General features: G+C 53.7%; 39 protein-coding genes, 1 tRNA gene and 1 riboswitch (1 of these 41 only partly in view). Of the genes, 27 read left to right on the top strand and 13 right to left on the bottom strand.

Annotation, left to right across the window (positions count from 1 at the left end; genetic code table 11):
* Positions 1–272 precede the first annotated feature (272 nt).
* From H6G53_RS10410 to H6G53_RS10370, 9 genes are all read left to right on the top strand, one after another.
* Positions 273–1,079, top strand: coding sequence for an ABC transporter permease (locus tag H6G53_RS10410; protein ID WP_190532655.1), 807 nt, complete (start codon positions 273–275; stop codon positions 1,077–1,079).
* A 152-nt stretch (positions 1,080–1,231) separates the two neighbouring features.
* Entirely contained in the window at positions 1,232–2,668 is a 1,437-nt protein-coding gene (locus H6G53_RS10405) for an ABC transporter ATP-binding protein (protein WP_190532653.1), read from the top strand.
* Between the two features lie 99 nt (positions 2,669–2,767).
* Positions 2,768–3,877, top strand: coding sequence for a sulfotransferase family protein (locus H6G53_RS10400; protein ID WP_190532650.1), 1,110 nt, complete (start codon positions 2,768–2,770; stop codon positions 3,875–3,877).
* Positions 3,878–3,889: 12 nt separating this feature from the next.
* Entirely contained in the window at positions 3,890–5,008 is a 1,119-nt protein-coding gene (locus H6G53_RS10395; protein WP_190532647.1) for a glycosyltransferase, read from the top strand.
* 149 nt (positions 5,009–5,157) lie between these two features.
* Positions 5,158–5,946: a sulfotransferase domain-containing protein gene (locus H6G53_RS10390; protein WP_190353985.1), complete on the top strand. Its 789-nt coding sequence runs from the start codon at positions 5,158–5,160 to the stop codon at positions 5,944–5,946.
* Positions 5,947–6,076: 130 nt separating this feature from the next.
* Positions 6,077–7,435, top strand: a complete 1,359-nt coding sequence (locus H6G53_RS10385) for a four-carbon acid sugar kinase family protein (RefSeq protein WP_190532645.1) — start codon at positions 6,077–6,079, stop codon at positions 7,433–7,435.
* A 292-nt stretch (positions 7,436–7,727) separates the two neighbouring features.
* Positions 7,728–8,954 (top strand): pentapeptide repeat-containing protein, encoded by a 1,227-nt coding sequence (locus H6G53_RS10380; protein WP_099535202.1) that lies wholly within the window; start codon positions 7,728–7,730, stop codon positions 8,952–8,954.
* A 338-nt stretch (positions 8,955–9,292) separates the two neighbouring features.
* Positions 9,293–10,756, top strand: a complete 1,464-nt coding sequence (gene gatA, locus H6G53_RS10375) for an Asp-tRNA(Asn)/Glu-tRNA(Gln) amidotransferase subunit GatA (RefSeq protein WP_190532642.1) — start codon at positions 9,293–9,295, stop codon at positions 10,754–10,756.
* Positions 10,757–10,789: 33 nt separating this feature from the next.
* Positions 10,790–11,578, top strand: a complete 789-nt coding sequence (locus tag H6G53_RS10370) for a sirohydrochlorin chelatase (RefSeq protein WP_190529002.1) — start codon at positions 10,790–10,792, stop codon at positions 11,576–11,578.
* 214 nt (positions 11,579–11,792) lie between these two features.
* Here the strand turns inward: H6G53_RS10370 and tkt are convergent, their stop codons facing one another.
* Complete coding sequence (gene tkt, locus H6G53_RS10365) at positions 11,793–13,802, bottom strand: transketolase (protein ID WP_190532639.1); 2,010 nt, start codon at positions 13,800–13,802, stop codon at positions 11,793–11,795.
* 711 nt (positions 13,803–14,513) lie between these two features.
* Positions 14,514–14,698, top strand: a riboswitch (guanidine-I (ykkC/yxkD leader).
* Between the two features lie 149 nt (positions 14,699–14,847).
* On the opposite strand from tkt, the gene H6G53_RS10360 reads away from it, so the two are divergent.
* From H6G53_RS10360 to H6G53_RS10335, 6 genes are all read left to right on the top strand, one after another.
* On the top strand, positions 14,848–16,026 hold the full coding sequence (locus tag H6G53_RS10360) for an agmatinase family protein (protein WP_099535192.1): 1,179 nt from the start codon (positions 14,848–14,850) through the stop codon (positions 16,024–16,026).
* Positions 16,027–16,146: 120 nt separating this feature from the next.
* Positions 16,147–16,536, top strand: coding sequence for a hydrogenase maturation nickel metallochaperone HypA (gene hypA, locus H6G53_RS10355; RefSeq protein WP_099535190.1), 390 nt, complete (start codon positions 16,147–16,149; stop codon positions 16,534–16,536).
* A 296-nt stretch (positions 16,537–16,832) separates the two neighbouring features.
* Positions 16,833–17,561 carry a hydrogenase nickel incorporation protein HypB gene (hypB, locus tag H6G53_RS10350; protein WP_190532636.1) on the top strand — a complete coding sequence of 243 codons (729 nt, stop codon included), beginning with the start codon at positions 16,833–16,835 and terminating at the stop codon, positions 17,559–17,561.
* Between the two features lie 211 nt (positions 17,562–17,772).
* Positions 17,773–18,819: an ABC transporter substrate-binding protein gene (locus H6G53_RS10345; protein ID WP_190532695.1), complete on the top strand. Its 1,047-nt coding sequence runs from the start codon at positions 17,773–17,775 to the stop codon at positions 18,817–18,819.
* 70 nt (positions 18,820–18,889) lie between these two features.
* Positions 18,890–19,747 carry an ABC transporter permease gene (locus H6G53_RS10340; protein ID WP_099535184.1) on the top strand — a complete coding sequence of 286 codons (858 nt, stop codon included), beginning with the start codon at positions 18,890–18,892 and terminating at the stop codon, positions 19,745–19,747.
* 149 nt (positions 19,748–19,896) lie between these two features.
* Positions 19,897–20,691 (top strand): ABC transporter ATP-binding protein, encoded by a 795-nt coding sequence (locus tag H6G53_RS10335; protein ID WP_190353991.1) that lies wholly within the window; start codon positions 19,897–19,899, stop codon positions 20,689–20,691.
* Between the two features lie 93 nt (positions 20,692–20,784).
* On the opposite strand, the gene H6G53_RS10330 is transcribed toward H6G53_RS10335, so the two are convergent.
* The 3 genes from H6G53_RS10330 to H6G53_RS10320 form a co-directional block, all read right to left on the bottom strand.
* Positions 20,785–20,958 (bottom strand): hypothetical protein, encoded by a 174-nt coding sequence (locus H6G53_RS10330; protein ID WP_158234544.1) that lies wholly within the window; start codon positions 20,956–20,958, stop codon positions 20,785–20,787.
* Between the two features lie 245 nt (positions 20,959–21,203).
* Positions 21,204–22,247 carry a tRNA (5-methylaminomethyl-2-thiouridine)(34)-methyltransferase MnmD gene (locus H6G53_RS10325; RefSeq protein ID WP_190532633.1) on the bottom strand — a complete coding sequence of 348 codons (1,044 nt, stop codon included), beginning with the start codon at positions 22,245–22,247 and terminating at the stop codon, positions 21,204–21,206.
* Positions 22,248–22,285: 38 nt separating this feature from the next.
* Positions 22,286–22,648 (bottom strand): response regulator transcription factor, encoded by a 363-nt coding sequence (locus tag H6G53_RS10320; RefSeq protein WP_099535178.1) that lies wholly within the window; start codon positions 22,646–22,648, stop codon positions 22,286–22,288.
* Between the two features lie 329 nt (positions 22,649–22,977).
* On the opposite strand from H6G53_RS10320, the gene H6G53_RS10315 reads away from it, so the two are divergent.
* Positions 22,978–23,268, top strand: a complete 291-nt coding sequence (locus tag H6G53_RS10315; protein WP_143473179.1) for a hypothetical protein — start codon at positions 22,978–22,980, stop codon at positions 23,266–23,268.
* Between the two features lie 7 nt (positions 23,269–23,275).
* On the opposite strand, the gene H6G53_RS10310 is transcribed toward H6G53_RS10315, so the two are convergent.
* The 6 genes from H6G53_RS10310 to H6G53_RS10285 form a co-directional block, all read right to left on the bottom strand.
* Positions 23,276–24,550 carry a response regulator gene (locus H6G53_RS10310; RefSeq protein WP_190532630.1) on the bottom strand — a complete coding sequence of 425 codons (1,275 nt, stop codon included), beginning with the start codon at positions 24,548–24,550 and terminating at the stop codon, positions 23,276–23,278.
* Between the two features lie 224 nt (positions 24,551–24,774).
* Positions 24,775–25,317 carry a chemotaxis protein CheW gene (locus H6G53_RS10305; protein WP_099535171.1) on the bottom strand — a complete coding sequence of 181 codons (543 nt, stop codon included), beginning with the start codon at positions 25,315–25,317 and terminating at the stop codon, positions 24,775–24,777.
* A gap of 1,199 nt (positions 25,318–26,516) precedes the next feature.
* Complete coding sequence (gene argF / locus H6G53_RS10300) at positions 26,517–27,452, bottom strand: ornithine carbamoyltransferase (RefSeq protein ID WP_190532692.1); 936 nt, start codon at positions 27,450–27,452, stop codon at positions 26,517–26,519.
* A 288-nt stretch (positions 27,453–27,740) separates the two neighbouring features.
* Entirely contained in the window at positions 27,741–28,232 is a 492-nt protein-coding gene (locus H6G53_RS10295) for a Crp/Fnr family transcriptional regulator (protein ID WP_099535169.1), read from the bottom strand.
* A gap of 275 nt (positions 28,233–28,507) precedes the next feature.
* Positions 28,508–29,173, bottom strand: a complete 666-nt coding sequence (locus tag H6G53_RS10290) for a HEAT repeat domain-containing protein (RefSeq protein ID WP_190353995.1) — start codon at positions 29,171–29,173, stop codon at positions 28,508–28,510.
* Between the two features lie 180 nt (positions 29,174–29,353).
* Positions 29,354–29,941 carry a DUF3611 family protein gene (locus tag H6G53_RS10285; protein ID WP_158234543.1) on the bottom strand — a complete coding sequence of 196 codons (588 nt, stop codon included), beginning with the start codon at positions 29,939–29,941 and terminating at the stop codon, positions 29,354–29,356.
* Positions 29,942–30,113: 172 nt separating this feature from the next.
* On the opposite strand from H6G53_RS10285, the gene H6G53_RS10280 reads away from it, so the two are divergent.
* Positions 30,114–30,656, top strand: a complete 543-nt coding sequence (locus H6G53_RS10280; RefSeq protein ID WP_099535163.1) for a cofactor assembly of complex C subunit B — start codon at positions 30,114–30,116, stop codon at positions 30,654–30,656.
* Between the two features lie 105 nt (positions 30,657–30,761).
* On the opposite strand, the gene H6G53_RS10275 is transcribed toward H6G53_RS10280, so the two are convergent.
* Together H6G53_RS10275 and leuS are read right to left on the bottom strand one after the other, a co-directional pair.
* Positions 30,762–32,459 (bottom strand): AIPR family protein, encoded by a 1,698-nt coding sequence (locus H6G53_RS10275; RefSeq protein WP_190532627.1) that lies wholly within the window; start codon positions 32,457–32,459, stop codon positions 30,762–30,764.
* A 106-nt stretch (positions 32,460–32,565) separates the two neighbouring features.
* The gene (gene leuS, locus H6G53_RS10270) at positions 32,566–35,154 is read right to left on the bottom strand and encodes a leucine--tRNA ligase (protein ID WP_190532622.1); all 2,589 of its coding nucleotides are present in this window, start codon (positions 35,152–35,154) and stop codon (positions 32,566–32,568) included.
* Positions 35,155–35,306: 152 nt separating this feature from the next.
* Between leuS and H6G53_RS10265 the strand changes: the two genes are divergently transcribed.
* The 4 genes from H6G53_RS10265 to H6G53_RS10250 are packed head-to-tail and all read left to right on the top strand — an operon-like array spanning position 35,307 to position 38,271.
* Positions 35,307–36,512, top strand: a complete 1,206-nt coding sequence (locus H6G53_RS10265; protein ID WP_190532619.1) for a DUF262 domain-containing protein — start codon at positions 35,307–35,309, stop codon at positions 36,510–36,512.
* Between the two features lie 5 nt (positions 36,513–36,517).
* Positions 36,518–36,994, top strand: coding sequence for a HEPN domain-containing protein (locus tag H6G53_RS10260; RefSeq protein WP_190532616.1), 477 nt, complete (start codon positions 36,518–36,520; stop codon positions 36,992–36,994).
* 48 nt (positions 36,995–37,042) lie between these two features.
* Complete coding sequence (locus tag H6G53_RS10255; protein WP_190532614.1) at positions 37,043–37,636, top strand: Uma2 family endonuclease; 594 nt, start codon at positions 37,043–37,045, stop codon at positions 37,634–37,636.
* A 5-nt stretch (positions 37,637–37,641) separates the two neighbouring features.
* Positions 37,642–38,271, top strand: coding sequence for a Uma2 family endonuclease (locus H6G53_RS10250; protein WP_190532611.1), 630 nt, complete (start codon positions 37,642–37,644; stop codon positions 38,269–38,271).
* Between the two features lie 27 nt (positions 38,272–38,298).
* Here the strand turns inward: H6G53_RS10250 and crtH are convergent, their stop codons facing one another.
* Entirely contained in the window at positions 38,299–39,855 is a 1,557-nt protein-coding gene (crtH, locus tag H6G53_RS10245) for a carotenoid isomerase (RefSeq protein ID WP_190532608.1), read from the bottom strand.
* 826 nt (positions 39,856–40,681) lie between these two features.
* Between crtH and upp the strand changes: the two genes are divergently transcribed.
* From upp to H6G53_RS19260, 6 genes are all read left to right on the top strand, one after another.
* Positions 40,682–41,335 (top strand): uracil phosphoribosyltransferase, encoded by a 654-nt coding sequence (upp, locus tag H6G53_RS10240; protein WP_099535149.1) that lies wholly within the window; start codon positions 40,682–40,684, stop codon positions 41,333–41,335.
* A 227-nt stretch (positions 41,336–41,562) separates the two neighbouring features.
* Positions 41,563–41,919 (top strand): hypothetical protein, encoded by a 357-nt coding sequence (locus H6G53_RS10235; RefSeq protein ID WP_190354001.1) that lies wholly within the window; start codon positions 41,563–41,565, stop codon positions 41,917–41,919.
* Between the two features lie 228 nt (positions 41,920–42,147).
* A tRNA-Pro gene (locus H6G53_RS10230) sits at positions 42,148–42,221 on the top strand.
* A 246-nt stretch (positions 42,222–42,467) separates the two neighbouring features.
* Entirely contained in the window at positions 42,468–43,421 is a 954-nt protein-coding gene (gene folP, locus H6G53_RS10225; RefSeq protein ID WP_190532605.1) for a dihydropteroate synthase, read from the top strand.
* A gap of 56 nt (positions 43,422–43,477) precedes the next feature.
* On the top strand, positions 43,478–45,592 hold the full coding sequence (locus H6G53_RS10220; RefSeq protein WP_190532602.1) for a pentapeptide repeat-containing protein: 2,115 nt from the start codon (positions 43,478–43,480) through the stop codon (positions 45,590–45,592).
* A 240-nt stretch (positions 45,593–45,832) separates the two neighbouring features.
* A protein-coding gene (locus H6G53_RS19260; protein ID WP_190532599.1) for a Piwi domain-containing protein crosses the window boundary here: on the top strand, positions 45,833–45,919 show its start. It continues 2,193 nt past the right edge of the window; only the first 87 of its 2,280 coding nucleotides appear in the window; it begins with the start codon at positions 45,833–45,835; its stop codon lies off the right edge, out of view.

The raw sequence follows: 45,919 nt of genomic DNA, 5'->3' as shown, positions 1-45,919 counted from the left end.
GAACTCGGTTGTGAAACGCTGTTACGGCGACGATAGTTGGGGGGTAGCCCCCTGCGAAAATAGCTCGATGCCAGGTTAATAATTGAAGAGAGGGGAGGGGGTTTCTAGGTTATTACCTAGAACCCCTTCCCTTTTTTAGCGATGTTTAATGAATGATGAGATTTGACCAATTTTGAGACTTTCTTGGTTCTCTTTAATAAGAAAATAAACTGAGCTAGTCTGTACCGTAGGCTGTAGCAGTCCCGGTCTGTGTTGTTCAGAGATGATTGATAATGTTATTACTCAGCGATCAGCAAGTTAAGCAATTAGGGTTGTTGCGTGCTCTAGTTGTTCGAGACTTGGAGGCTAAATATAAAGGATCAAGTTTGGGAAATTTGTGGACGATCGCCCATCAAATTTCCCAAATTTTTATTTATACCTATGTTTTTTCAATTGTTCTCAAAGTTAAGCTCAATCTCGTTGGAGTTGATTCAAATAGCTTTACGTTTGGTCTATGGCTCTACGCGGGACTATTGCCCTGGACTGCGATTACGAATGCGCTTGTTCAAGCGTCTACGGTTGTTTTAACCCAACCGAATCTAGTTAAGAAGGTTGTTTTTCCTTTGGGGTTATTACCCCTTGTTCCTGTACTGTCTGCATTTATGGAGAGCTTTGCAGGGTTTCTGCTTTTGGTGGCGATGTTAGCAGTAAGTCACCAGGAACTACAGTTAACTTTAATTTTGATGCCGTTGATTTGGATTCCACAACTGTTGCTGACGATCGGGCTGAGTTATCTGGTTGCTGGCTTAACGGTTTTTATTCGAGATTTAGCACAGTCTTTACTGGTTGTGCTGAGTATGCTGTTTTATTTGACCCCAATTGTTTATCCACTCTCGGCTGTGCCGGCTGAGTGGCGTGATTGGTTGTTGTGGCTGAATCCGGCTGCGGTAGTCGTTGAAATTTACCGAGAGCTGGCTATTACAGGGCAAATCACGCATTGGGGAGAATGGCTGGCAACGGTTGGTTATTCGCTCGTGGCTTATGTTGTGGGGCGTTGGGTTTATCGCCGGTTGCGGCCAGGGTTTGCGGATGTGCTTTAGGAGATGCTGGATCCGACCGGGTGAATGCATCAATGCTGAGTAGTTTCTGCTAAGGTGTTTGGAACCTGCAAATTCGCGGTTTACCGGATCTGTGTCGCGGTGCGAAGATCTGGTAACTATCCTTGGTTGGAGTCTGACTGTCCTTAGCCCTAATGAACGATATTGTTATTTCGCTTCAGAGTGTTTCTAAGTCGTTTCAGCGGTATGCGAAGCCGGTCGATCGCCTAAAGGAGTTGCTGTTACCAAATCGTCAGCAAGCGAATGCGTTTTGGGCGGTTAAAGATCTCAACCTTGAGGTTCCCCGAGGACAAACCTTAGGCATTGTGGGCCGAAACGGTTCTGGGAAAAGTACAACCTTACAGATGGTTGTGGGAACGTTGCAGCCCTCCAGTGGTTCTGTGCAAGTGCAGGGGCGAATTTCCGCACTTTTGGAGTTAGGAAGCGGCTTTAACCCAGAATTTACGGGTCGGCAAAATGTATTTTTCAATGCCCAAATGTTGGGTCTGTCACGCCGAGAAGTGGAGGCAAAGTTTGACCAAATCGCTGCATTTGCAGATATTGGCGAATTTTTAGATGAGCCAGTCAAAACTTACTCGAGTGGCATGTTTGTACGGCTAGCATTTGCCGTTGCCATTCATTCGGATCCTGATATTTTGGTGGTTGATGAAGCTCTCTCTGTAGGAGATGAGGCTTTTCAGCGAAAGTGTTTTGCGAAGATTCATTCAGTGCGAGATGCAGGGGGAACGATTCTCTTTGTTTCTCATGGAGCATCGACAATTATTGAGTTGTGCGATCGCGCTATCTTGCTAGATCGTGGTGAATTGCTATTAGATGGTAATCCGAAATTAGTTGTTGATAAGTATCAAAAACTTAGCTACGCTCCACCCAATAAAGCTCAGGAGCTACGAGAAGAAATTCGGCGCTTAAACGGCTCAGAAGCTAATGTTTTTAGCCACAAAGAACTGACTATTATTGAAAGCATGGCAGCTTCAACGGATCTACTGCAACCGGTTGCGCCCCGGACTCCGCAGAAGCACCTGGGAACAACTCGGCTTAAGGCCTACTTTGATGCTCAGATGCAGCCGCCACAGACAATCGCCTATATTTCTCGGGGCGCGAAGATTCAGGATCCAAAAATTACAACTTTAAATGGCGAGGTGGTGAACTATCTTGTTGGTCGGGATGAGTATCTGTACACTTACACCGTGAAATTTGAGCAAGATGTGACGCAAGTGCGCTTCGGAATGCTCATTAAAACTGTGAGCGGCTTGGAGTTAGGTGGCGCATCGTTGGTGGGGCGTAACTTTGCGATCGAGCAGGTGAAAGCTGGCTCGGTTGCCAAGGTCAAATTTCGATTTAAGTGCCTGTTAAATGCAGGTGCTTACTTTATGAATGCTGGAGTTTCTGGAACAATTGATGGGCATTTTGGTTATTTAGATCGCTGGATTGATGCGGCCATGTTTAAGGTGCAAGTGGAAGATTTTTCCCATGCCAGTGGCATTATTGATTGGGTAGTGGATCCTGATGTGACGGTTTATGCGGGGCCTGCATCTGCCGTGACATTGCCGCTCAAGGCTTCAGAACCGTGAGGGTTTTGAAGGTTTAATTGGTTTAAGGATTGACATTTTTCTGAATCATTTAACCCATGGGGCAATTTGCATCCTACTGGAAGCATTGCCATAGTTTTTTTGATTCATCTGTTGATTTATTTGTTAATGGTTATGGCTCATTCGGGATCTGAAAATTTACTGCCCAATAACATGCCGCTGATTGTGGCAGGAATGCATCGATCGGGCACTTCTCTGATGACGGCGGTAGTGGGAGCGCTCGGTGTAGATTTGGGCGATCGCCTGTTAGATGGCGATATTCATAATGCCAAGGGCTATTTTGAGGATATTGATTTTCTAGAATTTCAACGCCGAATTTTGCAGGAGCGATCGCCTGCGAATGATCTGGGTTGGCCAGATTGGGGCTGGACGGAAAGCGAGCAGCTCAATTTACAAAATCTGGATGCTTATCTGCCGGATGCTAAAGCTTTAATTGCTAGTCGATCGAGTCAAGGATTGTGGGGATGGAAAGACCCGAGAACAACGCTGCTCTTAGATTTTTGGGCTGATTTATTGCCCAATGCTCGCTATCTGCTGGTGTATCGATTCCCTTGGGATGTGGCAGATTCAGTGTTGCGAGTCAATCATCCAACATTCGTGGCAAACCCCGATTATGCGCTACGAAGTTGGTATATTTACAATCGATCGCTCCTGCGTTTTTATGAAAAACATCAAGACCAAAGTTTACTGATTAATGTCAACGCTTTTTTAGAAAACCCAAAAACTGGGCTAAAGCTACTACAAACTAAGCTGAACTTAGCTATTCAAGCAGATCAAGCTGAACCCGAAGTTCTTTCTCAAATTTTTGACCCTAAACTGTTTGCAAGCTTGGGTTGGGATTACCCGCTGGCGCGATCGCTCTATACAATTGCGCCGCGATACTTTTCACTCTTAAAAGCCTTAGATCAAGCAGCAGATCTATCCAGTTCTATGCCGGATTGGGTCACTGTTGCGCCCAGTATTGATGACAATCCACCAATTTATGACGGTGTACCGCCAGAACGTGCTGTGTTGGCCCTGCATGGTTGCTTGATTCAGAATAATTTTCGCCATCAACAGGAAATGCATCAACTATCTCAGCAGTTTGCGGAAAAACTAGATCAGATGCGAGCGCAGCTCAAAACGGTTGAGCAATCTAAAGGTTGGCGGATACAGCAAGCTTTGAAACGTCTGAAAGCCAAGTTTGTGTAGGGCGATTAGATCATGAACTCAGGTATGCCTCAACAGGAATTTGTGATTCCTACGGTTGTTGAAAAGCCAGTGCTGTTATCTGTGGTGATTCCCTGCTACAACCATGGCGAATTTCTGAATGAGGCGATCGCCAGTGTGGAAAGCTGTGGTGGGAGTCATTGGGAAATTATTGTTGTGAATGATGGCTCAACGGATCCACTGACTCTTGAGCAACTCTCAGTTCTGAAAGCTCAGGGCTATCAAGTTATTGACCAGGAAAACCAGGGTTTATCGGCGGCCAGAAACTGTGGAATTCGAGCAGCAAAAGGTTGTCATATTTTGCCCTTGGATGCGGACAATTGTGTCAAGCTTCCATACCTGACTCGGGCGATCGAACTGTTAGAACAACATCCGGAAGTGGGTGTCGTTTATGGCAACCTAGAGCGATTTGGAGCCGAATCTGGGTTGGTGCAAGTGCCTCGATTTTCAGTGGATTTGCTGCTGCGCGGTAATGCGATCGATGCCTGTGCGGTGTTTCGTCGCTCAATCTGGTCAGACATTGGCGGTTATGACTCCAAAATTCCCGATCAATTGGGCTATGAAGACTGGGATTTTTGGCTTAGTATTGCTGAACGGGGCTGGCAGTTTTTGCACTTGGAAGCGGTGGGGTTTGCCTATCGTTGTCGCCCGGCTTCGATGGTCAGCGGTTGCAATATTCCCGAGCAACGATCGCGCCTGTTTGAATATATTTGTGCCAAACATGCCAAGCTTTACGCAACACATTTTCCAGCGGTATTTGCGGGCAAGGAGGCGGAAAGACTAGCGGCGGTGATTGAGTGTGAGCGGCTGCAAAATGATTTGTTGGATGCTCAAGAGGCGTTAACCTTAGAGCGCGATCGACTGCAACAGTTGCGCGATCGCCAAGTCAGTCACCTGGCTGAGTTAGCTGAGTTGCGACAATCGCAATCGTTTCTGAAAGCAGAACTCGATCGCCTGCTTGTACATTGTGCGGCTCAGTCAGAGCAAATTCAAGCGCAACAAATGCAACTTCAGCAAATGTCTACCACCCTCGAATCAACCCGAATAACGGCACAAATGTCCTGGTGGCAACGGCTTAAAAGACGGCTTAAACGTGGTCTAATGCTTAACTAGTTTTGGGTTGATTTTTGATCAATTTTTGACCAATCAATTCTTTGAAGAGTCTATTCATTAACTCAAAGCTGATTGCCAGGTTGAAATCAGAAAAATTCCTAACTCATCAACCATTTTAGTCACAAGTAGTTTCAAGAAACTAGTTTAGTATGAAGCCTAGCTTTTTAATTATTGGTGTGCAAAAGGGAGGAACCACTTCTCTGTATCAATATTTGCTGCAACATCCTCAAATTCAATCGGCAGCAACTAAAGAAGTCCATTTCTTCGATTTGCAGTGGAACCAGGGAATTGATTGGTATCTGCAACAGTTCCCTGCCAATTCAGAACCTCATGAAATGACTGGTGAAGCCAGTCCCTACTATATTTTTCATCCTTTGGTGGCTCAACGGGCTTGGGAATTTGATCCAAGCTTAAAAATTATTGTTCTATTACGAAATCCAGCCGATCGCGCCCTATCCCACTACTACCATGAGGTGCGGTGGCAGTTTGAATCTTTGGACTTGGAAGCGGCTTTGAATGCGGAATCGGAGCGCTTGGCTGGCGAAGCCGATCGTTTTCTATCTGATCCAGCCTATCAAAGCTATGCCTATCAGCATTACAGCTATGTGGCTCGGGGACGCTACGCCGAGCAGCTCGAACCTTGGCGATCGCGCTTCGGATCTGATCAACTGCTGATTCTGAACAGTGAAAAATTCTACCAGCATCCCCAAGGAACCCTGGCGCGAGTTGTGCAATTCCTAGGATTACCAGCCCATGAGTTTTCAGGATTTACTAAATATAATGCTGGTGACTATCCCACTCCGGATCTCGTGATTTATGAGCGCCTTAAATCACGATTTCTTGAAGCCAATCAAGATCTCAAGCATTACCTAAAGCAGCATTTCCCAGAAACTTGGCAAGCTGAGTTTGCTAATCAATCAGATTGGTTAATTGAATAAGACCCATTAAAAGCTAATCACCAGCTCAGAAATTTAAGCTCTAGCATCATCTTGCTGCAAAGCGTGATTTTCAGGACTATTGCAGGCAAAATAGAAAGGTTGTCTTGCGATTTTCCCTGAGCGAACCGCAATGTCTAGCGCCTCTCCCTCTGACCAGACCAAAGCGCCCAAAATTATTGTTTTGGACGATGACCCAACGGGATCCCAGACGGTTCATAGTTGCTTGCTGTTAATGCGTTGGGATGTGGAAACCCTTTGTTTGGGGTTGGAGGATGCGTCGCCAATTGTATTTGTGCTGACTAATACGCGGGCTTTGACGGCGGAGGCGGCCGACGCGGTGACGCGGGAGGTTTGTCGTAATTTGAAGCAGGCGATCGCCCAAGTGGCGCTGACGGATTGGCTGGTGGTGAGCCGATCGGACTCAACCCTGCGTGGCCACTACCCCGTGGAGACTGACGCGATCGCGGAGGAGTTGGGGCCCTTTGATGCTCATTTCCTGGTTCCGGCCTTTTTTGAAGGGGGGCGCGTCACCCGCGACAGTGTGCATTATCTGAAGGTGAACGGTGTGGATACCCCTGTCCACGAGACGGAATTTGCCCGCGATTCGGTGTTTGGTTATCGCCACAGCTACTTGCCGGATTACGTGGCGGAAAAGACGGCGGGGCGCATTCCCGCAGACCAGGTGGAGCGGTTTCAATTGGCCGATTTGCGCGGCGATCGGCTGACCCTGGAGCAACGACTGCAAGCCTTGACCGGGAATCGATGCTGCGTGGTGGATGGGGAAATGCAGGCCGATTTAAATCAATTTGCGGCGGCCCTGTTGTCTCAGGCAAGCCAGGGGAAGCGATTCCTGTTTCGATCGGCCGCTAGCATCCTGACGGCTTTGGCGGCCCTGCCACCCCAGCCGGTGGCCGCTGAAGCCATGGCCCAGTATGTCCGAGACGGGCGATCGGGAGTGGCGATTGTGGGTTCCCATGTGCGCAAAACCACCGAACAGCTTCAGCAATTGCTGGCGGAGCCGGGGGTGGTGGGCATTGAAGTGCCCGTGGCAGAACTGCAAGGGCCCGATCGCGCTGCCATTGCCGCTAGCCTGTGCGATCGCGCGTTGACAGAGGTGCAGCGGGTGCGTGCTGATGGTAAAACACCTGTGATCTACACCAGCCGCCAGGAGCTGACCTTTGAGACGGTGGACATTCGCTTGGAATTCGGGCAAGCAGTCTCAGCCCTGCTGATGGCGATCGAGCGGGGGCTGCCGGAGGATATTGGTTACCTCATTAGCAAAGGGGGCATTACCTCCAACGACACCCTCAGCGACGGTTTAGCCTTGCGATCGGCTCGACTGCTAGGCCAGATCTTGCCCGGTGTTTCCGTCGTCAAAACCGCCGACCATCATCCCCAGTTTCCGAACTTGCCCGTGGTCTTATTCCCGGGCAATGTGGGCGATGCCAATGCGCTGGCATTGGTCTATCGCCGCCTCAGCCAAATTTAGTGCAATTTCTCGGTCTGAGCGATTGCTGTTCAATCACAGTTCAGTAGCTGCTCAGTGACTGCTTAGGTGCTGTTCGGCTTTTGCGCGATCAGTCGCGCTAGCCCAGATTTCCTCGCCCATGACTGGCGATTGAAGGGGCCCGACCCACCAACAACGCCTCGGAGCACTGAAGTACAACAGAAAAAGAATCAGGAGGTTTAAATTTGCCTCAAAACCCTGAAATCTCTTTGAAATCCCCCGATCCCATCCTTTTGCAATTGCCATCGACGATGATCCGACTGAGGAGGACACCTTGACTGACAATCCACGGCTTGCCCTGATTGAACGGATCGCCACCGCGAGACGTGAGTGGCGCTGGGCTAATTCTGAGCTGGTGCATTTGGAAAAAGGGGTGAACGCTTGGAACCACTGGCGCTCTCGTCAGTCGGAGGCGAAACCCGACCTCAGTGGCATTGATCTGCGCGGTGTGGATCTCAAGGGGGTGAACCTGAGCCATGCCAAGCTAATTCGGGCAGATCTCTCGGGGGCAGACTTAACCGGGGCCAACCTGACCGGGGCGGATTTGGGCCAAGCAAACTTGACCCGGGCCAATTTGCAGGGAGCGATCTTGGTCGATACGGATTTGATTTGGGCCAAGTTGGTGGAAACCAATTTGCGCAAGGCTGATTTGCGGCGATCGAAGCCGATCGAAGCGGAATTTATCGGGGCTGACCTCAGCGAAGCGAGCTTGGCCGATGCCAAACTCAGCCGCGCCAGTTTTATGGATGCGGTGCTTTGTCGGACGGATTTCAGTCGATCAAAGTTGCTGGAAGCCAACTTTAGCGATGCCATCTTGGCCCAGTGCAGTTTTGCCGATGCCATTTTGATTGGGGCGGATCTGTGGCGTGCCCAGTTAACCGGCGCGAATCTGACCAGTGCGACCTTGACGGGAGCCAAGCTGAATAAGGCTGATTTCACCCGAGCGAATCTGTCTTCGGCGGATTTGACGGAGGTGGAAGCAAGGGGCGCAAGGTTCATGGGAACGGTGCTGACGGGGGCTTGCATCCAAGGCTGGGAAATTGATTCTGAAACGTCCCTCAGTGACGCGGTTTGCGATTATCTGTACCTGACGAGGGGCGATCGCCTGCCGGAAGGAACCCGATCGTTCATGCCCGGCGAATTTGAGCAAACGGTTCGCAACGAGCTGATGGCGATCGAGTGGACTTTCCCCCAGGGAATTGACTGGTCTGCTTTTGTGAGTGCCTGTCAATCCGTGAGTGCGGTGAATCCCGACTTACAGTTGGGCTTACAGTCTTTTGAGCAGCGGGCCAGCGGAGAGCTGGTTGTGCGGCTGGATGCCACGGGGGCGCGCGATCGGGCGGCGGTGTTCCAGCAACTGCGCACGGCCTATCAAGCGGCCCTGCCTTCTCCCAAGCCTTCCGCCAAGGGAGCACCCCCGGAACAGGAACCCAGTTGCCATAGCCTTTGGGCGATCGCTCAAACCCTGTCGCGGGTGCAGCATCTGCCCATGGTTCCCTAGGGGCGAGGTTCCCTAGGGGCGAGATCGGGGCGATCGATCCCTGGTTGCCCACTTCCCCGGGGCCGAAATGGAGAAACCACCCGCAGAACCCCCTTTGGGGCCAGGGGGTTCAACAATGGTTTGGTATCCTAGAGACGGCCATCTGTGCAGTCGTCCTATTTTTTCCATCGATTATTGTCAGAATGTTGCCCAGCGGATCTTGTTAACCTCCTAGTCAGATCTGGTTGATGGCGCAATTGATGACCCGAATTGATGCAATTGGGCGCTGTGCCGCTTGCCTAATCCATCCGAAAGCCTGAGAATTTTGCAGCCTTTCTACGCATCCTGAAGCATTCCCAATGGCATCCATCCGCGAGCTACACCAACAACTCGTTCGCAAAGAGCGCTCGGCCGTCGAGATCGCCCGCGAAGCGCTTGACCACATTGCCCAGACCGAGCCACGGGTGAAGAGTTTCTTGACCCTCACGGCTGATTTGGCCCTGGAGCAAGCCCAGCGTGTGGATGCCAAAATTGCAGCGGGCGAGTCGATCGGCCCCCTAGCTGGCATCCCGATCGCCATCAAAGACAACATGTGTACGCGCGGCATTCGCACCACCTGCGCGTCCAAAATGTTGGATAACTTTGTGCCGCCCTACGAATCCACCGTGACCCAAAAGCTCTTCGATGCGGGAGCGGTGATGGTCGGCAAGACCAATCTGGACGAGTTTGCCATGGGCAGCTCCACGGAAAACTCCGCTTTTCAAGTGACGGCGAACCCCTGGGACTTGGAGCGCGTGCCCGGTGGTTCCTCCGGTGGGTCGGCGGCGGCCGTCGCAGCAGGTCAATGCCTGGCCTCGATCGGTTCTGATACCGGTGGCTCCATCCGTCAGCCCGCTGCCTTCTGTGGCGTGGTTGGCCTGAAACCCACCTATGGTCTGGTGTCCCGCTATGGGCTGGTGGCCTTTGCTTCTTCGCTGGATCAAGTCGGGCCCTTTGGGCGATCGGTGGAAGATACGGCCCTGCTCCTGGGGACGATCGCGGGTTATGACCCCAAAGATTCCACCAGTTTGAATGTGCCGATTCCCAACTATGCCAAAAGCCTGCTTCCGGATTTCCGCCCCAAGAGCAAGCTAAAGGTAGGGGTGATTCAAGAAACCTTCGGTGCTGGCCTGGACGCGGAAGTGGAAAAGGCCGTTGAAGATGCCCTGAAGGTGCTTCAGGAGCTGGGTGCTGAAATTGAGGTGGTCTCCTGCCCCCGATTCCGCTACGGGCTGCCAACCTACTACATCATTGCGCCGTCGGAAGCTTCAGCGAACCTGGCGCGTTATGACGGGGTGAAGTATGGTTTCCGGGCCCCCGGCGAGAACCTGCTCGAGATGTATGAAAAGACCCGCGCCGCCGGATTTGGCTCCGAGGTCAAACGACGGATTGCGATCGGGACCTATGCCCTGTCAGCGGGTTACTACGATGCCTATTACCTGCGGGCCCAAAAGGTGCGCACCCTGATTAAGCAAGACTTTGAGCGAGCTTTTGCAAGGGTGGATGTGCTGATTTCGCCCACGGCCCCAACCACGGCCTTCAAGGCGGGTGAAAAGACTGATGATCCGGTGTCCATGTACCTGTCGGATTTGATGACAATTCCGGTGAACTTGGCCGGCTTGCCTGCCCTGAGCTTGCCCTGTGGCTTTGATCGCAACGGGATGCCGATCGGGATGCAAATCATTGGCGATGTGCTGCGGGAAGATTTGGTGCTGGAAGTGGCCCATGCTTATGAACAGGCAACTCACTGGCATGTGAAACGACCGGAGATCGCCCCCGACTAATGACGCTTCGTTTAGCGGTTTTCGACAGACTCCATGGGCTATCCCCGATCGATTAACGATCCTTCGCGACCGGTTTTGCGTGCTGTGGTGTTAGTAGCCCATGGCAGTCGCGATCATCGTCCCCGTCAAGCGGTGGAGTTGTTGGCGAGTCGGCTTTCGGCAACGCTGGCGGCGGCCAACGTGCGATCGATTGTGGCTGTGGCCCAGTTGGAGGGGGCTAGCACGCCGCTGCATCAACAGTTAGTGGGGTTCGCCCAACGCGCGCGATCGGCCGGGGCGGTGCGGGTGGAAATCATTCCCCTCTTTTTGTCGATGGGAGTCCATGCCACGGTGGATGTCCCCGAGGAAGTGGCCTTAGCAACCCAGAGTATGGGGCCCCAATGGGGCGATCGATGGCAGCTCTATCCCCCCCTGGGCGTATGGCCCGGCTTAGATCGGGTCATGACGGAGGAGTGGCGCAAGGTGGCGGTGGAGTTGCCGCGCCGGGCTTGGGTGCTGGTGGCCCATGGCAGCCGGAACCCGCTGGGCAATCAATTGGTGGAACAGTTGGCGGAGCAACTGGGCATCACGCTGGCTTACTGGGCGATCGCCCCAACGCTGCTCGATCGGCTCACGGAGTTTGCCGCTGCCGGCCACCGGGCGATCGGCATCTTTCCCTATTTCCTGTTTGCCGGTAGTCTCACTGATGCCTTATTTGAGCAGGTATATAGCTGGCAGCGCGATCACACCGATGTGGATGTGCAATGGCTGGAGCCGATCGGCCCGGCGGCCTCCTTGGTTCGGCTCATGGCCAGTCAGTTGCTCGACGACCTCAACGACTGAACGCTTTTCTTGGGAAAGCAATTCCTTGAGGAACAAAGTCCAAGCAACCAAAAACAAGACCAAAACGCGAAAAACAAAATCGGGCTAGCCACAAGGACTAACCCGATTGTTTGTTCAAAAAATAAATTGTCGAACGAGATTCAGTGGTCTGCCGGGTCACAAGGGGCCGTGACCCCTTGCAACCGAACATCCAAGCTGAGCGTTGGTGCGGGGATTAGCCGAGCAGGGCCTTAGCCTTGTCCAACACGTTCTCGACGGTGAAGCCGAACTTCTCCATCAACACGCCACCGGGAGCCGAAGCGCCAAAGGTGTCCGTCCCGATCGAAGCGCCGGCCGAACCCACGTAGCGGGCCCAACCGAAGGTCGTGCCAGCTTCCACCGACAACCGCTTGGTGACGGCAGCGGGCAGCACCGATTCCTTGTATTCGGCGCTTTGCTCTTCAAACAGCTCCATGCAGGGCATCGACACCACGCGCACCTTGCGGCCGGCAGCGGTCAGTTGCTCGGCGGCGGCAACACAGAGGCTGACTTCCGAACCGGTACCGATCAGGATCAGTTCGGGAGTGCCTTCGCAATCGGCAATCACGTAAGCACCTTGGGCCACCTTGTCAGCGCTGGAACCGGCCAGGTTGGGCAGGTTTTGGCGAGTCAGGGCCAGGGCACTGGGGCGCTTGCGGTTAGCCACGGCCACCCTGTAAGCACCGGAGGTTTCCGTGCCGTCGGCGGGGCGCAGGGTCAGCATGTTGGGGATGATCCGCAACGAGGCGATCGTTTCCACGGGTTGGTGGGTCGGGCCATCTTCACCCAGGGCGATCGAGTCGTGGGTCAACACGTAGATCACACCGGCTTCCGCCAGGGCCGACAGACGCATCGCGCCGCGCATGTAGTCGGCGAACACCAGGAAGGTGGCGCAGTAGGGAATCAAGCCCGAGTTGTGCAGGGCGATGCCGTTGCAGATGGCGGCCATGCCATGCTCGCGCACCCCAAACCGGACGTTACGGTTTTCGTAAGCGCCTTTTTGGAAGTCGCCGGAGCACTTCAGCTCGGTCAGGTTGGAGTGGGTCAAGTCCGCCGAACCGCCAATCAGTTCGGGCAGCTTGGGGGCGATCGCATTCAGGCAGATTTCCGAATGCTTCCGGGTTGCCACCGCCTTGTCAGCGGGGGTGTAGGTGGGCAGATCCGCATCCCAACCTTGGGGCAGTTCACCGCGCAGCAACCGCTCAAATTCAGCGGCATCGGCGGCGTACTGGGTCTTGTATTGGGCGAAGATGCTGTTCCACTCGGCTTCCAGGCTGGCACCGGTTTCGATCGCCTTCTTCGTCCAACCCTCGGCCACTTCGGCGGGCACTTCAAACTCGCCGTAGCTCCAACCCAAGCTTTCGCGGGTCAGCTTCACTTCGTCGGGGCCCAGCGCCGCACCGTGTACGCCAGCGGTGTTGGCCTTGTTGGGTGAACCATAGCCGATCGTGGTGGTGACCTTGATCAGGGTCGGCTTGTCGGTGACGGCCTTGGCTTCTTCGATCGCCTTCGCGATCGCCGCCAAATCCGTGTTGCCGTTGGTCACGTGGATCGTGTGCCAGCCATAGGCTTCAAAGCGCTTGCTGACATCTTCGGTAAAGGAAATATCCGTGTTACCGTCGATCGAAATGTGGTTGTCGTCGTACAGCGCGATCAGCTTGCCCAAGCCCCAGTGGCCAGCCAAGGAGCAAGCTTCACCGGACACGCCTTCCATGTTGCAGCCATCGCCCAGGATCACGTAGGTGTAGTGATCGACGATCTTGGCATCGGGCTTGTTGAATTTGGCAGCCAAGTGGGCTTCCGCAGCGGCCAAGCCCACAGCGTTACAAATCCCTTGACCCAGGGGGCCGGTGGTAACTTCCACGCCGGGGGTTTCGAAGTTCTCGGGGTGGCCGGGCGTGCGCGATCCCCACTGACGGAAATTTTTGATGTCTTCAATGGTCACGCTGTCATAGCCCGTCAGATGTAGCAGCGCATACTGCAACATACAGCCGTGGCCAGCCGACAATACGAAGCGATCACGGTTAAACCAGTTCGGATTCTTGGGATTGAAACGGAGGAACTGATTCCACAGCACATAGGCCATGGGAGCCGCGCCCATCGGCAGACCGGGGTGACCCGAGTTCGCCTTCTGAACGGCATCGATCGCCAAAAAGCGAATGGCATTAATAGACAGTTCGTCGAGGGATTGGGTAGCGACAGCCATACTTGCTCGAACTCGTTCGACTGGAGAAGGTGAGTGGGGGACAGCGATCGGCGCGCGCCGCGATCTCAAGAAACAGCTAAATCCCGGGGTGTAGAGCGCGCGTCGCAGTAGGCAGATGGACTACGACCGCCCGAGTTAGCCCCTACACTATCTCACCAGAGGGGAATGGGAGCAAGCAGACCGTGGAATTGCTACATGGAGAAGTCTTTGGGAGCCTGAGTGGGGCCCCGGAGTGATTAAAAAAGGTGTGATGACGGGGCGATCGGGACGGAAATTGACCCAGGCAGTGGGCGATCGACCAATTGATTAACCCGCTCAATTAACCCGCGAATTTTCTAACCCGCGAATTTTCATTAATTTGCATCGGTTAACCGGCGCTGATGACCGGTGCTTAAGCTGCGCCGTGCCTAAGCCGCCTTGGGGAAGCACTCAAGAACGTCTTCATGGCCGATCACTTCAGTGGGTGAGGCGGTGGGTGGATGGATTGGGATGGGAGCTGATGGATTTGACGATGGATTTAGCGTTGAGGAGGAGGGTGGTGGGCCATGATTTTTCATGCATCGAGATGATTCTTAATTGACTGGTAACCTTTGTTGTCATTTTGAGTTGTTATTTTGAGTTGCGATCGGGCTAGTTAATTTGCATCCCGTAGTGGGGGATACAACTTTTGGGTTGGCTTTTGCCTAGGGTATGTTTGAGGGTAAGCTAAACATACATGGCTTCTAGGGTTCCGGCAGCTTCCAGGTAATTCCAAAAGAATTTCAGATCGCTGTGACTGGTCCGAGAGAAGCAAGCTGATGGCTCAGTGGCGTGACCAGTGGATTTATCCCCAATTCTCTGGCCTTGAAAACCAGCTTTGAGCATCAGCTACACGGCGGGATAAAAGCCCGGGAGGTCAAAGGCACATCGCGTGGATTGCCTGGAACCACCGGGCTTTGTAGTTCGGATTTTCGGGAAGTTCGCGCAGGTGACCTCAGCCGAATGGAGCGATCGATTCGGCCCCATTTCCGTAGTCATTTGCAAACCCAAACCCCCATCGCGATCGATGAGTATTTTTGAACGTCCCAACTATCAGGGTGGCGAATCCGAAGCAAAACGTGCCTTGGATTTAGAAGCTCGGCTGCCCATGACCGGCTGGCAGCAGGAAGTAGATCAGGCCCTGCGGTTTGGTTTGGAAGCCGCCGACAGCATCAAAGACCGGACAATTTCGACCTTTTCTCGGGGAGAATTGCCGCACTATGCTGGAATTAATACCTTCATGAAAGCGCCCTACCTGGAAGATGTGAACCAGGTGGGAAATTATGACGTGGCCATTGTGGGTGTGCCCCATGATTCCGGCACAACCTATCGCCCCGGAACGCGGTTTGGCCCCCAAGGAATTCGGCGTATTTCGGCTCTTTACACGCCCTATAACTTTGAGCTGGGCATTGATTTGCGGGAACAAATTACCCTCTGTGACGTGGGGGATATTTTCACAATTCCCGCCAACAATGAGAAGTCTTTTGATCAGATTTCTAAGGGAATTGCCCACATTTTTGCATCGGGTGCGTTCCCGATTATTTTGGGCGGTGACCACTCGATCGGCTATCCCACAGTGCGGGGCGTTTGTCGCCATTTGGGGGACAAAAAAGTGGGCATTATCCACTTCGATCGCCATGTGGATACCCAAGAAACCGACCTCGATGAGCGGATGCACACCTGTCCTTGGTTCCACGCCACCAACATTCAGAATGCGCCGGCCAAGAACCTGGTGCAGTTGGGCATTGGCGGTTGGCAAGTGCCGCGCCAAGGCGTGAAGGTTTGTCGAGAACGGGCCACCAACATTCTGACCGTGACGGATATCACGGAAATTGGGCTAGACGCGGCGGTGGATTTTGCCTTGGAACGCGCCTTGGACGGCACCGATTGCGTTTATATCAGCTTCGATATTGATTGCATTGATGCGGGGTTTGTGCCGGGAACGGGCTGGCCGGAGCCGGGCGGTTTGCTGCCTCGGGAGGCGTTGTATCTGCTGTCGCGGATTATTCGCCAAGCGCCAATCTGTGGCTTGGAGGTGGTGGAGGTGTCGCCGCCCTACGACATCAGCGACATGACTTCCCTGATGGCAACGCGGGTGATTTGCGATGCGATGGCGAATTTGGTGCTGTCGGGACAGTTGCCGCGCCGGGAAAAGCCGTCCTATATCCATGAGGAAGCGCAGATTTTTGAGGATGGCTGGTCTTAGTGGCCCTTTAGTGGCCCTGACGTTTTTGGGGACTGGTCATGAACTTCAGATATCTCGCTCAGTACCTGATATCTCAACCCAGTGCCAGACCTCTAACCCAGTTAAGGAATAGGTGCGCCCATGCATGAAGTCGATATGACCCGATCGCTCGTGTTGACGTTGCGGGATTGGTGGGAGTCCCAGCCCGATCGCCCGCAAATTTCGCGGGTACATCTGCGGGTGGGAGATTTCACCTGCGTGGAACCGGCGGGGCTGGTGTTTGCCTTCGATGCCTATCGAGAAGGGACATTTCTGGCGGCGGCGGAGTTGGTGGTTGAGTCGGTGCCGCTGGTGGCCTTTTGCCACGCTTGCCAAGCGGAATATCGGCCAGAGGTGGGTTTGCACTACGCCTGTCCCACCTGTGACGCACCGATGGAGGACATTCGATCGGGTCGGGAGCTGAAAATTTCCCACATTGAATATCAGAACGCCCATCAGGAAACCCAAACCGATCGCTGGGCTGCGGCCTAGTGACGCTTCCGAGGGGAGCGCTGCGGTGGCGGTGGCGGATCCCCTCCGGAGGGACGGCATTGAAACGGCTGATCCCAATGTGGTTTAACGCCAATCCACCCTGAGCGGCCGTTTCTGGCGATCTCGAATGCTGGTGTTGCTAGGTCTGGCTATTTTTGGGCGATCGGGCTTTTGATCCTGATTATTGGTTTTCCTTTCCATTGCCTGATTTCTTGTCATTTTCTTGCCTGATTTCTTGCCATTTTTTTGTTGTTTTGCTGTCGTTTTGCTGTTGCTTGCCCTAGGAGTTGATCGCCATGCACCAAACCTTTGACGCGGCCTTGGAAATGAACCTGCTGCACGCAAATCAGGCAGGGGCAGACCACAACCGCGAGCATTTTGACGAGTGGGGAATCACTTGCCTGAACGTGATGAGCAGCCCCGGAGCAGGGAAAACCTCCCTGTTGGAGGCGACCCTGAGCGCGTTGCAATCGGAGTTGGCGATCGCAGTCATTGAAGGGGACATGACCACGGAACTGGATGCCGATCGACTGCGGCGGTGTGGCGTGCCGGTGGTGGCGATCAATACGGGGCGATCGTGCCATCTGGATGCGCGGATGGTCTCTGGGGGCATCCATCAGCTCAAGACGTTGGTGGATCCCCAAACGATCGATTTGGTCGTGGTGGAAAACGTTGGGAACTTGGTTTGCCCCGCTGAATTTGAGGTGGGTGAACATGCCAAGGTGGCGCTCCTGAGCGTCACGGAGGGGGAAGATAAGCCCCTGAAATATCCGGTGATGTTTCGGGAGGCCGATTGCTTGCTGATCACCAAAACGGATTTGGCCCCCTATTTGGAGGTGGATCTCGATCGAATCATGGCCAACGTGCGGCAAATCAACCCAGGGGTGGCGATTTTCCCGGTTAGCGCCAAAACCGGCGAAGGGTTAGCCGATTGGTTGAACTGGGTGCGCCAGGCCACGGGGCGATCGATCCAGCCGGCCACGACTCAACCGGGCGATCGGGTCGCCACCCTGGCCACCGCCTAAAACCTTGCAGGGCAGTTCTTCGGAATTGCCCTGTGTTTTTTGGAGGGTAAGGATTGAGGCAATCTTGTTTGCTCAACTTCTGGCTCTGGAGCCGATGGTTTTGAGTTCCCTTGTTTTGAGTCCCTTGGTTTTGAATTTCTCATCTTTCTGTCCATTCACGAAAACCTCTGAAAGCCCCTGAAAGCCTATGAATGCCCTCAAGCTGAATGCCCTGAAACGTCGTCGATTACTCAGTTGGTTGGGCTGTTTTTTGGCCGCCCTGTTTCTGTCCATTAGCTGTGCGCCCGCGCCTGACTCCGGTGGCAGTCCCAACGGCACTCCCGGCAGCACCACCGCCCCGATCGTCCGAATGGGTTTTAGCGTTTGGCCCGGTTGGGTTCCTTGGCAGGTGACCCAAGAAGCCAAAATCTTCGATCAAAACCAAGTCAATGTGGATTTGAAATGGTTTGACGGCTATTTAGATTCAATTAACGCCCTGAATGCGGGGCAGTTGGATGGCAATGCCCAAACCCTGAACGACACGATTAGTTCTTTGGCCGCTGGGGCCGATCAGGTGATTGTTTTAACCAATGACAACTCCACGGGCAATGACAAAATTATTGTCAGTGCTGAGATTAAAACAATTGCTGATTTGAAAGGAAAACGGGTTGCCGTTGAAGAAGGAACCGTTGACCATTTCCTATTGCTCTTGGGCTTGAAAAAAGCTGGCTTGGCTCCGGAAGATATTCAAATTCAGCCGTTGGAAACTGGCGCGGCAGCGGCGGCTTTTGTGGCCGGTCAGGTGGATGCGGTGGGCGTTTTTGCACCCTTCACCACGAAGGCCTTGGAGCGACCCGGCAGCCGTGAACTCTTCAGTTCTCGAGACTTCCCGGGAGCCATTTCCGATCACCTGGCAGTTAGCCGCAAGCTAGTGGATGAGCAACCGGCGGCCGTGCAAGCTTTGGTGGATAGTTGGTTTGCCACGCTGGATTACATTAAGCAAAATCCCGAGAAATCCTACAGCATCATGGCCCAACGGGCGGGAGTTTCCGTTGAGGAATATCGGGAATATGAAGCAGGAACCAAGATCTTTACCCTGGAGGACAATTTGAAGGCCTTTCAGCCAGGAAATGATCGCTCTTCGTTGGTGTTTGCTGCCCAAGAAATTTCGGACTTTTTAACCAGTTCTGGATTGGCAAAATCGAAGCCAAATCTGAACAAACTCTTTGACGATCGCTTCGTGAAGGCCTACGCCGCCAAACGCCAACCGGCAACCTAGGGCGAGCCTGTCATCTGCTGCCCGATCGCCCCTTTCATGGCCCTGCAAACTCACCCTCTTTCCTCAGACCATGACTTCCCATGTGCCCATTCCCCACAATCCGCCCCTAGTGCGCGATCCGGGGCCCGCTCGGATGCTGCGCCCCAGCACCTTTTGGACGATCGCCGATCCGATTCCGTCCCGGCTCAGTTGGTCGTTGATGGGGTTGTCGATCGGGGTGCCCTTGGTGCTGTGGTGGCTGCTGGCCAGCACGGGCTGGGTGCGGCCCCTGTTTTTGCCCTCTCCGGCCCAAGTGGTGGGGGCGATCGGGCAGCTTTGGAACAGCGGTGCATTGCCCAAGGATATTCAATTTAGTTTGATGCGGATTTTGGGTGGGTTTGCCCTGGCCACGGTGATTGCAATCCCCCTGGGCACGTTGATGGGCACATTCGCCAGCATTCGATCGCTCCTGGAGCCGATCGTGGGCATTGTTCGCTACATGCCTGCCACCGCCTTCATTCCGTTGTTGATTTTGTATTTCGGACTCGGAGAAGTGCCCAAAATTCTCTTGGTTTTTATTGGCACACTCTTTTTCAATACCTTGATGGTGATGGACTCAGTGAAGTTTGTCCCCAAGGAAATGATTGAAGCTACCTATACCTTGGGCGGCAACCGGTTACAGGTACTTTTTCAAGTCATTTTTCCTTACATCACCCCCGGAATCATCGACACCTGCCGGGTGAATATGGCGGCGGCTTGGAACTTGGTGATTGTGTCGGAATTGGTGGCGGCTACGGAGGGCTTGGGGCGGCGAATTAGCGTGGCTCAACGCTTTCTGAAAACCGACGAGATTTTTGCGGGCTTGATTGTGATTGGTTTAATTGGCTTGGCGATCGATATTTTGTTTCGGATGTTTTTGCGCTTTTCCTGTCGATGGGCGGTGAAATAATCCCACAGATGAAAAAACAGTCATCCCTCGATCAAGCTAATTTGAACTGAGCGCAGAATCAATGGGCACAGTAATCGCTCGATCGAATTGATTGGAATTGAACGCGAAATTCATGAGCACGGGATCAATGAGTACGGAATCAATGAGCAATGCATCTAGAAGTCAAGCATTTGTATAAGCAATTTGCCACCCGTCGCGGCCCGGTGGTCGCTCTCAAAGATATTAATTTGCATGTGGAAACGGGTGAATTTGTCTGTGCGGTGGGTGCGTCCGGATCGGGAAAATCCACCATGCTGCGAATTGTGGCGGGGCTGGAGCAACCCACTGCGGGGGATGTGTTGGTGGATGGGCAACCGGTGACGGGGCCGGGAGCCGATCGGGGCATGGTGTTCCAAAGCTACACGCTCTACCCCTGGATGACCGTTGAGGAAAATATTGGTTTTGGGTTGAAGTTGCAGGGGGCCCCGATCGCCGATCGCTACGAACAGTCCCGGTACTATATGGATGTGGTGGGATTGTTGCCCTTTGCCAAGGCCCTGCCCAAGGAGTTGTCCGGTGGGATGAAACAGCGGGTGGCGATCGCCCGGGCCCTGGCTTCCCAGCCAAAGATTCTGCTGATGGATGAACCCTTTGGGGCGCTGGATGTGCAAACCCGCGAGTCGATGCAGGGTTTTCTGCTGGAGCTGTGGCGCAATACGGGCACTACTATCTTGACCATCACCCACGACGTGGAAGAGGCGGTGTTTCTGTCGCAGCGGGTCTATGTGATGAGTGCGCGGCCGGGCACGATTCGCCGAGAGTTATCGATCGAGCTACCAGCGGAACGGGATGAGGCCCTGCGGCGATCGAGCGCTTTTCAGGACTATCGCTACCAAATTTTGGATCTGTTGCGACAGACGGAATCCACCGCTCCAGAACTGACGGCCCCACCTCAGTCGGCCTAGGTTTTAGGCAACGGGGTGCGCTCAGGGCTAATTAATCCCCAAATTTGGGTAGATTTGGGCAGGTTTGGGCAGATTTTGGCCGCCACACCATGTTCAAGACTCATCCACAATCCGAAAGCCCAGGATGCCCATGCCTAAAACCCCGACAAAGTAAACCATGACCGCCAGCACCGGACTCAGCTCCCACAGGAAATGCGTCAAGGCATAAAGCAGCGGAGTGAGCAGCAGCAGCGCCAAGAAAATTTCAGGAAGCTTCAAATAATCCATAGACCAGATCGTTACCTATCGTCGCAACGTCGTTCAACCAGACTAATGCAACTCTGTGGCGGATCAGGATTTCCGCACGGGTGTTGTTCGATTGTGCCAGTGGCTCTCTGGGGCTTGAGCGGGCTGGCGGTGAACTGATGGGTTAAATAACTGATGGGTTAGATGATTTTGGATATTTGGTGCAATGCCTGGTGCGATGAATGCTTGGTGTGATTAGTACTTGGCGTAATGAATGCCTGGCGTGATTAATGCTTGGCGCGACAATCGCCAAACCAGCGACGCTTCCAGCGGGATGTGGGTTCAAGGGGCGATCGCGCCTGTTCTTGGTTTTTGCGATCGAGGATCGTTGCCGCATCGTCGGTCAAGTGGGGATCGCGGTAGGGAACGGCGGCCTTGGTTTGCAAATGTTCTTGTTCTTGGGCTGAAAGGGGCGGTAAATCTAAGGGCACAAAGGCCGCCACAGTTCCCGGCCAGCGCCGGCCAAAGGGAACCGTAGCCCCCAATTGCAACCCCGCCGCCAACAGGGCCGATCGCACCGCCGCCGCGCATGAATAGGTGGCCAAGCGGCCGTCGGGAGCCAAGCAGCGGCTCACCATTCCCAAAAATTCCACCGTCCACAGTTGCGGACAGCGGGGTGGTGAGAAGGGATCCAAAAACACCGCATCTGCCCGAAAACCCCGATCGAGGACGGGCCGTAAGGTTTGCCGCGCATCCCCCCACAGCAGTTGCCCGCGAAATTGGGGGGTTGATGATGGGCTGGTGATTAATTCCGGGGTGATTAATTCCGGGGTGCTGAATTTTGGAGTGACAGAGGCCGGAGCCGACCAAGCCGCTTGCCCCTGTTCTGCCAGATCGGTTAGCAATTGGGCGATCGCCCCGAGGATGGGTTCCGCCAACCCCAACGCTGCCCCAGCCGATCGCGCCGTGGCCAACAGGTAAGGCAAAGCTGCCCTTGTGGCCACTGGATCCAGTTCCAAGCCCACCCACTCCACCGCACAGGCCGGATTGAGGGCCCAGAGGGCGGTGAGGGCGGCCGCCGTGTTGTAGCCCAAGCCATAGCAGACATCCAGAATCCGAATCACCGGTTGACTGGTTGCCCGTTGGGGTAAATGGGTGGGCTCCACAAACTTACTCAGCGCCTCTTGCCAGGCCCCTTGGCGGCTGTGGAAGGTTTCGCCAAACCGCTCTGAGCGAAAGGTCACAGACCCGTCCGCTGTGGGTTCGATCGACAAATTGCCATTTTCAGCCGAAACCCAATCGATCGCCCCTTCAACCACCCTGGAATTCATCCTGCTCGATTACCGATTTCGCAAGTCAACGCAATCCGCTAGGGCACAAAGCGCCGCACCGTTTGCATCAGCTCATCTGGATCGACTGGCTTTCGTAAATAGGCATTGGCCCCCAACATCGTGCCCCAGGTTTTGTCTACGTCCGTTCCCTTCGTGGAACAAATCACAACGGGAATGCTTTTGGTGGCTTCGCTTTGCTTCAGTTGCCGACAAATTTCAAAGCCACTTTGACCGGGCAAAATCACATCGAGAACAATCAAGGCGGGCTTTTGGGTGTCCAAAACCTTCTGGGCTTCTTCCCCGCTGCCCACGGCCACCACCGTCAAACCAGCATCTTGCAGATATCGAATCATCACGCCGCGATCGGTCGGGCTATCTTCAACAACCAAAATCGTTTGCATAGGGAGAAGGCTGAGAGGAGGAGTTTGAAAGGATGATGCTTCGTTAACTTGGAGCCAACCCTGAGTGTCAACTCCGAGTCAATTCGTCGTCAACTTGGGGCTAACTTGGGGCTGACTTTGGGCTAACGCTGGACTAATTCTGAGTCAATTTTCGGTCAATGATGAGTCGAAAAACAGAACCAATCCAACAGAGTAAACAGCGGTGAACAGAATAGATAGACTAAGCAGAAAAGCATCAGTCAAGCAGCAAATTTGAATTGCTAACGCTTGAATGGCGATCGACCCAATGATGATCGACCCTCATCCCAATTGGAGAGCAAATCTCCATCGTGCATTCTAAGCGTTTACTGCGAGGGGTCAAGGGATTGATTCACGATGGAAACCTGAGTCATTTCATGGCCCAGAATGGGGCGGGAATCGCGAACCTTCTGCCTTTTCAGGCATCGAAAATTGCTTGGCGGTGGAGTCAGCATGGGACATGGGGGGCGAAACAACAGCAAAAATCGAGAGGGGATGGGGGCGAGACCGTGCCAAATTGGTTCAAAAAATTTCAAAAAACAGAGATTTCAGGCATTGATCAGCCGAAAGTGCTGAAAAGCGAGCTTTTTAGCTCCAAATGAGCAATTTTTAGCCCGTTTTGGGGTTCAAGCTGGCAGCCGTTGCCCCAGCGGGACTATTCACCGGAGCGGTGGCGGCGCTCAGATATTTTTGAATTAGGGTCAAAATTTTTTCGGTTTCAACGGGTTTGCTGACAAAATCCGTGGCTCCCACCACTTTGGCCCTGACGCGATCGATGATGCCGTCACTGCCGGTCAAGATGGCGATCGGGATATCCCGAAACAGGGCCACCCGCCGAATTTGGGCACAAATTTCGTAGCCATTGGCCACGGGCATAATCAAATCCAGAAAGATCAGTTTGGGCTTGCGCTCCAGCAGCACCGTGAGCGCCTGGGTGGAATCCTGGATGCAAAGGGGAACATAGCCTGCCTGTTCAATGATTTGGCTCATGGCTGCGCAAACCTGGGGGCTGTCGTCAATGCAGGCGATGGTGGCGGCGGTGGCGGTGGTGGCAGCGGCAGCGGCGGGGGTGGGGACTGTTTGGCGGCGATCGCTCGATCGACCGTTGCCCTCTGCTCCCGGCGTGGGAAGCACCACCAAGGATGGCAAATCCTCGATCGGGTGCAGATCAATAATGTTGCGGCGAATGTAGGGAACCAGCGATCGGGTAATGGTGGGCACGTCCTTCCGCATCAGCACCGCCAGATCGCGGACGGTGCGTTGGCCATCGATCGCCAAGGCCAGTTTTTGATAAACCTCCGGGGCCAACCGTTCCCGCAACTGATCCGTGCTGCGAATGGCCAAGGCCCAGTCGGGATGGAAATCGCCCAGTTGGGCTTCTTGCCAAGCAGTCCAGGCCTGGGCCGCCTCCGTAATTGCCGCATGGCTTTTCACCGTCACCGAAGCCATCTTCAGTACGTCCAGAGGGTCGTAGGGCACTTCAGTTCCCACTTGCACCGCGCCGCCGGTTTGCCAAAGCAGATCAAACACCGCCTCGGCAATCACCCCATTCACCACCTGGCAAAACAGTTCCTGGGACAGAACACGGCGGTGCAACAACACCATCAACAGACTGTAGTTTTGGGCCGCAAAAGCATCCCCTTCCCGCAGTGCAAAGCGCTTTTGTTTGATGCTGGGACAGACGGCCTGCAACAGGCGCAGGGTGCGGCGGTTATCGCTTTTGCCGTCATCGACCCAAAACAAACGACCGAGACAGAAAAAGAATGACCAACGCTGTTGATTGCCTTTGGTGGGAACTAGGGTGATTTGACCGGTGAACTGTTGCTGTCGGTATCGATCGAGCGATTCATTCAGGGTGTTGGGGGTCGCATCGTCTGGAGTCATGGTCAAAGTTGGGGTTGGCGGGCCAAGCGCACAGGGGCGATGTTATGGAAGAGTCATGCGGTTATGGTTGGTCTCATGCACCCGATCGAAATTGACGATCAGAATCGAAATTATAAAAATTATCGAAAATTAACGATTCCGATGGTCAAAATTGACGATCACGATTGATTCCACGATCGAGCAATGAATTGAGCTGGCGTTTGCCGGTCTGGTTTGCTGATTTCTCAACTGGCTGAGCCTGGGGAGCCGGAAGCTGTTGTGCCCATGACGCTGTTGGCTTGGTCGAGGGCCTGGGGCAGGCTGAGCAAGAAGAGGGTGCGTGGGGTGGTGTCTGGAGACAGCACGACGGCACATTGGGCCAAGTGAGCCAGGGGCGATCGCTCAAAGCGGGCCGGCAACGGCAGCACCTGATCGCGCGGCAGGTCGATCGAGTCCGGTGGCGAATCCGTGGGCAGTCCACAGAGCGTGTTTCCCGATCGAGCAATCACGAGAAATTGGCCCATGCCCTTGGGCGATCGTTCCGGACAATCCAGCAGCAGAGCCAAGTCCAGCACCTGAATGAGCTGACTGTCGATGTAGACCAAGCCCGATCGACTCCAATCACCATTGTCCAGCGGCGGACAGTGCGTCACCTTCAGCACCACCGCCATTGGCAGCGCGAACTCATACCCACCGGAGCGAAAGCAAATGGCCCGAATGGTGGGTAACTCTCGGGCACGGGAGCGGCCGGAAGCCGCCGTGGGCCCCGTCAAATTAGTTGACAGCATCGTTCCGTTCTTCTCCGTTGCGCCATCGCCTTGGGGTCTAAAGACTCGATCGCCCAGTGGTCAACCCCCATCACCCGTCGCCCGATCGAGATTCCAAAGGAATCATGATCGATTGCGGCTTGGGCGATTGGTTGGATTGATCACGATCTTGACCAACGATTAGGAAATCCACCGCTAGCCCTCTCAAGTCAGGCAATCTTGAGTTAACCAATCCGGTTAACGTTGCTTAACTATTCACCCTACTTTTACCCTACCCAAAACAGCAATCAATTGAATCGCCTTTTGAGATAGAAATTTGCCAGTCCCTAGCCCTTCCTGGGCAGCTTGGGTTAAACCAGGAATCGCTCGCATTTGACCAGAATCTTGGCGTGAATGGGTTGACTGGTGAGCGCTTGGGATGGATCAGACTCCTACCGCGAACCGTTGAGAAAAGTCTGCGTAGTTTGATGTATGCAATGATGCCAACTTGACCATAATTCACCGAAAAACCAAGAAAGGCACATGCAAAACCAGACCTAAATGCTCAAAGGTAAAGTTTTGAAAATTGCAATGCACCCCAAAGCAAAATCGGCTGTGATGAATTATTGTGGCTGATTTTTGGGGCTGATCTCCTTGGAATTTTCCGCAACCATTTCTCCTCACTTTCGTAGTTGATTTGAATCGGTCAGCATCAACCAGCATCAACTGGGAGTAGCTTGGAGCGGTTTGGATTGATTTTTGCCTGATTCGGGCGAGTTTGTCAGAGCAAGCGATGAGCCTTTAAGTCCATTCTAGGCAGATTCTTGATCGAGATACAAGCACCGAGAACTGCGACAGAATCATGGCAAAATTTCAAAAAACCGTTGAAGATTGCACAAAATCAGCCAATAGCAACCGTATGGCTCCCTGAACCTCCGGGGAGAGGCCAGGGCAGCGCAGGACGAGGCTGGCGGTGCGGCCTCGCGATCGGCTCCAGCGCGATCGAGTGGGGCTGGGCTGGTCATCTCCGGGATTATTTCTGAATTTTAAGTATTAAAAATAACGTTAACTTTCTCCGGGCTGAGTCCTGTGAGGAAGGCGATCGACCCAGGAAGTTAACCGAGGCGATTGGTTGAGGCGATCGACCCAGGCGATCGGTTGAGGCGTTTAGTCCGCCATGAGTCCACGGGGCTGCACCCCAACCGATCGGCCTCAGGATGTCATTCTCAGGATGTTATTTCCTAGGCATCGGGGCCCAAAATGCTGACCAACAGGGCTTTTTGCACATGCAGCCGATTTTCAGCCTGATCCCAAACCCGTGATTGAGATCCCTCGATCGCCCCATCGGTGATTTCCTCGCCCCGGTGTGCGGGCAAGCAATGGAGCACGATCGCCTCCGGATCCGCCTTGGCCAGCAGCTCTTCATTGAGCTGATAGGGAGCAAATAGGCTCTTGCGGGCTTCCGCCTCGTCTTCTTGGCCCATGCTGGCCCACACATCGGTGTAGAGCATTTGGGCCCCGGCCGCCGCCGCGATCGGATCCGTGGTGACCACAACACTGGCGCGATCGCCCGCCAACTCGATCGCCCGCTGCACCATTTGTCCATTGGGTTCATAGCCCGGCGGCGTGGCAATCCGCACATTCACCCCCGCCATGGCACAGGCCATCATTAAGGAATGGGCCACATTGTTGCCATCACCCACATAGGTCACCGTCAGGCCCGCCAAAGTGCCAAAGGCCTCCTGCACCGTCAGCAAATCTGCCAAGGCCTGACAAGGGTGGGCCAAATCGCTGAGGGCATTAATGACCGGCACGCCGGAATAATCCCGGAAGGTTTCCAAGTCCCCTTGGTCAAAGGTGCGAATGGCCATCACATCCAAGTAGCGCCCCAGCACCCGCGCCGTATCCTCCAGGGGTTCCCCTCGGCTCACTTGGGTCACCATCGGGTTCAGGTCAATCACTTGGCCGCCCAGTTGATACATCGCCACCGTGAAGCTAACGCGGGTGCGGGTTGACGCTTTGGAAAACAACAGACCAAGCACTTTGTTACAAGTGGGCGTGATCGTCCCAGCTTTGAGCTGCGCTGCCAGAGACAGCAACGCTTGTAGTTCATCGCGATCGATATCCGCCAGACTCAGGAAACTGCGCCCTTTAAGTTGTGCTGGGATGGCATCCATAAAACGATATTCCCAAGAAATTTGGAGTTGGGTGATGGGGCTTGGTACGGGGCTGTTGTGATGGGGCGATCGGGCCAGGGCAAGCAGCCAACAGCCCAGGAGCCACGGCCAACCCAAGGGGCTGGCTCCCGCTGTGCCGTCACCAAAGGCCAGTCTCCCGATCGAGCCGCGTCCCGGAAAGCTCCAATCCTACTACTAGGCGTTGGTGGAAACAGCGTCGAAATGCACTGCTTTTCGGGGCTGTCATCTGAAATATGGACTGCGATCGCCTGTTTTGCGATTGCCGGTTTAAAGAAAACTCCATTCGCCAAAGAGATTGTGGGTTGTGCTTTGGATCTCCGCTTGGTGACCATAAAAGTCCACAACCTTTTGGGTCATGTGGGCGGCCCGCTCAGCAATGGTGGAAGCCAAATGGAGGGTGACGATGGCACAGGCCGCATCGCCGCCATAGAGCCGGGCCCGCAATGTGTTGAACCCAATGGCGATCGCGGAAACGTCCGTGGCCGTGGTCACATTGGCGGAACTCAGCTCGCCACTGAAAAAACTAATTTCGCCCAAAATCGTGGGAGCCGACAGCACATTCAGTTCCCGTTCACCCAAGTCAGTGTTTAAGGTGATGCGAACCTGACCGCTGGATAGGAAGAAGATGTGGCTGCCGGGTTTCCCCTGGTGAATGATGGTGCGATCGGCTGGGATGGTTCCCGACTGGCAGGAGGAGAGAAATCGCTGAAACTGTTCAGCGGTCAGGTCTCGGAATGCAGGAAAATCGCGAAAATTCATCTTCGCTCACTCGGCGGCCCCTGAAGATTTCCCATAGTCTATCCCGGGGGCCAAAGGGGCAAGGCTACGGTTGCGACCGTTCAATTGAGTGGTTTTTGACCCGCAGCCTGTGGATGGGCCAATGGGCCTGTGGGTTGCGGGTCGTTAACTCGCTAGTTAATTTGCTAGTTAACTCATCGATGGTTAACGGTTGGTTGTTAACTCATGGATGGTTAACGAGTGGTGATTAACGGTTGGTGGTTAACGGGTTGCTAACGAAACGATCGCATGATGGGTCAGCCCTTGGCCGCCAACTGCTCGATCGCCCATTGGGCCCGCAGCCGCACCACGAGATCCGTATCAGCAGTCGCCCGATCGCGTAACAAACCTAACACGCGATCGCCCAGCGTCGGTTGCGATTGCGCCAGCCCCTCCAGCCCCGCGATCGCCGCATAGCGCACCACCCATTCCAAATCTGTCGCATTTACCGTCAAGACCGCCAACACCCGATCGCGTGCCATCGGCACTTGCTCCGCCGCCATTCGTGCCCAACGCAACGCCCCCAACCCTTGGGCCGCCGCCCGCCGCACACTGGGGGCAAAATCCGTTTCAGCCGCCGCCAACAACAGTTCCAAAGCCCGAGGGTCGGCAATTTGGGCCAGCGCTCGCAAGGCCCAAGCCCTCGCCGTGTAGTTATAGCCATCCACCTGGGCCAAAATTGGCTCCACCGCCGTTTCCCCCAGGGCCACCAGCCCTTCCACCGCTGCCACCGCCGCTCCGGGGTTGTTGTATCCCAGCACGGCCATCAGGGTAGGAATCGCCGCCGGATCCTGGGCCGCCGCGAGCGATCGCACCGCGCCAACCATCTTGGCCACCGAGTCCGCCTCATCCACCGCCCGGATGAGTTGCGACAGATCAGGAGACAAATCCGAAGACAGCTCAGGGGAAGGGGCGATCGACATGGGTATAGCTCCGTTGGAATTGAGTAACTGTTGTTTTGAGTAACTGTTTTTTAAAAATTGGGATTTTTTGAAATTGGGATTTTTGAAAATTGGCTTTGAAATCAACAATCTGAAATCAACAACTTGAAATCAACAAAGAGCCAATGGGGACGTTTTCAAGACCCTTTCAAGGCGATCGCCTCAATCGCCGCTTGACCCAGCCTTGCTGATGCGATCGATCAACCAAAGATTGGCCGTCAAATTGCAAAAATGAGCAAACATCCCGTGCGTGTTTCCCAACACCACAAACACATCCAACGCTTGAATGAAGCGACTCGGATCCACAAAACCCAAATTAAACGGACTGCTTTGCATCAATAGCTTATTCGTGAGCTGGCCCGTCACAGCCTCCGCCCCCACCAGGGCCAACCCCAAACCAAACAGATTAATCAAAACCCCCAGCCGGAGCCGCTTGAGGGTATCGGCTTTGGATGGTCGGGCGTTTTTCGGGGCCTGGAGCCGCCGCGCATGTTGCGTGTTGGTGAAGGTGTAATAGATGCTGGCCAGCAAAGTCAGCATCGCCACCACGGCCACCGCCAACCCCCCGATCGAACCCGGACCCGGCCCCACCGGAACTGCACCGGGCGTTGGGCTGGTGCGCGCAAACAGCATGGGCGTGGTCAGCAACAGCAGAATACTGCCGATCACCCCAAGAAAAATTTGGATCCAAAAGCTGATGGTGCTGGTGCGACCCATCAAGCGGGCAATGCGTTCAACTTGGCTAACCACGGTGGGCTGGGAGCGGACACGACTGATCACCTTAACATGCTCGATCGCGCGGCCCCGAGTCCGATATGCTGATGGGAGCTGAGTTTGTAACTAATTGTTGCAGTTGTTGCCAGAAACGCCACCAGCCCAGCACCTTCCTCATCCCCCATCGCCCCACATCCCGTCACTCGCCATGTCCAACGATGTCGTTGTCTCGTCCACGCTGTTCTTGACGGTGTTGATGTTAATCGGCCTGGTCTTCTTCATCCGCGCTTCCGCCAAAGACCGCACGGAACTGGCTTGCTACATCCCCGAGACCATTCCGGAAACCGAACTGCGCGATCGGCTCCGAGGCTACTTCTCAGGGCGATCGTATCGCTTGGTGAATCGGGATGCAGACAACGATCGCGTCACCTTTGAAGGCCTGGTGGCCGCCAGCCCTACCCTTGCCATTTTCCTTAGCATCCTTGCGGCCGGCGGGTTGCTGTGTCTGGGACTCGTTTTGTCCATGACCATTCCCCAAATCCAGAATGCCGGATTAGCCCTAGTCCTCCTGGCCCCGGCTGCCGGTTGGTTCTATCAACGCAAAGCCCAGCGCACCGAACAAGTGCAATTGCAGCTCGAAACCAATGATCAAGGGGCGATCGCCCGGCTCTGGGTCAAAGCCCACCGCGACGAACTCATCGCCCTCGAAGCATCCCTCGGCCTCGAACCCACCCGACCCGCCAGCCACTAACCCAATCATGCAAAGCTGGGCTGGTTGCTGGGCAGAGCCAAAGAAACGTTTGGGCAACACTCAGCAATCGTTAAGGATGCAATTAACAATCGATTGAAACCCAGTCTAAAAGTCGGCTAACTGACTAATCAGATCACCCCTCCGAAAGGTTGCAGACAATTGCTGCAAAGAGAGGGCGGAAGCTGAATAAAGACGGTGAATTGCATCCTCAATATTTTTGACACTGCGATCAAAATATTCGGATCCCTGATTTTGAATTAGCTCCTGTACTTTAAAAAAGTGCTGATGATTTAAATCATCCACTCGCTGTAATTTCAAATCTTGTAAAAGATACTTCCCCATTTGCATGGCAATAAAACAAGAAGCATAACGCACAAAATCCGGGTCACTATTTGCCGGTTGGCGACGACGATGATCTGCAATCCTATACAGCAAAGTAGCACTTATAATCTGTGTGCCATTTAAGCTGCCAGTAAAAATTCGATTATAAAGTTTTCCAAAATGCTCACGAGTAGAAGATTTTGCCTGATGAGGGGCTTTTCTCCAAACAGCTAAAACGGCTGCGGCTGCTTCCGATGAAGTAATATCCTGCTGAGTTGGGCGCTCTGAGCTGCGTTTTCTTAAATAACGATAACCCAGTTGCGCAATATCCAGCTCTAATTGCGCTTGACGCTCATCATTTGCCTTCAGGTCTCTCAAATCAACCGGATTTTGGTTATTGGTAGCGAAGGTGATTTTCTGAACTAAATCAGTGTTGAAACTGGATAATTGATAAAGGCGAATCAAAATATAGGCATTCGCTGAGCGAGCCTGGTCGAGTGGTAGCTGCTGTTGTGCATTGACCCATGTTTTATAAATGGTCATGCAAGTTTGACCACCATTGATGATTTGTAGATTTTGAATCCGTACCTGATGATCGCTGCCTTGTAGAGTGTTGTATTCAAATTTATCGCAAATTAGCGTTAAACCATTGTTATAGAAATAGAGATAGCTGGCGTTAGTTTCAATGGTTTGGCGAATGCCATCATTAACTCGATTATTCTGAAGCCCCAAATATCGGCGAATATTACGCTCAAATAACCGCTCTCCATGGCGATCAACCAAAGTGGCAATCTCGCTAATGGCAACTCGCCCCACTAAGATTCGGTTGAATTCAATATCCTCAACCAGAATTTTTCCCGAAAGCTGGAGCGTATCATTAACGGGCTTCTTGGATTGCTGTAATTTAATTAGGCGATCGGGGTTGAGGTGCTCCCACTCCACTTGATCGCCAAATCCCGCAATTTGAATCAGGCGATCGGTCTGTTCATTCCATCGCAACCCGTTATTACAGGCGATCGCCCGTACTTGGGGAATATAGCCATCGCGAATCAGGCTTCTAATTTCTTCGACTTTGGCTTGGAGTCGGCGATTCAAGCTCTGATTTAAATTAATACTCGGATCAAATAAATACCGAATCGCATTAATTAAGCCCTTGATCCCTTCTTCGGAAAAATGGCTGGTTCCATCCAGTTTCTGTTTATATTTACCCTGGAACAGAGAAACCGTGAATTCACCATCTTGCTCTTCAGAGGCATAGATCGCATCCACTCCAAAATCTTGCCCTCCATCCACAATGCAATCAAGCGTGGCTAGGTCATCAAGATCTAGGATTGACCGAACACATAGATGGATGAAGGCTAAGGATTTCAGTCGTCCTCGATCGCCCTGCAAATTGAGATCGAGCTGTGCCTGCAACTCGGGTTTTAAGCGTTCTGCTAGGCTCTCGACCTGCTGATCAATAATCGAAGCCTTAATATCCATTGATCTTGATAAGATTGTGGATCAAACATTGTGGATCAAACAAAGATTGGATCGATCTATAGAGTCCGATCCAATCTCTATTCAAACTCAAGCGACTAGGCGATCGCTACACCACAAAATTCACCAGCTTGCCAGGAACGACGATCGCCTTTTTTACCTCCTGACCGGCAATGTGCTTTTGGGCCACATCGCTGTTGAGGGCGATCTGTTCTAGGGTGTCCTTGTCGGTGCCTGCCGGAACTTGAATCGTGCCGCGCGTTTTGCCCTTGATTTGAATCACGATCGTCACCTCATCGGCCACCAACGCGGATTCATCCAAAGCGGGCCAAGTCGCTGCATGAACCGAGCCGGACTGCCCGATCGCCCCCCACAATTCTTCGGTTAAATGGGGCGCAAAGGGAGCCAACAACAACACCAGGGTTTGAATCCCTTCCGCGAAAACCGGTGTGGTTTTGTTGGCGTAATCGTTCAGGGCATTACTGAGTTTCATCAACTCGGAAATCGCCGTGTTTAATTGATAGTCTTCGGCCAAATCTTCCGACACTTCCTTGATGGCGGTGTGGATGGCGCGGCGCAGGTCTTTTTCGGCTTTTGGATCGGGGGCGATCGCCTCGCCGGCCTGGGCTTCTAGGGAGTTGCTAACCAACCGCCACACGCGATTCAGGAAGCGGAATTGCCCTTCCACATCCGCATCATCCCACTCCAAATCCTTCTCCGGCGGCGCTTTGAACAGCACAAACATCCGCGAAGTATCTGCGCCATATTTCGCGAGTACGCCCTCGGGATCAACGCCGTTGTATTTGGACTTGGACATTTTTTCGTAGACCGACACCAGCGGATCGCCCGTGGCCGGGTCTTTCGGCTGGCTGGGATCGCTGAAGTCCACATCGGCCGGGGCGATGTATTTGCCCGTGGTTGGGTTTTTGTAGGCCATGGCTTGCACCATGCCTTGGGTCAGCAGGCGGCTGAAGGGTTCATCAAAGTTCAGCAAGCCGCGATCGCGCAGCACTTTCGTGAAAAAGCGCGAGTAGAGCAGGTGCAAAATCGCGTGCTCAATGCCGCCCACGTATTGATCGACCGGGGCCCAAGCGTTGGTCTTGGCCGGGTCGAAGGCGGCGGACTCGTTGCGCGCGTCGGGATAGCGCAGGAAATACCAGGAGGAATCGATGAAGGTGTCCATGGTGTCCGTTTCCCGCTTGGCTGGTGTGCCACAGGTGGGACAAGGCACGTTCACCCAGTCGTCCAGCTTGGCCAGGGGCGAGGGGCCGCGCCCGGAGAACTGCACGTTGCTGGGCAATGCCACCGGCAATTGGTCATCGGGTACGGGCACTGCGCCGCAGTTGGGGCAATGGACGATCGGGATCGGCACGCCCCAGTAGCGCTGGCGGGAAATCAGCCAATCCCGCAGCCGGTATTGGACTTTGGCTTTGCCCCAGCCTTGGGTCTCAGCAAATTCGGTGATTTTGGCCTTGGCTTCGGGGGAAGGCGTGCCGTCAAATTGCCCCGAATTCACCAACAGGCCCGTTTCCGTGTAAGCCGCCGTCAGGTCTGCGGCCTCGGCTGACGCGCCCGCTTCCGGCACGATCACTACCTTCAGGGGCAAGCCGTTGTTTTTGGCGAATTGGAAGTCCCGCTGATCGTGGGTGGGCACGCCCATCACCGCGCCCGTGCCGTATTCGTAGAGCACGTAATCGGCAATCCAAATCGGAATTTCTTCGCCGGTAAAGGGATTCAGCGCCATGCCACCCGTGGGGATGCCGCGCTTCGGCTTGTCGTCGGCGGTGCGATCGATCTCGCTTTGGGCGGAAATTTCCTGCACGAAGGCTTCCACAGCTGACCGGCGATCGGCCGTCGTCACCTGGGCCACGAGGGGATGCTCGGGAGCCAACACCACGTAGGTCACGCCATAGACCGTATCGGGGCGGGTGGTGAAGACGGTGATTTTGGTGTCGGCCAGGTCAGCATTCCCGACGATCGGGAAGTCCAGCAAGGCTCCGGTAGATTTGCCGATCCAGTTGGCCTGCATGGTTTTCACCCGTTCGGGCCAGCCGGTCAGCTTGTCCAAATCCGTCAGCAATTGCTCGGCGTAGTCGGTGATTTTGAAGAACCACTGACGCAGCAGCCGTTTTTCGACCAATGCGCCCGATCGCCAGGATTTGCCCTCGCTATCCACCTGTTCGTTGGCCAACACGGTTTGGTCGATCGGATCCCAGTTCACCGTGGCTTCTTTTTGGTAAGCCAACCCGGCGGCAAAAAACTGCAGGAAAATCCACTGCGTCCAACGGTAATAGTCCGGGCGGCAGGTGGCCACTTCCCGCTCCCAGTCGTAGGAGAGGCCCAAGCGCTGGAGCTGGCCCTTCATTTGGGCGATGTTTTGCTCCGTCCAAATGGCGGGATGCACGCCCCGATCGATCGCCGCGTTCTCAGCGGGCAACCCAAAGGCATCCCAGCCCATCGGGTGTAGCACTTGGTAGCCCTGCATCCGTCGCACCCGGGCGATCGCATCGGTGATCGAATAGTTGCGGACATGGCCCATGTGCAAATTCCCTGAAGGGTAGGGGAACATGGACAGGGCGTAAAACGTTTTGTGCTCCTGGGAGTGATCGGCTAGGTCAGGCGTGCGATCGGCGTTTTGCTCGGCCCAAACGGCTTGCCACTTTGCTTCGATTTCGTTGGGGTTATAGCGAGCGTCCACGGCGATCGATCCTCCTGGGGGCAACGGTTTGCGATTCTATACTGTATCGCAACTCACTGGCCTCACTGGTTTCAACCCGCTGTCTCTGGGGGGCGGTGCTATGATCACTAATAATTCACGATGCATAGATTGGTTTCAAACCATTAAAAACTATGGAAGCTAATCTTGTTCCCTCAGAAACAGCATCAGATGATCAAGTTCTAGAAGAAACTTCCGAAGCTAAATCTGCCAGCTCAAATGGAAACTCAGAAGCTGACATAGAAGGTGATGTTGATGATGGAGTTCCTCCTACCTACTATCCAATAACTAGCTATGGCGCAGATTACCCTATTGATGGATTAGTCAAGAGGCTAAATCGAGGCGACATTATTATTCCAAAATTTCAGCGATCATATATTTGGAAAATCGATCAAGCTTCTCGATTGATCGAATCCTTTTTACTTGGACTTCCTGTTCCTGGAGTGTTTCTGGCTCAAGAGAACGGAACTAATAAGTTAATTGTTATTGATGGTCAGCAAAGACTAAAGAGCTTGCAATACTTTTACAATGGTCAGTTTCCTGAAAATCCTGGCTCTGACCGTCATATTCCTTTTATGCTATCGGGTAAAATTTCTCCTCACTTCTTGAGTAAGACTTACGAAACACTCAGTGCAGTTGATCGACGAAAGCTCGATGATTCAATTATTTCTGCCACCATTGTTCGACAAGAAGGAAGCATGTATGAAAGCAATGAACAGGCTAGTATCTACCAAATCTTTGAGCGACTAAATGCAGGGGGGAGTCAGCTATCTTCTCAAGAGGTTCGAGCTGCTGCCTATCAAGGAAAGCTTAATGAACTCCTATCCGATTTAAATGGATATGAGCAGTGGCAGAAAATTTTCCAAGGCAAAAAGTCAGCAGCTATCCCAGACTTAAGTAAAAGAATGAAAGATCAAGAATTGATTCTCCGATTCTTGGCACTATATTTTGATTTACAAAATTATAAAGAATCCATGAAAGACTTTCTAAACTCTTTTATGGAAACACATCGTTCTCTCGATAAAGGTTACACTGACTTTCAAATGAAGGTAATCTTTACAAGAACAGTAAGTTTGGTGTATTCCAGCATTGGAGAAAAAGCCTTTCGCCCTCGACATGCTCTTCATGCCGCTGTATTTGATGCAGTTATGGTTGCACTAGCAAAGCAACTCGATAAACATCCTATTCAGAATTTAGCGGCTTTGAGAGAGGCTTACGAGAATTTGTTGTCTAGTGAAGAGTTTCAGCGAGTCAGTATCGATTCCAAACAAACGACGAGTTCTGAAAATGTTCGTAAGCGAATTGAACTGGCAAATCTGGCTTTTGAGAATATTCCCTAGTCACCATGCCATCATCATCCTATCGAAACTTTCATCAAGGAAAAGATCGAATTGATTCGTTAATTCAACGAGCAAAGTCAGTTGAAAACTTACAAATTCAAAGCGATTTAGCCTGTTATATTTGTGTTCGCATATCAGGACTGATCGAGACAACTGTGCAGGAATTTTATATTGATTATGCAGAGTCAAAGGCAGCCCCTACCGTAGCGAAATATGTCAGCCATAAATTGAGGCGCTTCCAAAATCCTGACATGAATAGCTTAAAAGAATTAGCCAAGGAATTTAGTGAAGAGTGGAGTACAGAATTAGGAAGCATAGATCAAGAAGTTCAAGATGCAGTTACTAGCATTGTTAAAACTAGACATAGTATTGCTCATGGTGCTGATCAAAGAATCACCTTGGGAAAAGTTGAAGCATACTATCGGCAAGTAATAAAAGTTCTGCTAGTCATTCAACAACAATGCGATATTACTGAGGGCTGAATTAACGCTTTTGGTTAGTGGTTTTGAAACTAATTTAGGATTTTCATCATGATTCCTGCTACTCAATTCATTCACGATCGCCCTCTTGAACATCCCGCTTGCACTGATGCAGAATTTATGGCGTTGGGACGTGATGGCCATCGTCATGAATGGGTTAACGGACAGCTAATTGATATGGGTAATTCTGGTGCCAAGCATGGGTATTTAGCGATTATTTTGAGTGCGGCTTTGTTTACAGTAGTGGCGGCTCAAAAGTTGGGTGCGTTGTTTGATTCCAGCACTGCCTTCAAGATGAAAAATGGCAACAAGCGATCGCCCGATATTTCTTTCTTTGCCAAGGAGCGGCTTCAGGGATTGGATGACTTACCGATCGGGTTCTTGGAGGGTGCGCCGGATCTGGTGGTTGAAATTCTCTCGCCGACCAATACGATCGAGGAAATTGACGAAAAACTCATTGAATATTTTGAGAATGGTGCTCGGCTGATCTGGGTGATTAATCCGCGTCAAAATCATGTGTTGGTGTATCGATCGGCAACAGAACCCGATCGCCTTTTGAAATTGACTGATCAATTAGACGGCGAAGAAATCATCCCTGGGTTTTCGTTATCTGTTTCTCAGCTTTTTCAGTCCCGTTCTTTTTAGAGCCGATGACTATTTCGGTGGCCGGTAATTTACCTACTCTGCCCCAGGCTGGACGATCGGATCAGCGGTTGCTGATGCCGGGAATGAGCTGGCAGCGCTATAGCCATTGGCTCGATCATCTGGGGGATGAATCGGGCTTGCGGCTGTTGTATTTGGATGGGATTCTAGAAGTTTTTATGCCGTCGCCAGAGCATGAATTAATCAAAAAGGCGATCGCCCGATTGCTGGAACGCTATGCCGAAGAAGTGGAAATTGACCTTCATGCCTATGGTTCCACAACGTTTCGGCAATCATCGAAGGCGGCGGGCTTAGAACCCGATGAATGCTATTGCGTTGGGATCCTGAAAACCCAGCCGGATTTTGCGGTGGAGGTCAACTTAACCAGTGGTGGGCTAGACAAATTAGCGATCTATCGGGCGATCGGGGTGCCAGAGGTCTTGATTTGGCAAGATCAGCAACTCACGCTCTATAACCTGCGGGGGGATGAGATCCAAATTGCTGATCGCAGCGCATTTTTTCCCGCTTTGGAAATTGCGCAGTTGGCACAATTTGTTCAGCCCCAAAATCAACCGGCGGCGATTAAGGCCTTTGTGAATTGGGTGCGATCGGGAACTGAGAATCCAAGGGCAAATTAGCGCCAGGGAATGGATTGGGTTTGGACTTTAAACCAAGCCCAGGTCGGCCGCCACTCGGTGAGCACAGGCGAACCCGGAGAAAGCCACCGCGTTGAGGCCTTGGCCAGGAAAAGTGCTGTCGCCCACGCAATAGAGATTTTTAACGGCGGTGCGGTTAAAGGGCATGGTGAGCAAGCCGGGAAGCTTGCGCCGGGGGATCGGCCCATAGGAACCATCCACTCGGCCCAGGAAGCGGCGGTGGGTGCGCGGAGTGCCAATTTCGATGTAGTCGATCGCCGCGTCTAACTGGGGCACGATCGGGGCGAGGCGATCGCACAGTTCTTGTGCTCTTTGTTCCTTTTGAGCTTGGTAGTCTTCGGGGCTGAGATTGAGCCAATCGCTGATCCAGCAAGGGGTAAACACATGCAGGATGTGGTGATTGGGCGGGGCCAAGTCTGGATCAAGCAGGGTGGGAATTGATACAAACACCGTGCCGTAGGCGGCTTCCATCTGTTCCCAATCCTTGACTAGGATGTGGTGGCAGTCTGTGCCAGCGGGCAGGGCATCGGCGCGCACACCCATGTGGACGCTGAGGAAGCTGGGGGATTTTTGATAGCGCTCTTGCCAACGATCTTCGTCCAGGGGTTGATCCCGATCGAGCAGTTGGCCGAAGGTATCCCAGCGGGTGGCATTGGAAATCACCCGTTTGGCCCGCAACAGTTCGCCCGAAGCGAGCTTCACACCCACGGCGCGGCCTCCTTCCGTCACGATTTGGGTCACCCGTGCTTTGTATTGAATTCGGCCGCCGTGGGTCTCCAGCCCATCCACCAGCTTTTGGGCAATTTGACCCACGCCGCCTTTGGGATAGTTAATGCCGCCGTAGTGGCGATCGCTGAAAACCATGCCTGCGTTGATGGCTGGGGTGAGATCCGCCGGAACCACTGACCAGCAGTAGCATTCGATATCAATGAATTTCAGTAGTTCCGGATCGCTGATGTAGCGTCGGGCGATCGCCCCGACATTTTGGGGTAAATATTTCACCAAGCCCAAACAGGCCAACGGATTTTGGAAAAAGACCCGCATGAGGTAGCGCAGTTCTTCGAGCGACAGCAGCTCCATCGCATTCAGACAGTTAAAGATCGTCCAGCACTCGTCATAAAACTGGCGAATGCCTTGGCGCTCGTGGGGGAATCGATCGCCCAATTCCTGCAAAAACTGTTCGTAGTCCCGATGCACTTTCACTTCCAACTGGTTGGGAAGGTGATAGTGAATTTGCACGGGGTCAGGAATGGTTTCGATCGTTTGGCCCACCGCTGCCAGAGCGCGGGTTAGCAAGTTGGTTGTGCCCTGTTGCCCAAAGCCAAAAATCATCGATGCGCCCACGTCGAAGCGGTAGCCCTCGCGCTCAAAATAGCCAGCACTGCCGCCAGGGATGAGGTAGCGCTCTAACACCAGCACCTTGGCTCCCTTAGCAGCCAATTGGGTGGCCGTGACCAATCCGCCAATACCGGAACCAATGACGATCGCATCCCAATCACGGGGCAATGGGTCGGTTTGCAGGGCGGTGGTGGTCGGGGCGATCGAGGGCTTATCCACGGCGGTCATGGCGACGGAAAGGGCGAAACAGCAACGGCAAGGCCCAGGGGCGCGGCCATGTTTGAGTGTAGCGTTCTCGTTGCGCGGCTCCAACCCGATCGCCCAGAGATGTTGCTGCTGCTGGTTTTCTCGGGTCGATCGGGCAATAGGTTCAAAGCAATCACCCAAAGCGATCCATTACCCAAAGTGATTAATCACCCAATCCATTACCCAAAGCGAAGGCTCTGCTGAATTGCTGGGCGTTCAAGGATTGTGGTCATTCAACACCGGAGGCCGATCGGGGTGTTGCCTCTGGGGCATTGTGGAGCCGATCGTGGTTGGGGTGTGCCAACGGTTTTTCAGGATTTATTGCAAGAGTTTGTCGATCAAGGTGGAACCTGAATCGCCGGGCTGGGCTGAAGTGGCGGGGGCGATCGGGTCTCGGTCTTAACCGGAAAATAACCAAAAAAAAGGACTAATCCGCAATTGCAGACTAGCCCCACCCGCCGTTTACTAGAGAGAAGAACACGCTCAATACAATAGCGGCTACTAGGAATCTTTGTCAACTCTCTTGCAATAGATTCTCATTAGAATTCTTTTCTGACCCCATGCATCCCCCGATCGCCCCGCAATCGCCCCACCACCGATCCTTAGCTGGGTGTTGCTTGTATCGATCTCGTATCGATCTCGCGCAATCCAACCAGTACCCGGCAAGCCCGTCCCAACAACCGGGTAAAATCAACCTGAATCTGCCCGTCATCCTAAAATTTCCAGTCGCCGAATTGCGGCCCTTGGCCGTTGTCGGCAGCTTCAGGCCAGGTTGATGGCTCCTTAAACCTTTCCCTTCGCTCTTCCCATGCCGTTGCAACTTCGCGTTTACGTGCCACCCCATGCCCTCATTCAGCATTGGCTGGGTGTGGTGCGCGATGCCCAAACGCCGCCGACTTTGTTTCGCAGTGCGCTGACGGAGTTGGGGCGTTGGCTGGCCTATGAAGCGGTGCGCGAATGGTTGCCCACGGAAACGGCAGAGGTGGAAACGCCTTTGGGAACTTGTCCGGCAACGTTTATTTCGCCCGCCACTCCGATGGCTGTGGTGCCAATTTTGCGAGCAGGGTTGGCGTTGATGGAAGGAATTTTGCCCGTAGTGCCCTTGGCCAGTGTTTATCACTTGGGTTTGGTGCGCAATGAAGAAACCCTGGAGCCATCCTGCTATCTCAATCGGTTACCGGCCCAGTTTCCGGCGGAGGCGCGGGTGCTGATCTCAGAGCCGATGTTGGCAACGGGTGGGTCGATCGAGGCGGCCATGAAGGAATTGACCCAACGGGGCCTCACGCCGGAGCAAATTCGGATTATTTCGATCGTGGCGGCTCCTCCGGCCTTGCAACGTCTGAATCAGCAATTCCCAGGCTTGGTGATTTACACGGCGGCGATCGATGAGTCCGTGAATGATCACGGCTGGATTGTGCCTGGGTTGGGCGATGCGGGCGATCGCGCCTTTGGAACCTTCTAGAGCGGTTTTCTTAGGGGGTTTTTCAGGGGTTTTTCAGGGGTTTTCGTCGCTTCAGCATCGGTCTCTGCCTTGTCTCATCGATCGCCTTGATTAGTTTGATAGGTCTGATCAACTTGCCGATCGCGATGAAGGCCATTCCCCGGATCATCATTCCCAGCATTACTTTCTGAGCATCATTTTCTAAGCACATTCTAAGCACAAGCAACATTCTCAACGTAGGACGAGTTATGGCAAATCGAGAGGGTTTTGGTAGTGGATTTTTTTGGGGGGCCCTGTTGGGGGGGGCTGTGGGGGGCCTGGTGGGGGCTGCCCTGGCCTCGCGCAACTCCGATGAGGGACTGGAAGAGCTGACGGAAAAGGGCGATCGGGAAGGGGCCGAGCTGCCGCCGCGTCCCCGCCGTCGCCCCCGGCTGGCCGCCAGCGAAAGCAGTGAAGCCCGCATGGAAACGGCGCGCCAAGGACTGGAGGACAAAATTGCCCAGTTGAATGACGCGATCGACGATGTGCGCCGTCAATTGGGTAGCCGAAATGGTCGTCCGGGCCCGGATGCAAGGGACAAGCCCCTCAAGCCCGAAGAGTCCTAGGGCCTGTCGCCCAATTGCCTGAAACCCTGATTCCGCCGTTGGCAGATCGGGGGGGACAAGATGGTCAAGCCCCTTGTGACGACGATTGAGTCCTGGGCAATCCATCATTTCTGAGAACGAGCTGGCCCGGGCTGAGCAGCTCGATCGACCGCCTTGGCCACTTTGGGCACAGAAATTTAACCAGGGCCCTTGGCAAATCAAATAAACATGCTATAGTAACTGGGCTATCGGGGCGTAGCGCAGCTTGGTAGCGCACCACTTTGGGGTAGTGGGGGTCGTGGGTTCGAATCCCGCCGCTCCGATTTGCAAACAGTTTCCATGAAAACTCTTCAGCATGAACTGTTTTGCGAAAGTCCGAAAACCCCGATCTGAGAGCCATTCCACTCCCAGATGACTAACAGTCCACAAGGTAAAAGGTAGCGATCTTCGCTGCCTTTTTTGTTGGGCAGTTGGTGTTGGGTTGCGGTCAAGGTTGAGCATGTTTTGACCGAGTGGATATGGGCCGGGCGGATTCCGGCTTGATGATTTTTTGACCCATTCGGTTGGTTATGGATGTGCCCTTGTCTTCCTGTGCTTTGACCCCTTGGATTTTGCGCGATCGCCCTTGGACTTGGGGCGATCGCACCTATTTGATGGGGGTGCTGAATGTCACGCCCGACAGTTTTAGCGATGGGGGGCAATTTGACCAACTGGAAACGGCGATCGCCCAGGCCCACCAACTGGCGGCTGACGGGGCCGATTGGTTAGACATTGGCGGAGAATCGACGCGCCCCGATGCCCAGCCGGTTTCTGCCCAGGAAGAGATCGATCGGGTTGTGCCGGTAATTGCGGCCCTGCGGCGGGGGTGGCGGGACTTTGCGCCGTTGGATTTGCCCATTTCGATCGACACAACCAAAGCGATCGTGGCCCGCGCGGCGATCGTGGCGGGAGCCGATGTGGTGAATGATGTGTCTGGGGGCTTGTATGACCCGGAACTGCTGCCCACGGTGGCAACCTTGGGTGTGCCGGTGATTTTGATGCATTTGCGCGGCACACCTCAAACCATGCAGCAGCTTACGGATTACAGTGATTTTGCGGGCCAGGGTGGGTCGGGTGAGTTGCCTGGTCAACACTTGCCCGATGTGGTGATTGCCGTGCGATCGAGCTTGGCGGAACGGGTGGCGGCGGCGATCGAGGCGGGGATTCCGGCGGCCCAAATTGCGATCGATCCGGGCATTGGCTTTGCCAAAACCGCTGAACAAAACCTTGCCCTCCTGCGGCATTTACCCAGCTTGCGATCGCTCGGTCACCCCCTTTTGGTGGGCCCCTCCCGCAAGAGCTTCATTGGCAAAATTCTGGAGCAACCGGATCCGAAACAGCGGGTTTGGGGAACCGGGGCGGCCTGTGCGGCCTGTGTGGCTGGCGGGGCCGACTGGGTGCGGGTGCATGATATTCAGCAAATGCGCGACGTGGTGCGAGTGGCAGACGCGATATGGCGTGGGTGGCAATTGGGCGAGGGATAGGATTTCAGCAATGGTTTAACCGCTGGCGGATCTGGGGGGTTGGGATCTGCTGGGTTTTGGCGATCGGGTGTGGGTGGCTGTGGGCAGCCAGTCCTGCGCAGGCGGCTTCGGTCGATCGCCCGGCCCTGACCCTGGAGGTTTTGCGCGATCGCCTGGAACATCCCCAACTGTTGGATGGCAAGCCTGCGATCGACCTCAGCCAGAGTGCGATCGACCTGCGCAGCGACAATGGCAACTTTCGGGAAGCCTTTTATCAACAGGTCGCCAGCAAGTTGCAACAGGAACGCCTGGGCCTCGACTTGCGCGGATCCAGCATCCAGGGCGATTTGGATTTGGCCCGGTTGGGCCTGCGTGCGCCGCTCTATGGCAAGGCCCTTTCGCCCTTGCTGACCCCCACGGAACAGGAACAACTGGGGCGCGATCGACTGCGACTCTTGCACCTCAGCCGATTGTCCCGATCGCTGTTGCTCGATGAAGGTAGCCCCCTGGATTGGCAAATTTCCGTCTTTCGCGGCCCGATCGTCCTTGAAGGTCTGCAAATTAGCGGTTCCCTGCGCCTAGCCAACACCTATTTTTTGGAACCGGTGGAAGCCAGGGGCCTGAGCCTGGGCGGAGCCTTGGTGGGTTCCCTCAGCCGCTTCAGCCAAGGGGCCCGCTTTTCCGGCTTAGTGGCCCAAAGTGCCCAGTTTCGGAACAGCCTATTCACGGGCGAAGCGCGGTTCGATGGGGCTAAATTTGCCGGAAATGCTAGCTTTCAGTCCAGCACCTTTGAGCGGGGAGCCAATTTTTATCGATCGCAATTTCAGGCGATCGCCAACTTCAGCAAAAGCCATTGGAATGGCAGCGCCGACCTCACCCAAGCCGACTGGCAAGGCGAAGTGCGGTTTGATGGGGCCAGTTTTGCCAGTTCCTTCTATGCGATCGACAGCCTATTCCACGGCGAAAGCTCCTTTCGGAATGCGCGGTTTGCCAAACCCCTGAACCTGCGCGGGGCCACCATTCTGGACGAAGCCGACTTCACCAGCGCCAGCTTTGCCCCCGGAGCCTATATCAACGTGTCCGGGCTGGACTTTGACAGCGACCAAGCAAAACTAATTGGCTCCCCCGGGGAAATTGGGCGCATTTTGTCAGTACCGGTTTTGCAGGGCAATGAAACGGTTTTACGAACCCTGGTGCGGAACTTTCGGCGGGTGGAACAGATTGCTGATGCCAATCAAGTGGATTACACCCTGTTTAAATTGCGGCTCAAGACCCTGCAACAGCGGCTCACGGGGGTGAACCTGAACGCGGCCAAGCCAGCGGTGTTGGTGTCGATCGGGTTTTCGCCCACCCAAGCCCAGGCGATCGCCCAAGCCCGCGATCGGCAACCCCTGCGCACCGTGGCGGAAATGCTGTCGATCGAGGGCGTTGACCTGGCAACCTATGTGAAAGTGCGCGATCGGGTCACGGCCGATCGCACCAGCACCCCCCTCTCCTGGAGCACGATCGCCCTGCAATGGCTGGGAACCAACCTGTTGATTTTGCTGAGTCGAGCTGGCACTAGCGCCGGCCTCGTGTTGGGGGTGGGGTTGGTGGCCATGACCTTTTTTGCCCTTTGGTTTTGGCTGGTCGATCGGCTTCGCAAGTTGCGCCCCCAACCGATCGTGCCCACCTGGCCCGAAACCCTCTGGATGGGCGGCAGCGCCGGACTGTTGTTCAGCCTGGGTTTAGCAACCATTTTCCAAACCAGCGATCGACCTTGGTGGACGCTGGCCAGCATTGCCATCTCGATCGGCCCCGTCCCGCTCGCCCTGCTGATCAAGCTCTATTGGCGCGGCCGGTTCCATGACCTGATGGATGTGAGCTACTTTGTGGAAAACGGTGAAATTCGGCAAGTGCAACTCCCGATCGCCCGTTTACCCCTCATGCCGCGCTATCACTTCTTTCGGGAACGATTCATGCCTCTCCTTTGGAATCGGCGTTGGGCCTGGCTGAATTATTACGACCTCAGCGCCATCAATCTTTTTCGGATTGGGTTTAGCGATGTGCGGATGCGAGATGAGCATTTACCCGCCGAAATTTCACTGGTGGTTTGGTATCAATGGACTTTGGGCTTAATGTATATTGGCCTGCTTTTGTGGACGCTTTCTCGAACTATTCCGGGGCTGAATTTACTCATTTATTTTGGTTAGTTTATATCGATTGACCTTGACTGACTTTGGCTGATTTTTGTTGATTAGATTAGATAAATATTTAGGCTGATTGAATTGGATTAATTGAATTTTATTGATGATGACTTAATGGCGACTTGATGGCGATCGGGTTCGTGGGGTTGCATTGTTTCATAATAACCTTTGAATGAATTTCAAGGTGCTTTAAAATAAAATGCTTTAAGTGATATAATTCATGCGTTAATTATAGCCGCTTCAATTGTGGATATTCGAGAACTCAGCTTTCAATCGCGTAAGCCCCTTGGCGCTGTACCTGCCCGGCGCGATCGACTGCGAATCGTCGGCAGT

This window comes from Limnothrix sp. FACHB-406 (assembly GCF_014698235.1).
In the GTDB taxonomy this organism is placed as follows: Bacteria; Cyanobacteriota; Cyanobacteriia; order CACIAM-69d; family CACIAM-69d; genus CACIAM-69d.
The sequence above is the reverse complement of the archived record's forward strand: the minus strand, read 5'-3'. Positions and strand labels throughout refer to the sequence as shown.

What these genes read in the sequence shown, in the direction of transcription:
- H6G53_RS10410 (WP_190532655.1), top strand. Translation starts at nt 273, where the DNA reads ATGTTATTACTCAGCGATCAGCAAGTTAAGCAATTAGGGTTGTTGCGT.
- H6G53_RS10405 (WP_190532653.1), top strand. Translation starts at nt 1,232, where the DNA reads ATGAACGATATTGTTATTTCGCTTCAGAGTGTTTCTAAGTCGTTTCAG.
- H6G53_RS10395 (WP_190532647.1), top strand. Translation starts at nt 3,890, where the DNA reads ATGAACTCAGGTATGCCTCAACAGGAATTTGTGATTCCTACGGTTGTT.
- H6G53_RS10390 (WP_190353985.1), top strand. Translation starts at nt 5,158, where the DNA reads ATGAAGCCTAGCTTTTTAATTATTGGTGTGCAAAAGGGAGGAACCACT.
- H6G53_RS10385 (WP_190532645.1), top strand. Translation starts at nt 6,077, where the DNA reads ATGTCTAGCGCCTCTCCCTCTGACCAGACCAAAGCGCCCAAAATTATT.
- gatA (WP_190532642.1), top strand. Translation starts at nt 9,293, where the DNA reads ATGGCATCCATCCGCGAGCTACACCAACAACTCGTTCGCAAAGAGCGC.
- H6G53_RS10370 (WP_190529002.1), top strand. Translation starts at nt 10,790, where the DNA reads ATGGGCTATCCCCGATCGATTAACGATCCTTCGCGACCGGTTTTGCGT.
- tkt (WP_190532639.1), bottom strand. Translation starts at nt 13,802, where the DNA reads ATGGCTGTCGCTACCCAATCCCTCGACGAACTGTCTATTAATGCCATT.
- H6G53_RS10360 (WP_099535192.1), top strand. Translation starts at nt 14,848, where the DNA reads ATGAGTATTTTTGAACGTCCCAACTATCAGGGTGGCGAATCCGAAGCA.
- hypA (WP_099535190.1), top strand. Translation starts at nt 16,147, where the DNA reads ATGCATGAAGTCGATATGACCCGATCGCTCGTGTTGACGTTGCGGGAT.
- hypB (WP_190532636.1), top strand. Translation starts at nt 16,833, where the DNA reads ATGCACCAAACCTTTGACGCGGCCTTGGAAATGAACCTGCTGCACGCA.
- H6G53_RS10340 (WP_099535184.1), top strand. Translation starts at nt 18,890, where the DNA reads ATGACTTCCCATGTGCCCATTCCCCACAATCCGCCCCTAGTGCGCGAT.
- H6G53_RS10335 (WP_190353991.1), top strand. Translation starts at nt 19,897, where the DNA reads ATGCATCTAGAAGTCAAGCATTTGTATAAGCAATTTGCCACCCGTCGC.
- H6G53_RS10330 (WP_158234544.1), bottom strand. Translation starts at nt 20,958, where the DNA reads ATGGATTATTTGAAGCTTCCTGAAATTTTCTTGGCGCTGCTGCTGCTC.
- H6G53_RS10325 (WP_190532633.1), bottom strand. Translation starts at nt 22,247, where the DNA reads ATGAATTCCAGGGTGGTTGAAGGGGCGATCGATTGGGTTTCGGCTGAA.
- H6G53_RS10320 (WP_099535178.1), bottom strand. Translation starts at nt 22,648, where the DNA reads ATGCAAACGATTTTGGTTGTTGAAGATAGCCCGACCGATCGCGGCGTG.
- H6G53_RS10310 (WP_190532630.1), bottom strand. Translation starts at nt 24,550, where the DNA reads ATGACTCCAGACGATGCGACCCCCAACACCCTGAATGAATCGCTCGAT.
- H6G53_RS10305 (WP_099535171.1), bottom strand. Translation starts at nt 25,317, where the DNA reads ATGCTGTCAACTAATTTGACGGGGCCCACGGCGGCTTCCGGCCGCTCC.
- argF (WP_190532692.1), bottom strand. Translation starts at nt 27,452, where the DNA reads ATGGATGCCATCCCAGCACAACTTAAAGGGCGCAGTTTCCTGAGTCTG.
- H6G53_RS10295 (WP_099535169.1), bottom strand. Translation starts at nt 28,232, where the DNA reads ATGAATTTTCGCGATTTTCCTGCATTCCGAGACCTGACCGCTGAACAG.
- H6G53_RS10290 (WP_190353995.1), bottom strand. Translation starts at nt 29,173, where the DNA reads ATGTCGATCGCCCCTTCCCCTGAGCTGTCTTCGGATTTGTCTCCTGAT.
- H6G53_RS10280 (WP_099535163.1), top strand. Translation starts at nt 30,114, where the DNA reads ATGTCCAACGATGTCGTTGTCTCGTCCACGCTGTTCTTGACGGTGTTG.
- H6G53_RS10275 (WP_190532627.1), bottom strand. Translation starts at nt 32,459, where the DNA reads ATGGATATTAAGGCTTCGATTATTGATCAGCAGGTCGAGAGCCTAGCA.
- H6G53_RS10265 (WP_190532619.1), top strand. Translation starts at nt 35,307, where the DNA reads ATGGAAGCTAATCTTGTTCCCTCAGAAACAGCATCAGATGATCAAGTT.
- H6G53_RS10260 (WP_190532616.1), top strand. Translation starts at nt 36,518, where the DNA reads ATGCCATCATCATCCTATCGAAACTTTCATCAAGGAAAAGATCGAATT.
- H6G53_RS10255 (WP_190532614.1), top strand. Translation starts at nt 37,043, where the DNA reads ATGATTCCTGCTACTCAATTCATTCACGATCGCCCTCTTGAACATCCC.
- H6G53_RS10250 (WP_190532611.1), top strand. Translation starts at nt 37,642, where the DNA reads ATGACTATTTCGGTGGCCGGTAATTTACCTACTCTGCCCCAGGCTGGA.
- crtH (WP_190532608.1), bottom strand. Translation starts at nt 39,855, where the DNA reads ATGACCGCCGTGGATAAGCCCTCGATCGCCCCGACCACCACCGCCCTG.
- upp (WP_099535149.1), top strand. Translation starts at nt 40,682, where the DNA reads ATGCCGTTGCAACTTCGCGTTTACGTGCCACCCCATGCCCTCATTCAG.
- H6G53_RS10235 (WP_190354001.1), top strand. Translation starts at nt 41,563, where the DNA reads ATGGCAAATCGAGAGGGTTTTGGTAGTGGATTTTTTTGGGGGGCCCTG.
- folP (WP_190532605.1), top strand. Translation starts at nt 42,468, where the DNA reads ATGGATGTGCCCTTGTCTTCCTGTGCTTTGACCCCTTGGATTTTGCGC.